At 70.9% G+C, this 55,464-nt stretch carries 56 protein-coding genes (2 of these 56 running past the window's edge); 33 read left to right on the top strand and 23 right to left on the bottom strand.

All coding sequences use genetic code 11. From position 1 onward, the window contains the following. Positions 1-15, bottom strand: partial view of a MarR family winged helix-turn-helix transcriptional regulator gene (locus tag B0E54_RS03670; protein ID WP_234581818.1) — the beginning only. 468 nt of this gene lie to the left of the window's left edge; only the first 15 of its 483 coding nucleotides appear in the window; it begins with the start codon at positions 13-15; its stop codon lies off the left edge, out of view. Between the two features lie 31 nt (positions 16-46). Between B0E54_RS03670 and B0E54_RS03665 the strand changes: the two genes are divergently transcribed. Next, positions 47-1,123, top strand: coding sequence for a bifunctional NAD(P)H-dependent oxidoreductase/GNAT family N-acetyltransferase (locus B0E54_RS03665; RefSeq protein ID WP_255786403.1), 1,077 nt, complete (start codon positions 47-49; stop codon positions 1,121-1,123). Positions 1,124-1,182: 59 nt separating this feature from the next. On the opposite strand, the gene B0E54_RS03660 is transcribed toward B0E54_RS03665, so the two are convergent. Continuing rightward, positions 1,183-1,755, bottom strand: a complete 573-nt coding sequence (locus tag B0E54_RS03660; RefSeq protein ID WP_234581817.1) for a hypothetical protein — start codon at positions 1,753-1,755, stop codon at positions 1,183-1,185. 284 nt (positions 1,756-2,039) lie between these two features. Here B0E54_RS03660 and B0E54_RS03655 point away from each other — a divergent pair, with 284 nt between their 5' ends. Continuing rightward, complete coding sequence (locus B0E54_RS03655; protein ID WP_234581816.1) at positions 2,040-2,867, top strand: ABC transporter ATP-binding protein; 828 nt, start codon at positions 2,040-2,042, stop codon at positions 2,865-2,867. Beyond that, positions 2,867-5,470, top strand: coding sequence for an FtsX-like permease family protein (locus B0E54_RS03650; RefSeq protein ID WP_234581815.1), 2,604 nt, complete (start codon positions 2,867-2,869; stop codon positions 5,468-5,470). Before B0E54_RS03655 ends, B0E54_RS03650 begins: the two co-directional genes overlap by 1 nt. Positions 5,471-5,492: 22 nt before the next feature. On the opposite strand, the gene B0E54_RS03645 is transcribed toward B0E54_RS03650, so the two are convergent. Together B0E54_RS03645 and B0E54_RS03640 are read right to left on the bottom strand one after the other, a co-directional pair. Continuing rightward, positions 5,493-6,152 (bottom strand): response regulator transcription factor, encoded by a 660-nt coding sequence (locus B0E54_RS03645; protein WP_234581814.1) that lies wholly within the window; start codon positions 6,150-6,152, stop codon positions 5,493-5,495. Further along, on the bottom strand, positions 6,140-7,321 hold the full coding sequence (locus B0E54_RS03640) for a histidine kinase (RefSeq protein WP_234581813.1): 1,182 nt from the start codon (positions 7,319-7,321) through the stop codon (positions 6,140-6,142). Before B0E54_RS03640 ends, B0E54_RS03645 begins: the two co-directional genes overlap by 13 nt. A 338-nt stretch (positions 7,322-7,659) precedes the next feature. On the opposite strand from B0E54_RS03640, the gene B0E54_RS03635 reads away from it, so the two are divergent. Continuing rightward, the gene (locus tag B0E54_RS03635; protein ID WP_234581812.1) at positions 7,660-9,615 is read left to right on the top strand and encodes a translation factor GTPase family protein; all 1,956 of its coding nucleotides are present in this window, start codon (positions 7,660-7,662) and stop codon (positions 9,613-9,615) included. 52 nt (positions 9,616-9,667) lie between these two features. On the opposite strand, the gene B0E54_RS03630 is transcribed toward B0E54_RS03635, so the two are convergent. From B0E54_RS03630 to B0E54_RS03620, 3 genes are read right to left on the bottom strand one after another with little or no spacing between them, the layout of a single operon-like run. Next, entirely contained in the window at positions 9,668-10,231 is a 564-nt protein-coding gene (locus tag B0E54_RS03630; protein WP_234581811.1) for a dihydrofolate reductase family protein, read from the bottom strand. After that, entirely contained in the window at positions 10,219-10,725 is a 507-nt protein-coding gene (locus tag B0E54_RS03625) for an SRPBCC domain-containing protein (protein ID WP_234581810.1), read from the bottom strand. The genes B0E54_RS03630 and B0E54_RS03625 overlap by 13 nt, the downstream gene beginning before the upstream one ends. Beyond that, a complete protein-coding gene (locus B0E54_RS03620; protein WP_234581809.1) occupies positions 10,722-11,096 on the bottom strand; it encodes a helix-turn-helix transcriptional regulator in 375 nt (124 codons plus the stop codon). Before B0E54_RS03620 ends, B0E54_RS03625 begins: the two co-directional genes overlap by 4 nt. 180 nt (positions 11,097-11,276) lie before the next feature. On the opposite strand from B0E54_RS03620, the gene B0E54_RS03615 reads away from it, so the two are divergent. Then, complete coding sequence (locus tag B0E54_RS03615; protein WP_255786428.1) at positions 11,277-11,462, top strand: hypothetical protein; 186 nt, start codon at positions 11,277-11,279, stop codon at positions 11,460-11,462. A 52-nt stretch (positions 11,463-11,514) separates the two neighbouring features. Here B0E54_RS03615 and B0E54_RS03610 read toward each other — a convergent pair whose 3' ends face one another. After that, on the bottom strand, positions 11,515-13,686 hold the full coding sequence (locus tag B0E54_RS03610) for a UvrD-helicase domain-containing protein (protein ID WP_234581807.1): 2,172 nt from the start codon (positions 13,684-13,686) through the stop codon (positions 11,515-11,517). A 229-nt stretch (positions 13,687-13,915) separates the two neighbouring features. Here B0E54_RS03610 and B0E54_RS03605 point away from each other — a divergent pair, with 229 nt between their 5' ends. From B0E54_RS03605 to B0E54_RS03590, 4 genes are all read left to right on the top strand, one after another. Beyond that, positions 13,916-15,151 carry a low temperature requirement protein A gene (locus B0E54_RS03605; RefSeq protein WP_234581806.1) on the top strand — a complete coding sequence of 412 codons (1,236 nt, stop codon included), beginning with the start codon at positions 13,916-13,918 and terminating at the stop codon, positions 15,149-15,151. A gap of 248 nt (positions 15,152-15,399) precedes the next feature. Beyond that, the gene (locus tag B0E54_RS03600; protein WP_234581805.1) at positions 15,400-15,699 is read left to right on the top strand and encodes a hypothetical protein; all 300 of its coding nucleotides are present in this window, start codon (positions 15,400-15,402) and stop codon (positions 15,697-15,699) included. A gap of 75 nt (positions 15,700-15,774) precedes the next feature. Then, positions 15,775-16,332: a hypothetical protein gene (locus tag B0E54_RS03595; RefSeq protein ID WP_234581804.1), complete on the top strand. Its 558-nt coding sequence runs from the start codon at positions 15,775-15,777 to the stop codon at positions 16,330-16,332. 1 nt (position 16,333) lies between these two features. Next, positions 16,334-17,773 carry an NAD(P)/FAD-dependent oxidoreductase gene (locus tag B0E54_RS03590; protein WP_234581803.1) on the top strand — a complete coding sequence of 480 codons (1,440 nt, stop codon included), beginning with the start codon at positions 16,334-16,336 and terminating at the stop codon, positions 17,771-17,773. Positions 17,774-17,907: 134 nt separating this feature from the next. Here the strand turns inward: B0E54_RS03590 and B0E54_RS03585 are convergent, their stop codons facing one another. Beyond that, positions 17,908-18,516 (bottom strand): TetR/AcrR family transcriptional regulator, encoded by a 609-nt coding sequence (locus B0E54_RS03585; protein WP_234581802.1) that lies wholly within the window; start codon positions 18,514-18,516, stop codon positions 17,908-17,910. 270 nt (positions 18,517-18,786) lie between these two features. Between B0E54_RS03585 and B0E54_RS03580 the strand changes: the two genes are divergently transcribed. The 3 genes from B0E54_RS03580 to B0E54_RS03570 all read left to right on the top strand — a co-directional run bounded on the left by B0E54_RS03580 (position 18,787) and on the right by B0E54_RS03570 (position 20,918). After that, positions 18,787-19,566 carry an alpha/beta hydrolase gene (locus tag B0E54_RS03580; RefSeq protein WP_234581801.1) on the top strand — a complete coding sequence of 260 codons (780 nt, stop codon included), beginning with the start codon at positions 18,787-18,789 and terminating at the stop codon, positions 19,564-19,566. 98 nt (positions 19,567-19,664) lie between these two features. Further along, positions 19,665-20,009 carry a hypothetical protein gene (locus B0E54_RS03575; RefSeq protein WP_234581800.1) on the top strand — a complete coding sequence of 115 codons (345 nt, stop codon included), beginning with the start codon at positions 19,665-19,667 and terminating at the stop codon, positions 20,007-20,009. Positions 20,010-20,168: 159 nt separating this feature from the next. Beyond that, positions 20,169-20,918, top strand: coding sequence for a DinB family protein (locus tag B0E54_RS03570; RefSeq protein WP_234581799.1), 750 nt, complete (start codon positions 20,169-20,171; stop codon positions 20,916-20,918). Positions 20,919-21,104: 186 nt separating this feature from the next. Here the strand turns inward: B0E54_RS03570 and B0E54_RS03565 are convergent, their stop codons facing one another. Next, positions 21,105-22,151: an aldo/keto reductase gene (locus B0E54_RS03565; RefSeq protein WP_234581798.1), complete on the bottom strand. Its 1,047-nt coding sequence runs from the start codon at positions 22,149-22,151 to the stop codon at positions 21,105-21,107. A 74-nt stretch (positions 22,152-22,225) separates the two neighbouring features. On the opposite strand from B0E54_RS03565, the gene B0E54_RS03560 reads away from it, so the two are divergent. Both B0E54_RS03560 and B0E54_RS03555 read left to right on the top strand, forming a co-directional pair. Further along, complete coding sequence (locus B0E54_RS03560; protein WP_234581797.1) at positions 22,226-22,762, top strand: TetR/AcrR family transcriptional regulator; 537 nt, start codon at positions 22,226-22,228, stop codon at positions 22,760-22,762. A gap of 149 nt (positions 22,763-22,911) precedes the next feature. After that, positions 22,912-23,277 (top strand): VOC family protein, encoded by a 366-nt coding sequence (locus B0E54_RS03555; RefSeq protein WP_234581796.1) that lies wholly within the window; start codon positions 22,912-22,914, stop codon positions 23,275-23,277. A gap of 34 nt (positions 23,278-23,311) precedes the next feature. Here B0E54_RS03555 and B0E54_RS03550 read toward each other — a convergent pair whose 3' ends face one another. Then, positions 23,312-23,854: a MarR family winged helix-turn-helix transcriptional regulator gene (locus B0E54_RS03550; protein ID WP_234581795.1), complete on the bottom strand. Its 543-nt coding sequence runs from the start codon at positions 23,852-23,854 to the stop codon at positions 23,312-23,314. A gap of 89 nt (positions 23,855-23,943) precedes the next feature. On the opposite strand from B0E54_RS03550, the gene B0E54_RS32695 reads away from it, so the two are divergent. Both B0E54_RS32695 and B0E54_RS03540 read left to right on the top strand, forming a co-directional pair. Then, positions 23,944-24,882 carry an EamA family transporter gene (locus B0E54_RS32695; RefSeq protein WP_234581794.1) on the top strand — a complete coding sequence of 313 codons (939 nt, stop codon included), beginning with the start codon at positions 23,944-23,946 and terminating at the stop codon, positions 24,880-24,882. A 5-nt stretch (positions 24,883-24,887) separates the two neighbouring features. Continuing rightward, positions 24,888-25,571 (top strand): NAD(P)-dependent oxidoreductase, encoded by a 684-nt coding sequence (locus B0E54_RS03540; RefSeq protein ID WP_234581793.1) that lies wholly within the window; start codon positions 24,888-24,890, stop codon positions 25,569-25,571. On the opposite strand, the gene B0E54_RS03535 is transcribed toward B0E54_RS03540, so the two are convergent. The 3 genes from B0E54_RS03535 to B0E54_RS03525 all read right to left on the bottom strand — a co-directional run bounded on the left by B0E54_RS03535 (position 25,549) and on the right by B0E54_RS03525 (position 28,860). Further along, positions 25,549-26,790, bottom strand: coding sequence for an MFS transporter (locus B0E54_RS03535; protein WP_234581792.1), 1,242 nt, complete (start codon positions 26,788-26,790; stop codon positions 25,549-25,551). The two genes, B0E54_RS03540 and B0E54_RS03535, sit on opposite strands and share 23 nt — an antisense overlap. Then, positions 26,787-27,392, bottom strand: a complete 606-nt coding sequence (locus tag B0E54_RS03530; RefSeq protein ID WP_234581791.1) for a DsbA family protein — start codon at positions 27,390-27,392, stop codon at positions 26,787-26,789. The genes B0E54_RS03535 and B0E54_RS03530 overlap by 4 nt, the downstream gene beginning before the upstream one ends. Positions 27,393-27,459: 67 nt before the next feature. Then, complete coding sequence (locus tag B0E54_RS03525) at positions 27,460-28,860, bottom strand: PLP-dependent aminotransferase family protein (protein ID WP_234581790.1); 1,401 nt, start codon at positions 28,858-28,860, stop codon at positions 27,460-27,462. A 110-nt stretch (positions 28,861-28,970) separates the two neighbouring features. On the opposite strand from B0E54_RS03525, the gene B0E54_RS03520 reads away from it, so the two are divergent. Genes B0E54_RS03520 through B0E54_RS03510 form a run of 3 tightly spaced genes read left to right on the top strand, consistent with a single transcriptional unit; the run spans position 28,971 to position 31,876 of the window. Then, positions 28,971-29,753 carry an MBL fold metallo-hydrolase gene (locus tag B0E54_RS03520; RefSeq protein WP_234581789.1) on the top strand — a complete coding sequence of 261 codons (783 nt, stop codon included), beginning with the start codon at positions 28,971-28,973 and terminating at the stop codon, positions 29,751-29,753. Next, the gene (locus tag B0E54_RS03515; protein WP_234581788.1) at positions 29,750-30,646 is read left to right on the top strand and encodes an NAD(P)-dependent oxidoreductase; all 897 of its coding nucleotides are present in this window, start codon (positions 29,750-29,752) and stop codon (positions 30,644-30,646) included. Before B0E54_RS03520 ends, B0E54_RS03515 begins: the two co-directional genes overlap by 4 nt. A 51-nt stretch (positions 30,647-30,697) precedes the next feature. Further along, entirely contained in the window at positions 30,698-31,876 is a 1,179-nt protein-coding gene (locus tag B0E54_RS03510; RefSeq protein WP_234581787.1) for a MalY/PatB family protein, read from the top strand. 39 nt (positions 31,877-31,915) lie between these two features. Here the strand turns inward: B0E54_RS03510 and B0E54_RS03505 are convergent, their stop codons facing one another. From B0E54_RS03505 to B0E54_RS03495, 3 genes are all read right to left on the bottom strand, one after another. Next, positions 31,916-33,763, bottom strand: coding sequence for a glycoside hydrolase family 15 protein (locus B0E54_RS03505; RefSeq protein WP_234581786.1), 1,848 nt, complete (start codon positions 33,761-33,763; stop codon positions 31,916-31,918). A gap of 110 nt (positions 33,764-33,873) precedes the next feature. Beyond that, positions 33,874-34,551, bottom strand: coding sequence for a haloacid dehalogenase-like hydrolase (locus B0E54_RS03500; protein ID WP_234581785.1), 678 nt, complete (start codon positions 34,549-34,551; stop codon positions 33,874-33,876). Positions 34,552-34,569: 18 nt separating this feature from the next. Further along, positions 34,570-35,430: an oxygenase MpaB family protein gene (locus B0E54_RS03495; RefSeq protein WP_234581784.1), complete on the bottom strand. Its 861-nt coding sequence runs from the start codon at positions 35,428-35,430 to the stop codon at positions 34,570-34,572. Between the two features lie 106 nt (positions 35,431-35,536). On the opposite strand from B0E54_RS03495, the gene B0E54_RS03490 reads away from it, so the two are divergent. Next, positions 35,537-36,268: a cytidylate kinase family protein gene (locus B0E54_RS03490; RefSeq protein WP_234581783.1), complete on the top strand. Its 732-nt coding sequence runs from the start codon at positions 35,537-35,539 to the stop codon at positions 36,266-36,268. Between the two features lie 52 nt (positions 36,269-36,320). Here B0E54_RS03490 and B0E54_RS03485 read toward each other — a convergent pair whose 3' ends face one another. Beyond that, positions 36,321-37,367, bottom strand: a complete 1,047-nt coding sequence (locus B0E54_RS03485; RefSeq protein WP_234581782.1) for an SMP-30/gluconolactonase/LRE family protein — start codon at positions 37,365-37,367, stop codon at positions 36,321-36,323. 99 nt (positions 37,368-37,466) lie between these two features. Further along, positions 37,467-38,981, bottom strand: coding sequence for a family 43 glycosylhydrolase (locus B0E54_RS03480; protein WP_234581781.1), 1,515 nt, complete (start codon positions 38,979-38,981; stop codon positions 37,467-37,469). 363 nt (positions 38,982-39,344) lie between these two features. On the opposite strand from B0E54_RS03480, the gene B0E54_RS03475 reads away from it, so the two are divergent. Next, entirely contained in the window at positions 39,345-40,733 is a 1,389-nt protein-coding gene (locus tag B0E54_RS03475; protein ID WP_234581780.1) for a hypothetical protein, read from the top strand. 32 nt (positions 40,734-40,765) lie between these two features. Here B0E54_RS03475 and B0E54_RS03470 read toward each other — a convergent pair whose 3' ends face one another. Together B0E54_RS03470 and B0E54_RS03465 are read right to left on the bottom strand one after the other, a co-directional pair. Further along, positions 40,766-41,380 (bottom strand): HD domain-containing protein, encoded by a 615-nt coding sequence (locus tag B0E54_RS03470; protein ID WP_234581779.1) that lies wholly within the window; start codon positions 41,378-41,380, stop codon positions 40,766-40,768. After that, entirely contained in the window at positions 41,377-41,949 is a 573-nt protein-coding gene (locus B0E54_RS03465; RefSeq protein WP_234581778.1) for a hypothetical protein, read from the bottom strand. The genes B0E54_RS03470 and B0E54_RS03465 overlap by 4 nt, the downstream gene beginning before the upstream one ends. 332 nt (positions 41,950-42,281) lie before the next feature. Between B0E54_RS03465 and B0E54_RS03460 the strand changes: the two genes are divergently transcribed. The 3 genes from B0E54_RS03460 to B0E54_RS03450 all read left to right on the top strand — a co-directional run bounded on the left by B0E54_RS03460 (position 42,282) and on the right by B0E54_RS03450 (position 44,163). After that, on the top strand, positions 42,282-42,992 hold the full coding sequence (locus B0E54_RS03460) for an alpha/beta fold hydrolase (protein ID WP_234581777.1): 711 nt from the start codon (positions 42,282-42,284) through the stop codon (positions 42,990-42,992). Positions 42,993-43,035: 43 nt separating this feature from the next. After that, a complete protein-coding gene (locus tag B0E54_RS03455; protein WP_234581776.1) occupies positions 43,036-43,494 on the top strand; it encodes a GNAT family N-acetyltransferase in 459 nt (152 codons plus the stop codon). Between the two features lie 72 nt (positions 43,495-43,566). Next, positions 43,567-44,163 (top strand): VanZ family protein, encoded by a 597-nt coding sequence (locus B0E54_RS03450; protein ID WP_234581775.1) that lies wholly within the window; start codon positions 43,567-43,569, stop codon positions 44,161-44,163. 23 nt (positions 44,164-44,186) lie between these two features. On the opposite strand, the gene B0E54_RS03445 is transcribed toward B0E54_RS03450, so the two are convergent. After that, entirely contained in the window at positions 44,187-45,038 is an 852-nt protein-coding gene (locus B0E54_RS03445) for a nucleotidyltransferase domain-containing protein (protein WP_234581774.1), read from the bottom strand. Between the two features lie 48 nt (positions 45,039-45,086). Continuing rightward, a complete protein-coding gene (locus tag B0E54_RS03440) occupies positions 45,087-46,436 on the bottom strand; it encodes a PLP-dependent aminotransferase family protein (protein ID WP_234581773.1) in 1,350 nt (449 codons plus the stop codon). A 414-nt stretch (positions 46,437-46,850) separates the two neighbouring features. Here B0E54_RS03440 and B0E54_RS03435 point away from each other — a divergent pair, with 414 nt between their 5' ends. The 9 genes from B0E54_RS03435 to B0E54_RS03395 form a co-directional block, all read left to right on the top strand. Next, positions 46,851-48,314 (top strand): anthranilate synthase component I family protein, encoded by a 1,464-nt coding sequence (locus tag B0E54_RS03435; protein ID WP_234581772.1) that lies wholly within the window; start codon positions 46,851-46,853, stop codon positions 48,312-48,314. Continuing rightward, a complete protein-coding gene (locus B0E54_RS03430; protein WP_234581771.1) occupies positions 48,311-48,904 on the top strand; it encodes an aminodeoxychorismate/anthranilate synthase component II in 594 nt (197 codons plus the stop codon). Before B0E54_RS03435 ends, B0E54_RS03430 begins: the two co-directional genes overlap by 4 nt. Beyond that, on the top strand, positions 48,901-49,611 hold the full coding sequence (locus tag B0E54_RS03425; protein ID WP_234581770.1) for an SDR family NAD(P)-dependent oxidoreductase: 711 nt from the start codon (positions 48,901-48,903) through the stop codon (positions 49,609-49,611). The genes B0E54_RS03430 and B0E54_RS03425 overlap by 4 nt, the downstream gene beginning before the upstream one ends. 64 nt (positions 49,612-49,675) lie before the next feature. Beyond that, positions 49,676-51,100 carry a phenylacetate--CoA ligase family protein gene (locus tag B0E54_RS03420; protein WP_234581769.1) on the top strand — a complete coding sequence of 475 codons (1,425 nt, stop codon included), beginning with the start codon at positions 49,676-49,678 and terminating at the stop codon, positions 51,098-51,100. Then, positions 51,084-51,734: a prephenate dehydratase gene (locus B0E54_RS03415; protein ID WP_234581768.1), complete on the top strand. Its 651-nt coding sequence runs from the start codon at positions 51,084-51,086 to the stop codon at positions 51,732-51,734. Before B0E54_RS03420 ends, B0E54_RS03415 begins: the two co-directional genes overlap by 17 nt. 33 nt (positions 51,735-51,767) lie before the next feature. Beyond that, entirely contained in the window at positions 51,768-53,057 is a 1,290-nt protein-coding gene (locus B0E54_RS03410) for an amidohydrolase family protein (protein ID WP_234581767.1), read from the top strand. Beyond that, positions 53,057-54,346, top strand: a complete 1,290-nt coding sequence (locus tag B0E54_RS03405; protein WP_234581766.1) for an MFS transporter — start codon at positions 53,057-53,059, stop codon at positions 54,344-54,346. Before B0E54_RS03410 ends, B0E54_RS03405 begins: the two co-directional genes overlap by 1 nt. Then, positions 54,343-55,131, top strand: a complete 789-nt coding sequence (locus B0E54_RS03400; protein ID WP_234581765.1) for a B3/4 domain-containing protein — start codon at positions 54,343-54,345, stop codon at positions 55,129-55,131. The genes B0E54_RS03405 and B0E54_RS03400 overlap by 4 nt, the downstream gene beginning before the upstream one ends. After that, positions 55,128-55,464 carry the 5' end (the start) of an ATP-grasp domain-containing protein gene (locus B0E54_RS03395; protein WP_234581764.1) on the top strand. The gene runs 899 nt beyond the window's last position, so only the first 337 of its 1,236 coding nucleotides appear in the window; its start codon is at positions 55,128-55,130; the stop codon falls past the right edge of the window. The genes B0E54_RS03400 and B0E54_RS03395 overlap by 4 nt, the downstream gene beginning before the upstream one ends.

Genomic DNA, 55,464 nt, shown 5'->3' with positions numbered 1-55,464 from the left:
CCCACTCGTTGACATGTAATCAACCTAGCATCTACCCTTCGTTTCCATGTCAACGAAACCGGCGCGTGTCCTCGTACTGATCTGCAGCACCCGCCCGGGTGCCCTCGGCCCCCTGGTGGCGCAGTGGTTGATCGAAGCGGCCACCCCCCGTGCCGCCGCACTCGGCGTCGAGCTTGTACCGGTGGCCCTCGGCGAACTGAACCTGCCGTTCCTCGATGAGGAGGAGCATCCGTCGTCGGGTGTCTACCAGCATGAGCACACACGTCGGTGGAGCGCGATCGTCGACGCGGCGGACGGGTTCATCGCAGTCACGCCGGAGTACAACTACGGGATGCCGGCGACGCTGAAGAACGCGCTGGACTACCTCGGCCGCGAATGGGCATGGAAGCCGATCGGCTTCGTCAGTTACGGCAACACGTCGGCGGGCACCCGGTCGGTTCAGCATGCCAAGCAGGTGGTGACCACGCTCCGCCTGGTTCCCCTGGGCGCCACCGTCGCGATTCGCATCGGTGACGCGGTGGAAAGTGGACGGCTGCTTTCCGACCCGGTCCGCGACACGGCGGGTGTCGGGCTGGTGGACGAACTGGTCCGGGTCGCCCACGCCCTGCGGCCACTGCGTGAACGCGGACGGGCCGGGACACTGTCCGGACCATTGCCGGGGTCGTACGCGAGGCGGTTGACCCCCGACGACGCGCCCGAGGTCACTGTGCTGCAGCGGTGCTGCTGGGTCGACGAAGCCGTCGCCAATGACACGATGGCCGTACCGGCCCTGCACGAGTCGCTGGAGGAGGTGCGCGGCTGGCTGGATACCTGGCACACCACGGGCATCTGGTTGGACGGCCGACTGCTGGGCATGGTGCGGGCCCGTCGCGATGGCACAGACTGGCAGGTGGGTCGGCTCGCCGTCGTGCCCGATCTGCGGGGGCGTGGGCTGGGTCGGTGGCTGCTCCGCATCGCCGAGGCCGGCGCCCGACCGGACTGCCGTCGCATCGTGCTGTTCACCGGCGCGAAGAGCCTGCGGAACATCGCGCTCTACCAGAGCGAGGGATACCAGTCGGCACCACTCACCCGCCCGGACGGAACCACCTGCCTCATCAAGGGGATATCCGCCAGTCAGCGGTGACGCTGACGGTTGCCAGGGGACGTTCCGTGGTTGCGGCCAGAGGCCCTCGCCTCCCCGCCTCACCCCGCTGCTCGGTTTATCGCGGCACTGGCCAGCCCGTTCAGCGTGGTCAGGTCGGCCGCGCCCAGGTACGAATCCGACATCATGACCACCACGACGTAGTGGCCGACCGCGGCGGCGACATAGCCGACGTAGCGGTCGCCCTCGTCGTAGGTGCCGAGGAACAGCACCGTGTCCGGCCCGAGGTGGTCCTCGGCGACCGGGTCGAAGCCCTCCTCGTCGCCGCCCGCCCCGCACCGGGCGAGCTGCTCCTTCAGTTCGGTGACGTACCTGTGTGCCCCATCGCCGCGGTACCGGGCGACGTTCTCGTAGATTCGGAAACGGGTACCGAGATCGGCCGCCTGAGAGCGACTCGTGAACGGCTGCGGCACCGGCGTGTCCGAGCATGGTTGGGGTAGTAGCGACCACACCAGACCGTCCTCCACCGGCCCGGGCACGGCCCCGCCGAGATCGTCAGGCTGCAACATGACCCTGTCCGGAATCCCTCGTGGCCGCTGCTGCGCCGCCGCCGGCACGCCTGCCGACACCAGCCCCAGAATCACGGTAGTCACCACAATCAGTGTCCTTCGCATGCGAACCATCCTTTGCGTCGCCCGCGACCGATGGATGGGCGGGAATACCCAGCTTTCCCTAGGTACTCGTACTCCGCCGGCCCCTGCCTGATCAGCAGTCGTCTGCCCCTGCTCACCTCCACCGCGGCCCCTGGACGCCGGGGCGCAGCGGTGACATCGTGCAGATGCGAACGTGTCGGGTGGTTCGGAGCCTTACCGCTGCACGGCACTACAGCCAGCTGTACTCGACGTCCGGGAGTACGGGGTATCGATCCAGGCCGCCGGGAAACCTAACGTCGGACGGCATGAGATCAACGAGGGGCCTGTCGAGACGGCACGTCGCGCCGGCCGAGACCGGTGGGAGCGGCTCGCCGGCCACTGCGGCGACACCGACCTCCAGGACATCGCCGTACGCGGTGCGCCTGGATGCGGTGACGAAGGAGTACGGGTCGGGAAAGACCGCGGTACGCGCACTCGACGCGGTGACCGCCGCCTTCGCGCGCGGCACGTTCACCGCGGTCATGGGCCCCTCCGGGTCCGGCAAGAGCACGTTTCTGAACTGTGCGGCCGGTCTGGACCGGCCGACGTCGGGCCGGGTCCTGCTGGGTGACACGGACGTGTCCCGGCAGTCGGAGACCGAGCTGACCGAGCTGCGGCGCGATCGGATCGGCTTCGTGTTCCAGGCGTACAACCTGCTGGGCGCGCTGACCGTGGAGGAGAACGTCACGCTGCCGTTGCGGCTGGCGGACCGGAAGACCGACAAGACGTGGCTGGGCCAGGTGCTGGCCGCGGTGGGCCTCAGCGGGTACGACAGGCGGCGCCCCAGCGAACTGTCCGGCGGTCAGCAGCAGCGGGTCGCTGTCGCCCGCGCGCTGGTCACCCGTCCGGACGTGGTGGTCGCGGACGAGCCGACCGGCGCGCTGGACACCCGTTCCAGCAAACGGGTTCTGGAGTTGCTGCGGGACGTCGTGGACGCGATGGGGCAGACGGTGCTGATGGTCACCCATGACCCGGTCGCCGCCTCCTACGCCGACTCGGTGCTGTTTCTGGCCGACGGCAGGCTCGCGGGCGAGCTGAACCGACCGACTCCGGAGCAGATCGCCTCGCGCATGACGCACCTGGGCGAGTGGTGATGCGCCGCTTGCGGCGGCTGGTCCGTGCCGTGGTGCCGTTTCCCAGGGACCTGTCGCTGGCGTGGAGCACGATCAAGGGGCGCAGGGGCGGTTTCGTCGGCTCCTTCATCGCGATCGTCGCGGGCTCGGCGGTGATCACCGCCTGCGGGATACTGCTGGTGTCCGGGCTCGGCACCGGCGTGACCCCCGAGCGGTACGGGGGCGCGGCGGTGCTCCTCGGCGGTGCGCAGTCGTTCTGGCTGGACGAGTCCGCCGAGGTCCGCTACAGCGAGCGGGTCACGCTGCCCGCCGACAAGGTGGCCGCCGTCGCCGCGGTGCCCGGTGTGCGGGCGGCCATCGGCGACGTCAACGTCGAGGTGAGTCTGCTGGCCCCGGACGGCCACACGGTGGCCGGCCCGAACGGTTTCCCGGTGCTCGGGCACGGCTGGTCCGCTGCGGCGCTGGGGCCGTTCCGGCTGCGCGACGGCCACGCGCCCTCCGCGCCCGACGAGGTGGTGCTCGACGTCGACCTCGCCGCGCGCGGCGACGTGTCGCTCGGCGCGACGGTGCAGCTCGTGGTCGGCTCGCTCCCGTCCTCGTACCGGGTGGTGGGCCTCGCCGTCGCACCGGGGGACGGGTTGGACCGGCAGTCCGCCGTGTTCGTCACCGACGACGAGGCGACCACGCTGTCCGGGCGTCCGGACCGGGTGGACGCCATCGGCGTGCTCGCCGCGCCCGGCGTCGTCCCGGAGCAGTTGGCCGAGCGCATCACGGCGGCCGTGCCGGGCGTGGTGGCGCACACCGGCGCGGGACGCGGCGATGTGGAGTTCCTGGACGTCGGTGACGCCCGCAGCCTGGTGGTCGAGACGGCGGCGTCGTTCGGCGGCACCATGGTCCTGATCGTGGTGTTCGTGGTGGCGAGCACCCTCGCGCTGTCGGTGCGGCAGCGCAGGCGGGAACTGGCTCTGCTGCGGGCCATCGGCGCGACGCCGCAGCAGATCCACCGGATGATCGGCGCCGAGATGACAGTGGTGTCGTCGGTGGGCGCCGTGGTCGGCGCGATTCCCGGCGTGCTGCTCGCGTTCGTGATGCGCGGTGTGTTCGTCCTCGCGGGAGTGATGCCCCCGGACTTCCAGATGCGGGTGGGGTTGTTGCCCGTCCTGGCGTCGCTGGTCCTCTGCGTGCTCAGTGCCCGGCTCGCTGGCTGGCTGGTGGCCCGCCGGTTGGCCAGGGTCAGCCCTGTCGAGGCGCTCGGGGACGCCGCGATCGAGCCGAAGAAGTTCGGCCGGGTGCGGGTGGCCGTCGGCGTCCTGCTCATCCCGCTCGGGCTGCTGCTGACCTGGGGCAATGTCGCGGCGCCGGGCGACTCGGCCGCCGACACCGCCGGGAGCGCGGTCCTGTTGTTCGTCGTGGCGCTCGGCTGTCTGGGACCCCTGCTGCTCCGGGGCGCCCTCGCGTTGTTCGGCTCGGGCCTGAACCGGCAGTCCACGGCCAGCGGCTTCCTCGCGCAGACGAACGCGCGGGCCAACTGGCGGCGGCTCAGTACGGCCACCACACCGCTGGCCATGGGCGTGACCCTGGCGGCCGTGCAGGTGTTCGGCGCCTCCACGACGATGGCGGGGGCGCAGCACCAGATCGAGGAGGGCCTGCGGGCCGACCACGTGGTGACCGCGTCGTCCGGTGCCGGGGTGTCCCCGGAGGTCGTGGACGCGGTGCGGGGCGTGGCCGGTGTCGCCGTGGCCACGCCGGTGGCCCGGATGCGGGTGCTGTTGACCTTCCCATCCGAGGACAGCACCTCGACCAAGGTCTTCGCCGCCCAGGGTGTGACGCCCGAACGGCTTCCCGAAACCATGGATCTCGGGGTGAACGAGGGGGACATCGCGGAACTGCGGGGCGATGCGGTGGCGCTGAGCCGAATCGTCGCGGAGACCGTCCGGGCGAAGGTCGGCGAAACGGTCGAGCTGCGGCTCGGCGACGGCACGGTGGTCACGCCGCGGGTGGTCGCGATCTACGAGAACGGCCTGGGCTTCGGGGACGTCACCCTGCCCCACGACCTGGTCGTCGCCCACACCACCGCGCGGGTGTCCTCGGCCGTGCTGATCAGGTCGGTGGACGGGACCGACCCGACAGCGCTCACCGGTGCGCTGCGGGGCGCCGTCGAGCGCTACCCGACGGTCCAGGTCGGCGACCGAGAGGCGTTCCTGACCACGTCGGGGTCCGGTGGCTCCGGTGACTGGGCGCTGAACCTGCTGTTCCAGACGGTGCTGCTGGGCTACATCGCGATCGCCGTGGTGAACACCCTGGTGATGGCGACAGCGGCGCGGGTTCGCGAGTTCGCGAGCCTGCGACTCATCGGCGCCAGCCGGGACCAGCTCCGCGCGATGATGAACGGCGAGGCCAGGATCGTGATTTTCTCGACGCTGCTGTTCGGTCTGCTGGCGACGGTCCCACCGCTGATCGGCATCAGCCTGGGCCTGACGAGGTCGCCCGTTCCCCGCATCTCGCTCACCGGGCTCATCGCGATCGTGGCGCTCACCATCGCGCTCTCCTGGGGAGCGATCAGGATGGCCACCCGGTACGCGATGCGACAGGCGTTGATCGACGCGATCGGCGGGCGGGAGTGACGAGGGGTTCAGCCGGGCCGGATCAGCGATCGCCCACCTGGCCCCCGGCGTTGAGGTAGGCGAGAACGGCGAGGACGCGGCGGTGCCCGCTGTCGGCCACGGCGAGACCGAGCTTGGCGAAGATGTTGCCGATGTGCTTGTGCACGGCGTTGTCGGTGACGACGAGCCGCTCAGCGATGGCGTTGTTGTCGTGCCCCTGCGCCATCAACGCGAGTACCTCGCGCTCGCGGGGGGTGAGGGCGGCGACCGGGTCACCGGCGCGTTGGACGAGTTGCGCGATCACCTCGGGGTCCATTGCCGTGCCACCGGCGGCGACGCGGCGCAGCGCGTCGACGAACTCGTCGACGCGACTGACGCGGTCCTTGAGAAGGTAGCCGACGCCGCCGCCGGCGGTGGCCAGCAGTTCGGCGGCGTACTGCTGCTCGACGTACTGCGACAGCACCAGGACCGGAAGGCCGGGATACTCCCGCCGGGCCTGCAGGGCGGCACGGATTCCCTCGTCGCGGAAGGACGGCGGCAGCCGGACGTCGACGACCGTGACGTCGGGCCGGTGCTCCCGCACGGCCGTCAGGAAGCCCGCCGCATCCTCGGCGACGGCGGCGATCTGGAAGCCCGCGCGACCCAGCAGCAGCTCCAGTCCGGTGGACAGCAGCACGTTGTCTTCGGCGATCACCACCCGCACGGCAGCTCCACGGTCATGGTCGTCGGCCCGCCGGCCGGGCTGTCGATGTCGACAGTGCCGTCGAGCGCGAGCACCCGGCGCCGGATCCCGGCAATGCCGGTGCCCCGCCGATCGTCGGCGCCGCCGGTGCCGTTGTCGGTGATCACCACCGACAGATTGTCCGCCGCGCGGCTGACCCGTACGCCGGCCGTGGTCGCGTGGCTGTGTCTGGTGACGTTGGTCAGCGCCTCGGCGACGGCGAAGTAGACGACGGCCTCCACCGCTGGCGGCACCCGTTCGAGGTCGCCGATGTCCAGCCGGGTCGGCACGGCGCAGCGGGTGGTCAGGGCCGTCAGGGCACCGTCGAGCCCGCGGTCCGCGAGGATCGGCGGATAGACGCTTCGGATCACGTCGCGCAGTTCGGTCATCGCCTCCTCGGTTCCTTCGTGTGCTTCCCGAAGAAGGTCCTCCAGGAACCGCTCGTCGCGCGGATTGTCGGAGAGAGCCTGTCGGGCCACGGCCAGCCGCATCGCGATGGCCACCAGCCGGGCCTGGGTGCCGTCGTGCAGGTCGCGTTCGATGCGGCGCAGCTCCGCGCCGTGTGCGTCGAGCACGTCCGCGCGGGTGCGGGTCAACACGGCAACCCGCTCGGCGAGCTGTTCGTTCGTCGAGTGCGACAGCACCGCCAGGCAGATCCGGGCGTGCGCGCGCGCGAACGGCGGGAAGCCCAGGTAGGCCAGCGCGGTGAGCAGGAGGATCTGGAGTGGGCCAAGCGTGAGGGCGGTGGTCCAGCCGGTCACCGGGACGTCGACGAACAACCGTGGCCTGGCCTCCGGCGCGAACGCCCACCACAGGGGTGTGGCGATGGCGGCGACCACGATGTTGCCCACGCACAGCAGGGCGGGCAGCCCGAGAGCCCCTCCGGTGACGGCGTTCACCGGCAGCCAGAGCAGGGCGTGGGAGGTGCCGCTCGTGGCCGCGCGGCGTCTCGACGCGCCCTGGGCCGGACGCGATGCCAACGGCCTACCGAGCAGCCGGGCGGCGCGGTCACGGTGCCAGTCCGCCCAGAGCCGCGCGAGCCGTGGAACGCACAGCAGTGGCAGTGCGAGCACTGTGGCGACCCCCAGCAGCAACGAACCGAGGAGGTAGACACCGCCCCGCCGCACCTGCACCCACCGTTCCCCCGGCATGACACGACGTCCTTCCTCGGTGCCCCGGGAAGCTCGCACCGCCGGCACGGCGTCGTACCCTGCCCTGATTGTCGCCGCCCGCGTCATTCCTGACAGCCGATGGTACGGGGTGGCCGTCCACCCGAGTGCCGGACGCGCAGGCCGCAGCACGGCGCCGCGAGGCCGTGCCCCTCTGCGAGCGAATTCGGTGGCGGCGGTCGCAGCGGGCGTGCGAACCTCAGGACGCCCCACCGCCGCACCTGGTGGAGGGCATCGCCCACAGCGACCACGACCAGGAGTGACAATGCGAGCAGCTTCCACGCTCCGGACCCTTGACCGTCCTACCGTGGAGTTCTGCTGTGGCCTTGTTGAACCTTGGAATCGTCGCCCATGTTGACGCCGGGAAGACCAGCCTGACCGAGCGCCTGCTCTACGAGGCAGGCGCCGTGTCCCAGTTGGGCAGCGTCGACGCCGGCACGACACGGACCGACTCGATGGAGCTGGAGCGCCGGCGCGGCATCACCATCCGAGCGGCCGTCACGTCGATCGCCATCGGTGATCTGACCATCAACCTGCTGGACACCCCCGGCCATCCGGATTTCATCGCTGAGGTCGAGCGGTCGCTGGCCGTGCTCGACGCCGCCGTACTCGTGGTGTCGAGCGTCGAGGGGGTCCAGCCGCAGACCGTCGCCATCTGGCGGGCGCTGCGGCGCATCGGCGTACCGACGGTCTTCTTCCTGAACAAGGTGGACCGCCGCGGCGCCGACGTCGACCGGGTGCTGACCCAGGTACGCCAGCGGCTCGGGGCGCGTCCGGTCCCGCTCACCACGGTCACCGGCCAGGGCGGGCGCGACGTCCGGGTGCGGGCCGTCGGCCTCGACGCCGAACCGGTGCTGGAGTCGGTCGCGGAGGTCGACGACGCGGTGGCGGCGCGGTGGCTGACAGACGAGCCGGTACGCGTCCGCGACGTCCGGCGTGCGATCCGGAACGCGGTGCGCCGCGCCGAGCTCACCCCGGTGGCGTGCGGCTCGGCGATCACCGGAGCAGGCGTACGGCAGCTCTGCCACCTCCTCGCCGACCTGCTGCCGCGTGGCGAGCAGCGGGAAGGTCCGCTGGCGGGCACGGTGTTCGCCGTCGATCGGGACGGCCACGGCCGGCGGGCCTGGGTGCGATTGTGGTCCGGGCGTCTGCGGGTGCGCGATCGCGTGCAGTTGGCCGGAACCCGCCCGCAGACGGTGACCCAGATCGCCGTCATCGAGCCCGACGGCGTGCTGGTGCGCCAGTCGGTGTCCGCCGGTCAGATCGCCGCGGTGCGTGGCGTCTCGGCCCGGATCGGCCAGCACATCGGGGACCCGCCGCGGCGGCACGGCTACCGCTTTCCGCCGCCCACCCGGCAGGCGGTCGTCGAACCGGTGCAGCCGGAGCAGCGGCTGGCGATGTTCGCCGGTCTGGCCGAGCTGGCCGACGAGGACCCGCTGGTGGACCTGCGGCTCGACGAGCAGCAGGCGGAGGCGGTGATCCGTCTGCACGGGGAGGTCCAGAAGGAGGTGCTCGCCGCTCTCCTCGAGGACCGGTACGGCGTCCGGGTGCGCTTCTCCGGCACGCTGACGGCCTGCATCGAGCGGGTCGTCGGCACCGGAGCCGCCGAGGAGCGGGTGAACGAGCGCGGCAACCCGTACCTGGCCGGGCTCGGGTTACGGATCGAGGCCGCCCCGGTCGGGCACGGCATCGAGTTCCGTCCCGGCGTCGAACCCGGCCGGCTGCCACCGGCATTCGTCGCCGCCACCGAGGAGGGCGTACGGGTCGCGCTGCGGCATGGCCGGCACGGTTGGCCGGTCACCGACTGTGTGGTGACCATGACGGCTTCCCGGTACCTCCCGCGACAGAGCAGGCCGCATCAGAAGTTCGACAAGTCCATCTCGACAGTGGCGGCGGACTTCCGCCACCTCGCCCCGGTCGTGGTCGCCGCGGCGCTGCGTCGAGCCGGCACCCGGGTGTGCCAGCCGATCGAACGGTTCGACGTCAACCTTCCCCAGCGCACGGTGGAGACGGTGCTGGCGCTGCTCGGTAGGCGTGCAGGGGTGGTCCACGAGACCGCCGTCGCCGGCGGTTACCTCGAGGTGAGCGGCACCCTGCCGTCCTCCCGGGTGCCGCAGGTCGTCGCCGCCCTTCCCGACCTGACCGGCGGGGAGGCTGTCCTGACCACCACCTTCGACCACTACGCGCCGGTCACCGGGGAGGACCCGCCGACCCTGCCCCGGCGCGGACCGGACCCGGGCGACCGGGAGGCGTGGTTCCGGGCCGTGCCGCGCTAGTCCGCCGGCCCGATTCGGCGGTTGACCCCGCCCGCGCACACCGGGTCGTCGCTCACTGCCCGAGAGAGCGGTAGTGGAGGTGCAGGACGCCGTTTCGGAATCGGCGCTCGTCGAGGAGTTCGAGGTCGGTGCGCGTACCGGTCGGCATCCCGGGTTTGCCCCCGCCGACGACAACGGGCCAGATGAACAGATGGCATTCGTCGACCAGTCCGGCCTCGAAGGCCTGTGCCGCGAGGTTGGCACCTCCCACGGTGATATCGCTGCTGGCCGTGGCCTTCAGTTCGCGTACCGCGGCGGGGTCGAAACGGCGTTCGAGCCGGGTGTCGGCGGTTGACACCGAGGTGAGGGTCGTGGAGTAGACGACCTTTTTCGCCGCCTTCCAGGTGCGCGCGAATTCGGCCGTGAGGTCAGACTGCGCGGCCAGAGCCGGATTGGTCTCCCACTGGGCCATCGATTCGTACAGGCGCCGGCCGTAGAGGAACGTGCCCGCGGACCGGAGGAGGTCGGTGCAGAGCACGAACACCTCATCGTCCATCGGCAACCAGGCGAAGACGCCGCGGTCGTCCTCGATGTATCCGTCGAGCGACATGTTGGTCACGTAGATCAGCTTTGCCATGCGTCTGCCTTTCGGTGATCAGCTGCGAGGATCCGGGGGTTCGCCAACGCGGCGTCCAGCTTGGTGAACGCCTGGCGCCAACCCTCGTTGCTGGGATGTGTGAGGTGCTCCGGCAGCCACTGGCGGATCTCCAGGCGCGTCCGCCCCTCGGACGCGTCGTGGAACTCGACCCGCAACCTCGTCCGGAACGGCTCGATGCCCTCCTGCAGCCGGCCGCCGACGTGCATGAGGCCTTCGAGCAGTTCGCCGTCGGTGACGTCGGTGAGGGCGACGTGGACGTGCACGCGAAGGTCGGGGCTGGCTTCGTTGACCTCCGTCCACCGCTGGAAGCCGCCGGGGCGTACGTCGAACTCGATCTCGTCGCGCGGCAGTGAGTTGCCGGTCGGGCCCCACCACGCCGCCAGGTGGTCGGGGTCGGTGAAGGCTCGGTAGACGAGCTCCCGTGGCGCGTCGAACAGCCGGGAGATGACGAGCTGCGGAGTGTCGGCGTTCATTCGGGCTCCCGGGTGTCGTCGGCCATCTGATCGGTTGCCTGTCCGGCGGCCTGCACCGCGGCAAGGTGGGCGTCGAGGCGAGTGAGGGACGAGTCCCAGAACCGCCGGTAGTGCTCGATCCAGTCGGCTGCTTCGCGGAGCGGGGCGGCCTCGAGGCGGCTCTCGCGCCACTTGCCCGACCGCGACCGCGAGATGAGCGCGGCGCGTTCGAGCACCTTCAGGTGCCGGGACACCGCTGGCATCGAGATGGAGAAGGAAGCGGTGAGGTCGGTGACCGTGGCGTCGCGTTCGGCCAGCTCGGCGAGGATCGCCCGTCGAGTCGGGTCGGCGAGCGCCGAGAACACCGCGCTGAGCTGATCGGTGCCAGCCATCCGAACCCCTCCCTTCACTTAACGAACATGTTAAGCGTATTGAGACGTCGGTGATGGTGTCAACGGGATTCGTTCGCTGACACGGGCGGCGACTGCGGATCGGCGCCCTCGGGCGGGACGCGAGGCACCGGCACGGCTGGTTAGTCTGGGGACGCCCGGCCGGCCAAGCCGACCGGAGCACTGGTGCGGACCCGTTCAGATCACCGCATCGCGATGAGCATGAGCGTGACCGGCCTGCGTACGCCGGGGATCGAGTTCGACGAACCGTCCTGCGTCGACAAGACCTTCCCGCAGTTCCACGAGGAGTTCGCAGCCCTGGCACGTGGCTGGGGCCTGTCACTGGACGAACGGGAAAGCAACGTCTGAGTCCGAAGCGGCAACCCCGACCGCGCCCTGGCCGGATGTCCGGGTACCTGTGTCACGGGTGCGGCGACTGCTGCGTGAGGATCAGTTGTCCGAGTTCCTGGGTGCATCGGGTGAGCGCGACGTAGAGGCCGTTCCAGCCGCGCGGCTCGGCGGCGACGCCCTGGGGGTCAATGAGGAGCGTCGCGTCCCATTCCAGCCCCTTGGACTGGGTGGCGGTGAGCACCGGCACATCACTCAGCACGGCCACGAGTTCGGCGACGCGGTCGGCGGGGGCGATGACGCCGACCGTGCCCCCGTGCCACCGGTGCCGCAGCTCCCGCACCGCTTCGGCGGCAGCACCAGCAAGCTCGGTGGGTGCGACAGTGCGCTGCCAGGGGGCGATGCCGGAGGAGCGCACCGCCCGGGGTGGCACGTTGTGGCTGCCCGCCTTCTTCAAGACCGGTTCGGTGAGGTCCATGACCTCGCGCGGGGTCCGGTAGCAGATGGTGAGTTCCGCAGCGGTCCACCGGTCTCCGAAAGCGGCCCGCACCGCTTGCGCCCAACTGGTGTGCCGGTGGGCCGCCTCGGCCTGGTCGATGTCGCCGACGGCGGTGATGGAGCGACTGGGGCAGCGGCGGAGAACCATCTGCCACTGCATCTCGGACAGCTCCTGCGCCTCGTCGATGACGACGTGGCCGTACACCCAGCCGCGCTGCCGGCGAGCGCGGTCGGCGACGAACTCGCCAGGTGGTTGCGGGGCGTCGACCTCGCCGAGCAGGTCGGCAAGGGCGTCGAGGAGGGGAATGTCGCTTGGTGCCCACCCGGCGGGCTCGGCCGCGACGGCGGTGATCTCCTCGGGGGACAGCTGCGGGGCGAACCGGGCCAGCAGGGCGCGGTCGGTCAGGAGAGCACGCAGCAGGGTTTCGGGGTCGAGGGTGGGCCACCACGCCTCGACGAACCGGGCGATGGTGGCGTTCTCGGCGATACGGCACCGCAACTGTTCGATCTCCTCCTCGGAGAGCAACCCGTCGATGTCGCTGCCGGTGGGCGTCCGGGGGGAGCGGGGGTCGTGGCCCATGCCCTTGTCGACGCGGGCGAGGATGTCCTCGAAGCCCTCCTCCATCTCGTCCATCAGCGCCTCGCGTTGCTCGGCGACGACATCGGCGAGAAGGTGGTGCAGCTGCTCGGCGAACGCCGCGCGGGCGCGATGGTAGGGGCGGCCCTGCACCGCCGAGGCGAGCGCGTGCGCCACCGTCGGGGCGGGGATGACGAAGAACTCGCCCTCCCAGCGCAGCTTCAGCTCACGGGGCCGGGGGAGCAGCGACGTGACGTGGTTTTCGAGCGCGGACTGCCAGAGGGCGCGGCCCTTGACCTCGGCGAGAAGCCGGCTCTCGTCGCGGCCCACCTGAACGTCGGCCAGCAGGGTGTCGCAGGTCGCCGAGACGACGGCGGTCTCACCGAGGGCGGGCAGCACCTGGGCGATGTACTGGAGGAACCGCGGCGAAGGGCCCAGAACCAGGACCGCCTGGTCGGCCATCTTCCGGTGGGTGAACAGCAGGTACGCGACGCGGTGCAGCGCAACAACCGTCTTGCCGGTGCCGGGACCGCCCTGAACGATCAGCGGGCCGGTCGCCTCCGCCCGGATGATGTCGTCCTGTTCGCGTTGCAGGGTGGCGATCGCCGTCGACATGCGACCGGTGCGCCGCTGGTCGAGGGCGGCCAGCAGCGCGCCTTCGCCGACGAGTTCGGCAGTCGCGGTGCCGTCCAGAGGCTCGTCGTCCACGCCGGCGACAGTCGACCCCGTGGTGCGTATGTGCCGGCGCCGCGCCTGACCCTGGGGGTCGACAGCCGTCGCGGTGTAGAACGGCCGGGCCGCGGGAGCGCGCCAGTCCACCAGCAGTGGCTCACTGTCCGCACCCTCGTCGCGCAGACCGACACGGCCGACGTGGCGAACGGTGCCATCGAGACCGTCGAGGCGGCCGAAGACCAGCCCTTCCCCTGCTCGTTGGAGCTCGTCGTACTGCTGGCGGAGCATGCGCTGGCGGGCCTGCGCCAACGCGTCGGCGGCCGCTGCCGACAGCTCGACCCGTAGCTGGTCGGCCAGCGTGTCGCGCCGGGCCGTGGCCACGTCGAGAAACGTCTGTTCCTCGGCGATCGCGGCTCGGCGCGCGAGGTCCTCTGCGGTAGTTGCCGGTGATTCCTCGAGACCAGCAGTGCCGTTGTTCAGAGCAGACTTCCGGCGCATTCGCAAGTCCTTGTCTGGGTATCCGTCGGCCCGGATGAGCCGCAGCGCGGTCGGCGGCAAGCATAGGGTTGCGTTTCCCTCGTCGCCCAGGAAGTTCGCCGGCAGAGATGGGACTCTCAATACCTTGCAGTTTCGGATAGCTTGTGGCCCCGCTCAATCTCCATTTCCATTACGCAACTCCTTCGGCGGCCGGCTCGTTGGTGACCAGGGCGGCGGACGGAGGCGGACGATGGCGACGGGCCGGGGTGCCGGACTGCTGCGCCCTCCACGGAGTTCGGGTCGAGCGACGTTCCTGGAGCTGTTCTTCGACCTGGCCTTCGTTGTGGCCCTCACCCGGGTCTCGCAACGATTCGCCGAGTTGCGCGACGACACGGGTTGGGCGCTCGGCACGGGGTTCGGGCGCACCCTGCTGCTCTTTCTGGCGCTCTGGTTGATCTGGTCGCACACCGTCTGGATCACCAGTCGGTACGAACCGGAGCGGTCGATCATTCAAGCCGTCGTCGTCGGCACCATGTTCGCCGGACTGGTCATGGCGGTGACGCTGCCCCGCGCCATGGAGGAGCGAGCGCTGCCGTTCACGGTCGCGTACCTGATGGTGATGGTGGTGCGACCGCTGGTGGTCGCCGTCGCGCTGCGTGGCCATCCGCGACGGCTGGTGCCGTTCCGGCTTGTCGTCTGGGCTCTGGTGAGCACGCCGTTGTGGTTGGCCGGCGCGTTGGGACCGGATCACCTCCGCCTGCCGCTGTGGGTTGCCGCCCTCGCTGTCGACTACCTTGCCTGGGCATTGGGCTGGCCGCTGCCGTGGCTCGGGGTTTCGAGAGTGGGCCGGTGGCAGATCGACGGGACCCATCTCGCGGACCGTTATCAGCAGATGGTGCTCATCGCTCTCGGTGAGTCGATTCTGGTTGTCGGCACGGTCTTCGGCGGCGCGGACTATTCCGCCGAACGGGCAGCCGCTTTCTCGATAGCGTTCGTCACCAGCGCGCTGCTCTGGCGGATCTACTTCTATCGCGCCGGTCTGCTGTTGACGGAGACGTTCGGCCGGGCGGGTATGCCGGGTCAGCTGGGCGCGGTGTCGGGATGGACGCACCTGGTGATCGTGCTCAGCGTCCTCGTCACGGCTGTCGGCTACGAGTTGGTGATCGATCATCCGTACGGGCAGCCGCGGCCCGGTTGGCTGCTGTTCGTGGTGGGCGGTCCGACACTCTTCCTCGTTGCCCGGATGCGGCTGGAGTACGAGATTTTCGGCCAGGCCTCCCGACCCCAGATCATCGGCGTGGCCGCCCTGTTGCTGGTCACGCCGGTGCTGACCCGCTGGGCGCCGATGGCCGGTCTGAGCGTGGTGGCCGGCGTGCTGGCCCTGGTCGTGCTCCTCGGCGCGCTGCGAGGGCGGGGCCGGTCGCTGGAGGTCTCCGCCTCGCCGATCGGACGGGAGGCGTCCGGAGATCGCGACTCCGAGGCGTGACACGGCCGTCGTCGATCGTCGCAGTGACCCGTGTCGCCGCGTACGCGCCCGGCGCCTCCCGCGTCGCGCGTTGACGTCGCACCGGCACTGCCGTCGCAGCTGGTGACGAGCGACACCCGCACGACCAGGGCCAGATAGAACGATCGGTCTTGACGGCGGGGTCGATGGGCGGGTACGTTCCTCAAAGACAGAACGTTCGTTCTACCTGGTGTCCGCCGGGTGCGCGGCTGTCTCTGGAGGAGAGCGCCATGCCTACCAAGATCACCGTCATCATCGGCAATCCCGCCGACCCCGCCGAGTTCGAGAAGGTCTACGCCGACGTGCGCCGGGCCGCGGAGACGTTCCCCAAGCTCCAGCGGGTCGAGTCGGCCAAGGTGTGGCCGAAGGAAGACGGCACGCCCACTCCCGCCTACCGGACGCTCGACCTGTACTTCGCCAGCTACGAGGACGCCTCCGCGGCAGTCGCGACGCCCGCTGCCGGCGCCGTCTTCGGTGGGCTCCAGGGCGCTCAGGTGGAGATCACGGGGCTGTTCTCGGACATCGAGTAGCACCGCCGTCCCGTCCCGGCGGTGGCCGCACCCCGCCGGGCACCCCTTCGCTCCGGAACCACCGAGAGGATGACCATGACCACCCTTGCCGTTCCCGGCATCTCGACGACGGCCGCTGCCTTGCGGCGGCTCTACTTCGGTCGCTTCGCCTTCGCAATCGTCTGGGCCGCCGTGACGTTCCCACTCGCCAAGCACCTGAACCCCCTCACCGCCGCGCTGCTCGTGCTCTACCCGCTGTTCGACGTGGCCGCCGCCATCGTCGATGTCCGTGCGTCGCGGGCCACCGGATCGCCCACCCTGCTGTACGTGAACGTCGCGATCAGCCTGCTCGCCGCGGTGGGCCTGGGCATCGCCGGCGCGTCCGGCATCCCCGCGGTCCTGCGCGTCTGGGGCGCCTGGGCGGTCGTTGCCGGGCTGGTGCAGCTGATCGTGGGCGTCACCCGCCGCCGGATGGGCGGCCAGTGGCCGATGATCATCAGCGGTGGCATCTCCGTACTCGCCGGTGGATCGTTCATCGCGGCTGCCTCCGCGGACAACCCGGCGCTGACCAACGCGATCGGCTACGCCATCCCCGGCGCTATCTTCTTCCTCATCGCGGCCATCCGCCTCGGCCGCGCCGCGAAGGGGAACTGACGTGCAGAACGCCACGTACGACGTCGTAGTCATCGGAGCGGGGCCGGTGGGGGAGAACGTCGCCGACCGCGTCGTGCGGGGCGGCCTGACCGCCGCGATCGTCGAGCGGGAACTGGTTGGCGGTGAGTGCTCGTACTGGGCCTGCATGCCGACCAAGGCGTTGCTGCGCAGCCAGTCAGCGCTCCGGGCGGCTCGTCAACTGCCCGGAGCGCGCGAGGCGGTGACCGGCGAGTTGGACGCGGCGGCAGTGCTGCGCCGCCGGGACTCCTTCGTGTCGAACTGGACGGACGACGGGCAGGTGTCCTGGCTGAACTCGGCGGGGATCGCGCTGCATCGCGGCCAGGGGCGGATCAGCTCCGACCGCGTCGTCGAGGTGACCGGCGCGGACGGCACCACCACCTCGCTTACCGCCCGACACGCGGTCGTCATCGCGACCGGAAGCAGCGCACTGGTGCCGGACATCGCCGGTCTGCGCGAGGCGGCGCCGTGGACCAGCCGTGCGGCCGCCGCCGCGAGCGAGGTTCCCGGCCGGCTCGCCATCATCGGCGGTGGCGTGGTGGCCGCGGAGATGGCGACGGCGTACGCCGGTCTCGGATCATCGGTGACGGTGCTCGCTCGGGACGGGGTGCTCACGAAGGCGGAGCCGTTCGTCGGCGAGCGGGTCACGCAGTCCCTGCGGGACGCTGGCGTGTCCGTCCACCTCGGTGTCGAGGCCACGTCGGTGCGCCGCGACGGCGACGGCACGCTGCACATCACGCTCACCGACGGCGGACAGGTCGACGCCGACGAAATCCTCGTCGCGATCGGCCGTACGCCGAACACACAGGACGTCGGCCTCGACCGGGTCGGCCTGAAGCCCGGTGCCTGGCTCACTGTCGACGACACCCTGCGGGTGGTCGACGGCTCCGGCGCGTTGATCGGCGATGGATGGCTGTACGCGGCCGGGGACGTCAACCGGCGGGTGCTCCTGACCCACCAGGGCAAGTACCAGGCTCGCGCGGCGGGCGACGTGATCGCCGCACGGGCCAGGGGGGAAGCGGCAGACGACCGCCCATGGGGTCGGCACGTCGCCACCGCCGACGCGCACGCCGTGCCGCAGGTCGTCTTCACCGACCCGGAGGTCGCCTCGGTCGGGCTGACCGCAGCGGCCGCCGAGGGAGCCGGGCTGCGCATCCGGGTCGTCGACTACGACCTGGGGGCCGTCGCTGGGGCAGCGCTGCACGCCGACGGCTACCAGGGGCATGCCCGGATGGTCGTGGACGAGGACCGGCGGGTCATCGTCGGCTTCACCCTCGTCGGCCCGGACGTGGCGGAACTTCTCCAGGCCGCGACGATCGCCATCGTCGGCGAGGTCCCCCTGGAGCGGCTGTGGCACGCCGTGCCCGCATACCCGACCGTCAGCGAGGTCTGGCTGCGCCTGCTCGAGGCGTACGGCCGCTGACCTGAGCCGCTCGGCCGTGCGCGCTGTCGCCGCCGCGGCGCGGCCCGGCCGTAGTGGACACACGAAGGAGCTGGGTCATCCCCGCCTGGGGGTGGCCCAGCTCGAGGTCGTGCGGGCGGCGGTCGGGCGAGAAACTAGCGGGCCGACTCTGCCGACTGACGTTCCGAGTTGATCCGCAGGAGTCCTTCGACCCCGCGCAGGAAGGTCTCGGACACCAACGTGGGGTCGGTGAGACATCCGGCGGCCATGGCGCCGTCCCGGAGCATGACGAAGTGACGCGCGGCAGGATCGGCCGTTTCCTCGTGGACCTGTGCCATGAGCATGGTGATGGTGTCCAGGAACCACTGCCGGTGGGCCAGGAGTTCCTGGTGCACGGGATGGTTCGTGTCGGGGTATTCCGCTGCGGCGTTCAGGAACGCGCACCCGCGGAACCCGGGGGACTGGATGTTCTGGGCGATGGAACCGGCGATGGCCAGGAGTGGGTCGACCGGCGATCGGTTGGTGGCCAGAGCCTCGTCGACCATGCCGCGCTCCAGCTGATGCACCTCACGCAGGTAGGCCAGGATCAGGTCGTCCTTGCTGGGGAAGTGCCGGTAGAAGGTGGCCCTGGTCACCTTGGCCTCGGCGATGATCCGGTCGACGCCGACGGAGTGGATGCCCTCCGTGTAGAAGATCCTGGTCGCCGTGCGGAGAAGCCTGAGTCGTGCCTCGGAAGGCCGGGCGTCGGGTTCGTCGCGCGTCATCCTCCCATCCTAGCGACAGAACGTTCGGTCTGATCTGTTCCCACGGTATGGGGTGTGGCAGGTGCCGTACAAAATTTGATGATCCACTCAGATTTTTCCATCTGGCTGACGGTGGCCTCGAAAATGCTGAACTCTGGATGCTGCAACCCACCTGAGCCGGGGACAGCGGACCGATGCGTGCCGCTGGGAGAGATGTTCGGTGGGCCGTCCTCGTCGTCCGTTCTGCACACCGCGAGAAGTGGGCGGCGCGGCATCTCGAAAGGACTCCGAATGAGCGCTACTCCTGACATGTCGGGCCAGGAAGCAGGAATGCCGACAGTTGTACTGGTCCACGGGGCATTCGCCGGCTCGTCCAGTTGGAATGGTGTGATCGCCAACCTCAAGCGTCGGGGTTATCCGGTCATCGCTGTCGCCAACCCGCTGCGGGGTGTGCAGAAGGACGCCGCTTACGTTCGGGCTCTTCTGGACAGCTTGTCCGGACCTGTCGTGATGGCCGCCCACTCCTACGGCGGCCTGGTCATGACCGAGGCCGCAGCCGGCGCCTCCAACGTCAAGGCACTGGTGTACGTCGCCAGCGTGAGCCCGGACGTGGGCGAGAGCGTGATCGGTCTGCTCGGCATGTACCCCGGAAGTCAGCTCGCCACCAGCATCAACATGGTGCCGATCCCGTCCGACGACGGCGGCATGGCCATGGATCAGTACATCCTGCAGGACAAGTATCCCGAGGTGTTCTGCGCCGACGTCGCCCCCGGCACCGCCGAGATCATGGCGGCGACGCAGCGGCCCGCTTCGGCGAGCGCCCAGGAGGAGGGCGTGACCAAGGCCGCCTGGAAGACGATCCCCTCCTGGACCCTGATCACCACTCAGGACCAGGGCATCCCGCCGGACCTGCAGCGCTTCCTGGCCGACAGGGCGGGGTCCACGGCAGTGGAGGTCGCCGCGTCCCACGCGGTGGCGGTTTCGCAGCCCGGCACCGTCGCAGACCTCATCGACACCGCCGCCCGCGCCACCGCGCGCTCGATGCAGATGTCCAAGAGTCGTCAGGGTTGACCAGGCTTGCCGACGCGGCGGTCCGGTTCATTCCACCACCGAGAGCGCCGAGCAGAGCGGAGCCCAAGTCGAGCGTCCGAAGCTGCCATGATGCTTTGGTGAGTCAGACAGCGGAATGGGACCGCGTGGTCGAGGGCGTTCGTGTGTGTTTCATGGCCGGCCAGGACGACGAACCGGAGACTGCCGACAACATCGATGCGCACCTGTGCCTCGCTGATGGCACCCGTCGTTACGCCACGTTCATGACGACGGATGAGATCGGCCGTCTCCTGCAACGGTGGGCTGGGACCGGGGAGGTTGGTGGCGGCCGATACTTCTGGTGCTCCGATCTGGTCATCATTCCAAGGCCCGGTGTCGAGGCGATGGTGGCGGCCTTGGCAGAGATGATCCGATCCGGGGACATCGACGTGATGCTCGGCGAGGTGAAGGACAGCGCGGTCTAGATCGTTGACTAGTATTTCTCCTCTTCACTCGTGCCACTACTATCTCCTCCGCTCCCGGTCAATGGTCCCGAATGGAAACCCTGTCCGGAAACCTCCAGGCAGCCAATGCTGGGATCTTGATTTGCTGGTCTTGTCGTACCGGGCCCCTACGATGCGCCGATGACGCGATTCGTGGAGCAGCCCGACTACGAGGGTGCGGAGTTCATCGACCTGTCAATGGCCAGCGCAATCTTCCGCGAGGTGGATCTCAGCGGCGCCCGGATGCGTGGCGTGCTGCTGTTGGACGCCGACATCGACGGGGCGATCGACGGCCTGCGCGTCAACGGCGTGGAGGTCATGCCATTGATCGAGGCCGAGCTGGATCGCCTGCACCCCGAACGGCTTCGACTGCAGCCAACCACACCCGAGACCATGCGCGATGCGGTGGATGTCATCGAGGAGCTGTGGCAAGCGACGCTGCGACGCGCAAGCGTGCTGCCAGAGGAAGCCGTCCACAGATCAGTGAACGACGAATGGTCGCTCGCCCAAACCCTGCGCCACACGATCTTCGTCGTGGACGCCTGGTATGGCCACGCGGCGGCCCTTCGCCCGAACCCGTTCCATCCGATCGGCGTACCCGCATCGTTCACCACCAACGGCACCGAGTTCGGCATCGACGAGTCGGCCGCGCCCACCCTCGGCGAAATCCTCGCCGTGCGCGCCGAGCGGATCGCCGATCTGCGCGCATATCTGGCGCAGGTCACGCAGGAGGAGCTGGACCGCGTGCGGGGGCCGAACACCGCGATCGGCTGCCCGCCGCCCGCCGAACGTACGGCGGTCAAGTGCCTGCAAGTCATCTTCAGCGACCAGTGGGCGCACGTGCAGTTCGCCGACCGCGACCTGGCCATCCTGGAACAGGAGTATGCGTGATACTCCGGGAGGTCCACTGCTACACCGTCCGCGTATTCGTTTGATAGGCCAAACGCAGAATTCGCCGGTGGTGTTTCCGGTCAACGATCTAGGTGGGACTGTAGGAGACCATGCCCGTCAGCGTCTGCCGCCAACTGGGCGATCAGTGCGGAATGATCATCGACGCGACGGACACCGGGCCCTGTGCTAGATGGCCGGAACGAGGGGGGAGTCGAGCAGGGTGCGGTCCCCGTCGACGCCGCTGTTCAGTGCGGCGGCGACGTCCTCGTGCGGGGTTCCCGGCCGGATCGCACTGACCTCGTCCAGGTGTCGGTAGTGCCGGTCGCCGAGGTCGAGATCGAGGGACGTCAGGTATTCCTCCAGCTGGGTCAGGGTGCGCGGGCCGACGATCGGGATCAGGGCGGTGGTGGCCAGTGCGGCCCGGTGACGCAACCAGGCCAGGGAGACCTGGACCGCGCTGGCGTCGAGTTCCTCGGCGATGGCCAGTACGGCGTCGACGATTGCGGTGCGCTGCGCGGTGCCCTCGATCGCGCCACCTCGGGCGGTCAGTCGGCCTCGTTGGCCCTGCCGGTACTTGCCGGTGAGCAGGCCTCCGGCCAGCGGGGAGTAGAGGACAACGCCCAGACCGTGAGCCTGCGCCATCGGCAACAGCTCCCGCTCGGCGGATCGTTCGGCCAGGCTGTATTCCGTCTGGATGCCGACCAGGGGGGACAGGCCGCGCAGGTCGGCGCGGACCGCGGCGCCGGCGACCCGCCAGGCGGGGAAGTTGGACAGGGCGCCGTGCAGGATCTTGCCAGCGCGGATCAGGTCGTCGAACCCGGCCAGGATCTCCTCGATCGGCGTGACGCCGTCGGGAAAGTGCGGCATGAAGACATCGACGTAGTCGGTGTCGAGGCGGCGCAGACTGGCCTCAAGGGAGCGGATCATGGTCTTTCGACTGTTGCCGGTGGTGCCGGGGCGCGGCTGGGCCTGCCTCGTTCCGCTGTACTTGGTGATGATCACGAAGTCGTCCCGCTGACGCCCGAGCAGTCCGCCGAGCACGGTTTCGGCCTGTCCGTCCTGGTAGAGGTTGGAGGTGTCGAACGTGGTGCCGCCGGCGGCGACGAAGGCCTCGAAGATCTGTCGGGAGGCCTCGGGGCCGGCGCCGGTGTCCGAGGTGCTGAAGTTCGCCGTGCCGAGCGCGTACTGCGACACCCGCAGTCCGGTCGTACGGCCGAAGGTCTGGTAGCGCATGGCGTGGCTCCTGACATTGGTGCGGCGAGGTAGGCTCTGAACAGTAGCAAAAAAAGCGAGGGGTCACTCTTTTTATGCCCAGGGTCAGTCAAGCTCATCTCGACGCTCGCCGCCAGCAGATCGTGGATGCCGCCCGCGCCCGGTTCGCCAGCCACGGCTTCGCCCGCACGTCGATGGCCGACATCGTCGCGGAGTCCGGGCTCTCCAACGGCGCCATCTACCGGTACTTCACGAGCAAGGACGAGATCGTCATCGCGGTCTGCGAACAGGGAACCGAAGCGTTGCCGAGGGCGCTCACCGCAGAGGCGGTGGGGGGTTTCCTCGAACATGTCCGGGCCCGGGCCCGGGACACCCACCATGCCCGGCTGGTCGCGCAGATCTACGCCGAGGCGGCGGTGTCGCCGCCGCTGGCAGCCGTTGTGCAACGACAGCTCTCCGCCCTGCGGGCCGCGATCGCCGAGTTGGTGCCCGACTCGCGTCGCCCGCAGGCCGAGCAGATCGCCGAAGCCTTCGTGGCCCTCAGCACCAGTTACAGCCTGCAACTGGCGATCCGGGGTGACCTGGATTCCGCGCCCTTCACCACCGCTCTGATGGCGATCATCAACGGTTAGGCGAGCGGGACGCGACCGGCCTCAGTCGGTCGGCCGGCGTCCGGGTGTCGGCTTGCGCCCGTCTGTCCGCGTCACACGCAAAGAGAGCAGTCTTTCATTTTGGACGCCGGTCATGCCGCCGGTGATCCCGCCTGCAGGAGGACGAAATCATGCCGGTAGCTCACGTCGTTGCGATCAACCTGGAGTGCCCGGATCCGGCCGCGCTGGCCCACTTCTGGGCCGCCATGCTCGATGGTGAGGTGGCGGTCGAGACCCCGGATTTCTGTGCGGTCAAGGCGGGCGAGCTGCTTCTCGGCGCCGTTCGGGTCGACGACTACCGGCCGCCGACCTGGCCCTCGGGCGAACGGTCCCAGCAGATGCACCTCGACCTGGCCGTCGACGACCCCGGCGGCCTCGACGACGCCGAGGCGCGCGCGATCGGGCTCGGCGCCGTCAGCGAAGAGCAGCAACCCGTGCCGGACCGCTTTCGGGTCCTGCGCGACCCGGCCGGCCACCCCTTCTGTCTGCGCCGCTAGGGCCTCTCGCGAGGGGTGGTGGAGTCGAGGTGGGTCAGCCCCCCTCGGGCGCGCTCTGGGCTGGTCGTCCGGGACGGGCGTCCGTTGGGGTGTCCCCGAGCGCGGTAAGCATCGTGCGTAGCAGTCCTGCCAGTTGTTCCTGCTCGTCGGGGCGCAGTGCGCCGATCAGTCGGGCCTCGTTGGCGACGTGATCGGCCATGGCCTGGTCGACGACCTCGCGGCCGCGATCGGTCAGGGTGACCAGGACGCTGCGGCGGTTCGTGGGATCGGTTTCGCGGCTGACCAGGGAGCGCGCCTCCAGGCGGTCGATCCGGTTGGTGATGGCCCCCGAGGTGATCATCGAGGTGGCCGCAAGGTCACCCGCCGTCAGCCGGTACGGAGGGCCCGAGCGCAGCAGGGTGGCGAGAAGGTCGAACTCCCAGGTCTGCAGCCCTCGGGTGGCGAAGTGCTCGCTGAGCCCGCGTTCCAGCAGCCGCGACGCGCGCTGGATGCGTCCGACCACGCCCATGGGACTGGCGTCCAGGTCCGGCCGTTCGGCCCGCCACTGGTCCAGGATCCGGTCCAGGCTGTCGGCCATCCGCTCTCCTCAACGTTGAACTGTTTGACGTCAAGATACCAGTCGTGATTTTATCTCAACGTCGAACAGTTCAACGTTGAGAGGTTCTTGTGCTCGAAACCCATCCCCGCCGGGAGGCCGCCCTCCCACCCGGTCGCCCGACGACGGGCGGCTGGGCGATCACCGGACTCGCCTCGATCGCACCCGTGACCTGGGGCACCACCTATCTCGTCACCACCCAGTGGCTGCCACCTGACCGCCCGCTCCTGTCCGGAGTCCTGCGCGCGCTGCCGGCCGGCCTCATCGCTCTCCTGATCGCCAGGCGGCTGCCGAGCGGCGTCTGGTGGTGGCGCACGGCCGCGCTGGGCACGCTCAACATCGGGGCGTTCTTCGTGCTCCTGTTCGTGGCGGCGTACCGACTGCCGGGCGGCGTCGCGGCCACGCTCTCGGCGGCGCAACCGCTCATCGTCGCCGGACTGGCCGTGGTCCTGCTCGGAGAGCGCCCGAGCCGGTGGCGACTCGGCTGGGCAGTCGTCGGTGTGGCAGGCATCGGGCTGATGGTCCTGCGCGGGCGGCTGGGCTTCGACCCGTTGGGACTCGCGGCCGGCTTCGCCGGCACCGCGGTGATGGCCGCCGGGACCGTGCTGACCAAGCGGTGGGGGCGATCGCCCGGCGTCGGCGTACTGGCCTTCACCGGCTGGCAACTCACCGCCGGTGGGCTGCTGATCGCCCCGCTCGCCCTGGCCGTCGAGGGCCTGCCGCCCAGGCTGGACGCGCCCGCCCTGGGCGGGTACGCCTGGCTGTCCCTGGTGGGGACCGGTCTGGCCTACACGCTCTGGTTCACCGGCGTTGCACGCCTGCCCGTCACGGCGATGTCGTTCCTACCGCTGCTGTCGCCAGTCGTTGCCGCGGCCCTGGGCTGGTTGATCCTCGGGCAGTCCCTCACCGCCACCCAGCTCCTCGGCTTCGGCCTCGCCATGGTCTCCATCTCCGCCGCACAACTGGACTCGAAGCAGCACCTACGCGCCCGATTCACAGGAAAGAGCTGACGATCATGCGTATCACCGTTTTCGGAGCCGCCGGCACCACCGGGAGTCGGATCGTCGCGGAGGCCCTGAGTCGCGGCCACGACGTCACGGCCGTCGTACGGGACCCGGCCCGGCTCGCCCAACTGCCCCCGGCCGCGATCCACCGGGTCGGCGATGCCGCCGACGTCGACGCCGTCGTCGAGCTGAGTGCCGGCCAGGACGTCGTGGTCACGGCGACCCGCCCGCCGATCGGCCACGAACACGAACTCGTGGCCGTCGCGACGGCGCTGCTCGCCGGGCTGTCCCGCACCGGCGCGCGGCTGCTGGCTGTCGGCGGCGCGGGCAGCCTGACCGTGCCGGGCTCGGGCGGCACGCTCGTGGTCGACGACCCGGCGTACGTACCACCAGCCTGGCGAGCGATCGCCCTGGCCTGCAACGACCAGCTCGCCGTCTTTCGCGCGAGCACCGACGTGGACTGGACCTACCTCAGCCCCGCCGCGATCCTCGAACCGGGTGAGCGCACCGGCTCCTACCGGCTCGGTGCCGACGAGCTGCTGGTCGACCCGGCCGGCGCCTCCGCCATCTCCACCGAGGATTTCGCCGTGGCGCTGCTGGACGAGGTCGAACGGCCCCGCCACCGTCGCACCAGGTTCACCGTCGCGCGGACCCGGACACCTCCCGTGTCAGCTACCGGAGCTGCGGACCGATAGACGGCGCGAGATCCGCCCGACCGGCTGGGGAACGACGGGACGTTCCCTCGGCCCAGCGGACCGCCGGGCGCATGGCGAACGCCGCCGCGACGAACATCCCGCCCAGCAAAAGCCAGCCCGGTGCGCCCCAGGTGACGATCAACGTGGTGAGCAGAAGGGGGCCCAACACGCGTGCGACAGCGGTGCCGGCGCCGAAGAAGCCCTGGTACTGGCCCTGACGCCCGGCGGGAGCCAGCCCAAAGCTGATCTCCCAGGAGCCGGATGCCTGCATCATCTCCCCGACGACCTGCAGACCCGCGGCCAGGAGCAGGACGGCGGCGGCCTGCCAGGGCGCCGCGCCGAGGCCGGAGAGGGCGAACACGCCGCACGAGGCGAACATCGTGAGCCCGGAGTACCGAACGAGGCGGGTGGCGCTACGAAGATCGGTGACCCGGCGGGCGATCCGGACCTGGAACAGCACGACGCTGAGGGTGTTGAGGACCAGGATCGCCGCGACGATCCACCGGGGCGCCTCGGTGCGCTGCGTGACCCACAAGGGAATGACGAGGCTGAGCAGCGGCATGTAAAGCAGCAGGACGGCGTTGAGCAGCGTGATCACGGCGTACGGGCGGTCGCTGAGCACGGCGAGCGCCCGTGCGTCGCCGCCGGTGCCCGACGTGGCCGGCACGGCCGGTAGCCCGCGCAGCACCAGGGCGGCGACGAGGAAGCTCGCCGCGTCGACGCCGAACACCGTCAGGTAGGCCTGCGGAGTGTCGAGAAAGAGGGCCAGGCCGCCCAGCGCGGCGCCGATCGCCAGACCGGCGTTGGCCCTGGACTGGAGGGTGGCCCGCACCCGGGTGCGGTCGGCCGACTCGACGAGCCCCGCGAGGAGGGCCTGCCGGGCAGCGCTCAAACCGCCCTGACAGCAGGCGTACGCGCAGGTGGCCAGCACGAACAGCGGGAACGACCGGACGAACAGGAACGAGCCGATGGTCGCACCGGTCAGGGCGGCCAGCAGGATCGCGGCGCCCCGGGGGCCGCGCCGGTCGGCGAGGTGCCCGAGGAGGACTCCGGCGGCGGCGCCGACCGCCCAACCGGTGGTCAGGCCCAGGCCGATCTGGGTGGGAGACAGGCCGATGATCCGGGCGAAGAAGAGGGCCGAGCAGACGTAGAAGGCGCCGTCCCCGACGGAGTTGATGAACTGGGCGAGGGCGAGAACCCGGGCGGGGCTTCTGGTCACGAACGCACGTCCGGTCGGCCGTCCCGGGACCGCTTCAACTCGTAGAAGCCGGCGGTACCGGCGACGAGCAGCACCCCGTCCCACAGCCGCCCAGCCGCCTCGCCACGCGGCACGGGGCTGACGACAGGCCCGAAGAAGACGTGCCCGTCGACGTGGATCGACGGAGTGCCGGGGGCGTCGCCCATCGGGGCCATGCCCTCGTCGTGGCTCGCGCGCAGCGCCTTGTCGTACTCGGTGCTCTCGGCGGCCTCGGCGAGTTGCCCGTCGAGACCGAGTTCGGTGAGCGCGTCGACGTACAGCTGACGTCCGACGGGTGCGGAGTCCAGGTGGATACGGTTCCCCAGCGCGGTGTACAGGTCCCGCAGGACCTCGCGGCCGTACGTCTGCTCGGCGGCGGTCAGCACCCGCACGGGGCCCATGCCCGGTCGGAGCCACTCCGCGTACCAGTCGTCCAGGTCGTCCCGGCCCTCGTTGAGCACCGTCAGGCTCATCACGCGGAACCGGACCCGAACATCACGGACGCGCTCGGTCTCCAGCAGCCAGCGCGAGGCGATCCACGCCCATGGGCATCGCGGGTCGAACCACAGGTCAACGATTGTCATACCGCGACGCTACGAAGCGGTCGGGCCAGAAAGGAGAGCCGATCGGGTACGGGAAAATTGGGCCAATTCAGCCCCGTGGACCGCTGCCGAGCACTCGGGTCAGGGTGTCGAGCGCGGCTGGGTAACCGCCCTCGTTGGGTGTTCCGTAGCCGATGATGAGACCGGGTGGGTGATCGCCGGGAGTGTGCCAGTGGTCGCCCAGACCGCCCAGCGCCAGACCGTGCGCCGCCGCTCGGTCGAGGACCTCCCGCTCACTGGGGCCGGTGGTGGGCAGGCTGACCATCGCGTGCAGACCGGCGGCTATCCCGTGCAGGGCGACGTGGCGTCCGAGCCGGCTGACGAGGAGGTCGCGTCGACGCCGGTAGCGAAGCCGGCACGCGCGGATGTGCCTGTCGTACGCGTGGCTGGTGATCAGATCGGCGAGGGCGAGCTGGCCGATCGCCTCGGTGTGCAGATCGGTGTGCCGCTTGTCGCGTACCACCGGTTCGACAAGGCGTCCGGGCAGCACCATCCAGGCCAGCCGCAGGGCGGGCCCGAGGGTCTTCGCGGCCGTACCCACGTAGACGACGTGCGCCGGCGCCATCCCCTGGAGCGCGCCGACGGGCTGGCGGTCGTACCGGAACTCGCCGTCGTAGTCGTCCTCGATGATCAGGCCCGCGCGCTCCCTCGCCCAGGTGGTGGCGGCGTGCCGCCGGTGCGGGTGCAGTGTCACTCCGGTCGGGTACTGGTGCGCCGGGGTCACCACTACCGCCCGCACCGCCGCGAACGCGGGCGTGCCGAGCAGGTCCGTGCGGGCGCCGCGTTCGTCGACCGGCAGTGCGACGACCTCGGCGCGGGCGTGCCTGACCACGTCGCGGTGGAAGCTGAGACCGGGGTCCTCCATCGCGAGCGCCGCACCGTCGAGTACGCCGGCGAGCAGGGCGAGGGCCTGCACGTAGCCGGACGTGATCACGATCTGGTCCGGGTGGGCCAGAACGCCCCGAGCGCGCCCCAGATAGTCCGCCAGCGCGGTACGCAGTTCGATCCGGCCGCGCGGGTCGCCGTAGTCGTAGGCGGTCACCGGGGCGGCGGCCAGAGCCCGTCGGGTGGCCCGCAGCCAGGCGGCCGTCGGGAAGGTGGAAACGTCGGGGCTGCCCGGCCGGAGGTCGTAGCGCAGCGCGGGCACGTCGGCCGCCGGCCGCGCGGCCGGCGCCCGGCTGCCGGCCAGATCGGCGACGACGGTGCCCGAGCCCGTCCGGGCGTTGAGGTAGCCCTCGGCGACCAGTTGGTCGTACGCGGCGCTCACCGTCCCGCGTGCCAGGCCGAGTTCCAGCGCGAGCGTGCGGGTGGACGGCAGTCGGGTCTCCGGCGTCAGCCGCCCCGCCCGGATGGCTTCGCGCAACGCCCGCTCGAGGCCCGCTCGTCGACCGGACGCCGGATCGAACTCCAGGTGCAGGTCAACCCCGAAAGCGGCCCAGTCAATCGACACGGTTTCGAACCCTAACACCGGGCCAGTGACTGCTCAGGGACGTGAGCTACGCCCTCGACGCGCGAACGCGCGGGCCGGACAGTCGGCTGGCGGCCTGGCATTCTGTGCGGATGCGACGGGTCACCGTGCTGGGCAGTTCTGGCGCCTTCCCCGAGCCGGGCCGTGCCTGTAGCGGTTTCGCCGTGGACTGGGACGGCTACCGCCTGGTGCTCGACCTGGGCTACGCCACGCTGCCGCGGCTGCTCAGGCACTGGCCGGATGGCGCGGTTGACGCTGTCGTCGTCACCCATGAGCACCCCGATCACTGCGTCGACCTGCACGGGCTGTTCCGGAGGCGGCTCTACGGCACCCCCGGTGCGCCACGGCTGGCGTTGTACTGCCCGCCGGGTGTGCTCGACCGGCTCGGCGGCCTGGAGCCGGACGTCGACCTGCACGCGGTCTTCGACCTGCACCCGCTGCCCGGCGCCTACCGGGTGGGCCCCTTCGACCTGACCGGGTTGGCCCTTGTGCATCACGTGCCCAACGCGGGCATCCGCATCGAGGCCGACGGGATGGTCGTGGCCTACTCCGGGGACACCGGCCCGACGCCTCTGCTGGCCGAACTCGGCCGCGACGCCGATCTGTTCATCGTCGAGGCCACCGACCGCGGCGGGGAGACCGACGGACCCACCCGCAATCTGATGACCTCGATCGAGGCCGGCCAGTGGGCTCGACGGGCGGGTGCCCGCCAGCTGATGCTCACCCACTTCTGGCCCGGCAACGACCGGGCCGCCGCCGTGGCGGCCGCGCAGCGGGAGTTCGACGGGCCGGTGCTGGCGGCCGACGAAGACCTCGCCGTCATGCTCGACACACCAGATCGGACGACGGAAAGCGGGAGGCGGGAGGCAGGATGAGTGCTCGCACGGTGGGATTCATCGGGCTCGGCATCATGGGCGTGCCCATGGCGACGAACCTCGTCAACGCGGGCGTCGACGTGGTCGTCTGGGCACGTACGCCCGGGCCCGTCGCGGACCTCGTCGCCGCCGGAGCGCGCGCGGCCGACGACCTTTCGGGGGTGTTCGACGCCGCCGAGACGATCATCCTGATGCTGCGGGACGAGGCGGCCGTCGACGCCGTGCTCGGGCGGGGGACCGACGAGTTCGTCCGCCGTGTACGCGGACACACGGTCGTCCAGATGGGCACCTTCACGACCGCGTACTCGCGGACGCTCGCCGTCCAGGTCAGCGAATCCGGCGGACGGTACGTCGAGGCCCCGGTGTCGGGGTCTCGCGGACCCGCCACGGAGGGCACGCTCGTGGCCATGCTCGCCGGCGACGACGAGGCGATCGGGCATGTCGAGCCGCTCATCGACGCGATGTGCGCCCAGCGGTTCCGGTGTGGCGCGGTGCCGGCGGCACTGTCGATGAAGCTCGCCGTCAACACGTTCCTGATCACCATGGTGACGGGCCTGGCCGAGACGTTCCACTTCGCGGCGCAGACCGGCGCGGACACGGAGGTGCTGCGGGCCGTACTCGAATCCGGGCCGATGGCATCGGTCGTCTCCCGGGGTAAGGCGCGCAAGCTCACCGAGGGCGACCTCGCCCCGCAGGCGGCGATCGCCGACGTCCTCAAGAACGCCCGCCTCATCGAGGACGCCGCGGTCGCCGCGGGGACGGCGCACCCCCTCATCCGGGCCAGCCGGGAGCTGTACCAGGAGGCGGTCGACAACGGCCAGGGCGCGATCGACATGATCGGCGTGATCACCGCTCTGGAGGCGCGAACGAGGTCGACCCGCGACAGCGCGTAGTTCGTCGCACCGTCCGGGGCGCGCTGCGGGCTCGCCGCATAGGCTTCGGCAATGGGTGGCGTGCTGAACGGTCCGCGCGACGCGGTGAATCCCCTTCGCCAGCTCACGATCGGCCAACTGCGCCAACGGACGAGCCTGAAGTGGCGGGGGTACCCCGACGACGTGCTGCCGCTCTGGGTGGCCGAGATGGACGTGCCGCTGGCCGAGCCGGTCGCCAACGCGATCACCGACGCCGTCGCGCGCGGCGACACCGGTTACACCGCCGGCACGGCGTACCCGCAGGCGCTTGCGGCGTTCGCCCGGCGGCGGTGGGGTTGGGACGGGCTGGCCGTGGAGCGCACCGCGCTGGTGCCCGACGTGATGCACGGCGTCGTCGAGGCCCTGCGGCTGGTCACCGGGCCGGGAGACGCGGTGGTCGTCAACTGCCCGGTCTATCCGCCGTTCTACGAGTTCGTGGCGCACGCCGGCCGCCGGATCGTGGAGGCGCCGCTCGGCGGGGACCTGCGGATCGATCTCGACACGCTGCAGGACGCGTTCCGGCAGGCGCGGTCCGGTGGGCGGCCGGCGGCGTACCTGCTGTGCAGTCCGCACAACCCGACGGGTGTCCTGCACACCGCTGACGAGTTGGCCGCCGTCGCCCACCTGGCCGAGCGGCACGGGGTGCGGGTGATCGCCGACGAGATCCACGCTCCGGTGGTGCTCGGGGGAGCGCGCTTCGTGCCGTACCTCTCGGTGCCGGGCGCCGAGAACGGCCTGTCGCTGATGTCCGCCTCCAAGGGGTGGAACCTGGCCGGCCTGCGCGGCGGGCTGCTGATCGCCGGCCCGGCCGCGGCGGGCGACCTCGCCCGCGTTCCGTTCGAGACCAGCGTCAGCACCAGCCACCTCGGCGTGATCGCCCACACCGCCGCCTTGCGTGACGGCGGCGAGTGGCTCGACGCCCTGCTGAGGGGCCTGGACGACAACCGTCGGCTCCTCGCCGCGCTCCTCGCCGAGCATCTGCCGGCCATCCGGTACGAGCCCGGTCAGGCCACCTATCTCGCCTGGCTCGACTGCCGAGCCCTGGGCCTGGGTGACGACCCCTCGGCCGTGTTCCTCGACCGGGGCCGGGTCGCGCTCAACTCCGGTACGACCTTCGGCACCGGGGGCGGCGGTCACGTCCGGCTGAATCTGGCCACCGCGCCGGAGCTGATCACCGAGGCGGTACGCCGCATGGCCCGCGCCGTCGCGTGACAGGCCCCGCGCGACGCGGTCGACCAGACGGTGCCGGTGCTACCGGCGGTTGCGGGACTCGGCCTCGGCGTCGAGCAGGTCGTTGAGTGTCAGCGCGGAGTTGATCAGCGACAGGTGGCTGAACGCCTGGGGATAGTTGCCGATCTGCTCCCCGGTCGCGGCGATCTCCTCGGCGTAGAGGCCGAGGTGGTTGCTGAAGGTGAACATCTTCTCGAACGTGAGTCGGGCGTCGTCGAGGCGGCCGGAGCGGGCCAGCGCCTCGACGTACCAGAAGGTGCACATGTTGAACGTGCCCTCATGGCCGGGGAGACCGTCGGGGGAGTGGACCGGGTCGTACCTGTGGACCAGGCTGTCGGAGACCAGTTCGCGTTCGATCGCGTGCAGGGTGGACTGCCACAGCGGGTCGCTCGGCGTGACGAAACCGACCGAGGGCATGGCGAGCAGCGCCGCGTCCAGCACGCTCTCGTCGTACGCCTGCACGAAGGTGCCGCGTTCCCGGTTGTATCCGCGGGCCATGACCTGGTCGTAGATCCGGTTGCGCTGCTCGGTCCAGCAGGTCAGGTCCCCGGGCCGGCCGGTCCGGGTGGCCAGCCGGATGGCCCGGTCCAGCGCCACCCACGACATCACCCGCCCGAAGGTGTAGTTGCGGGGGTGGTGGCGGCTCTCCCAGATGCCGGCGTCGCGCTTGTCCCAGTTGTGGCAGAGCCAGTCGACGAGCCGGACGGTGCTCTTCCACACCTGGTGCGAGACGCGGATGCCCTGTTCGTCGGCGAGGTGCATGGCGTAGAGCGCCTCGCCGTGGATGTCGAGCTGAAGCTGGTCGGCGGCGCCGTTGCCGATCCGCACCGGCCGCGAGCCGCAGTAGCCCTCCAGGTGCTCGAGAACCTCCTCGTGCAGGTCGGAGGAGCCGTCCACCCGGTACATGATCTTCAGGGGGTCCTGGTGGTCGCCGGCTTCGCGGATCCGTTCGTCCAGCCAGTTCATGTACCGGCTGACCTCCTCGGTGAAGCCGAGCCCGAGCAGCGCGTGCACCGAGAACGACGTGTCGCGTACCCAGGTGTAGCGGTAGTCCCAGTTGCGGGTTCCGCCGACCAGTTCGGGCAGCGCGGCAGTGGGCGCGGCGATCATCGCGCCGGTCGGGGCGTACGTCATCAGCTTCAGGGTGATCGCGGAGCGCTCGACCATCTCCCGCCACCGGCCGGTGTAGCGGGAACGTTCGAGCCAGCGCCGCCAGTAGTCCCGGGTCCACTCGAACATGCCCTGGATCTCGTCCGCCGGGATGACGCGTGGCTCGGTGCCGGCGGTCTCCAGGACCACGCCGCCGGTGTCGCCCTCGTTCAGGGTGCCGTACCCGACGAAGTCGTCGCCCTCGAGGTGGATCTCGCCGCGTTCCGAGATCAACCGGCCGGTGGGGTCCACCGGGTTGAACGTCAGCGTCGCCGACCGGCTGCGAAAGACGTAGCCGTTGCGGTGGCGCTCCAGCTGGTGCTCTTCCCGGGCGTAGTCGAACCGCGGCCGGCACTCCACCCGGAAGCGCATGCTGCCGCGGACCATGGTGACGATGCGGACCAGGCGGTGCGCGTCGGTGGCCCGCTCGCCGGTCACCGGCATGAAGTCCATCACCTCGGCCACGCCGTCCGCGCTGATGAACCGGGTGATCAGGATGGGCGTGCCGGGGAGGTAGAGCTGTTTGGTGACGTACCGGACGTCGTGCGGCGCGATGCGGAAGTAGCCGCCCTTGTCCTTGTCCAGCAGGGCGGCGAAGATGCTCGGCGAGTCGAAGCGCGGCGCGCAGAACCAGTCGACAGTGCCGTCACACGTCACCAACGCGGCGGTCTGCAGGTCGCCGATGAGTCCGTGATCCTCGATCGCCGGATAGCTGTCCACGTCTCTCCCCGGTTCGGCTGCGTCCTGCGCATCGAACCTAGGGGCAGAACTGTCGGCTCAGGCGAGATTCACGTTCAGCCACCCTGTCGGAACCCTGCGGGCGGGGGATCTCAGGCCCGGGGAGGCGGGACGCCGGCCCCGAAGGTGACGGTGCGCAACCGGGCACCGAGCAGCTGCCGCGCCCGGGCGGCCTGCCGCGCGGTCGCGTTGACCAGCACGGCCTGCTCCGCGCCGCCGAGGAGGGGCAGATCCGACAGGGAGTCGCTGTAGGCGACCCGCCAGGGCGGCGCGACCCCGTGGGCGGCGAGCTGCGCCAGCTTGGTCGCCCCGTGGTTGTGCACGATCAGCTTCGGCCCGCGGATGTGCGAGGCCACCAGCTCGACCTCGGCGAGGCCGATCGCGTCGAGCAGGGCACGCGCCAGGGTGTGCTCGCAGGCGGTGGCCACGATGACCCGGTCGCCCGCGCCGAGGTGGGCACGGATCGTCCGGACGCCGGGCGCGATGACGCGCCCTGGCTCGGCGGCGAGGGACGCGCCGAAGCGTCCGAGCTCCGCCTGTAGGCGGTCGGCGTCTCGGCCCGCCAGGCCGATCCGGCTCAGCCATCGTGCCGCGCGTGGGCGCAAGGAGGGGACGGCGATGACGGGCGCGAGGAGGAGCAGCAGGACGACCGCGAGCGGCAGTCGAGCGCCCGCGAAGCCGACCCGCCGCATGAAGAGCCCGAAGGCGTCCCCGCGCAGCAGCACGCCGTCGAGATCGAAGATGACGGTGTCGGCGGACTGTGCCCCCATCAGCTCTGCCTGCCCCTGCTACTCGGGGGCGGGGTCGTGGTGCGGGCCGAGTTGGCTGATCTCGTACCCGTCGGGGTAGCTCCTGGCGCTGATGCCCTCGGCGAACAACGGGGTCGTCCGTGGCGATCCGAACCACCGCTGCAGCCGCGTGCGCGTCTTCAGCGCCGCGTGCAGGCCGGCCCGGACCGGCCACGGCGGCGTGGCGACCCGCGTCGCGCGTCGTAGCGGCGCGTCGTACATGGCGCTGACCAGCGAGTTTCCCAGCGGCGCGAGGACTCGGGGGAGCCGGGTGAGCATCAACATGCGGGTGGCCCGCTCGATGGCCGCAGCCTCGTCGTTGGGTTGCAGGTGCGCCGCGTCGTGCGCGTCGAACCAGGTCTCGAACTCGGCGTACGACCCGGGGATGTCCGTGATGCCCATCCGCCGGCCCAGCTCCCGGTAGAACAGGTACGTCGCCTGCCGCTCGTGGCAGCAGGGCTGGCGCCAGCCGTACTCCTGCAACCACCGGGTGGGGATCACGACCAGGCAGCCGAGGACGTAGCGGAAGTCGTCGTTGCCGATGTCGTACGGGCGGTGGATCTGGTTGACGCGCCGCAGCGCGTCGCGGCCGCGGGGTTCGTCGAAGCCGTTGAGGATCATCTCGTACATCAGCAGGCCGGTGTCGTCGATGCGCTTCTGCGTGCGGTTGGTCAGCTCGCCGGTGGCGGTGTGCACGGCGGCGATGGCGGGGATGGAGAAGGACCTGTTGAAGGCGAGGTTGAGCCCGAGCTTCATGTCCCAGGGGAACTCGCGGCGCAGCATGCTCTGGTAGATGTCCAGGTAGTCGCGCTGCGGGTCCAGCATGCGGATCCGTGTGAGGTTGTCGTAGCGGCCCCTCATCGGCGGGCGTCTCCAGACATCGGCACGGAACGTGAGTGTACGCTCGCTCCAGTTCGGAGCAGTCGTTGAGCGCGGATCCGATCCGCTCACCAAGGACGGGGCAGGCATGGCGCACGGCACCCGCGACGAGGTGCTCGGCCGCCTGGCCGAGGCAGTCGGGTCGGTCACCGTCGCACACCCGACGCGCGTGGCCATCGACGGGCCGCCCGCGGCCGGCAAGACCACCCTCGCCGACGAGCTGGCCGTCGTCCTGCGCGCACAGGGCCGTGCCGTCATCCGCGCGACGATCGACGATTTCCTCTTCCCCGGGGCACAGCGCTATCCGCGCGGCGAGTACTCGGCCGAGGGCTGCTACTTCGACACCCACGACCACGGGTCGCTGACCCGGGTTCTGCTGGATCCGCTCGGCCCGGACGGGGACCGACGCTTCCGACACGCGGTCTACGACCCCACCACGGACACCGTGCTGTCCCCGCCGGTCACTACCGCCCCGACCGACGCGGTGCTGCTCTTCGACGGCGTCTTTCTCATGCGCCCGGAGTTGATCGATCGGTGGGACCTGCGCGTCTTCGTGTCGATCGCGCTGGAGGCGACTGTGGAGCGTGCCGTGCTCCGCGAGCGTCGACGGTCGTCCCGGGCCGACGTCGAACGGCGCTGGCGTGAGCGCTACATCCCCTCCCAGCAGTTCTACAACGCCACGGTCCGCCCGACCGAACACGTCGACATCATCGTGCGCAACGACGACCCCCGGCGGCCGGTCTGGGAGACGGGTCCGGACCGGCGCGCGGGGAACTCGGCTGCTCGGGGTGCGCGGGGCGCGGCTGGCCCGGCGACCTGAGCCGTTTCAGAAGCACGCCCGTCCGGCGTCGCCGGACGGGCGCGGTCGTCCCTCAGTACGGGTAGCCCGGGACGTTGAGCCGCACGCTGTAGAGGCCGGAGTCGCCCCACGGACCCGAGGTGATGTAGAGGGTCTGCCGGTCGGGCCCGCCGAAGGCCACGTTTGTCGTACCGGAGAAGCCGGGGCGGATCGTGCCGAGCTGGGCACCCGTGGGGGAGTAGACGTGGACCAGGGAGTCTGAGCCCGAGGCCCAGTACACGTTGCCGGCGCAGTCGATCGTGACGCCGTCCGGACCGCCGATGTAGTTCACGAACACGCTGCGCGCGCCGGTGGTGCCGTCGGGCTGAACGGTGTACTTGTAGATCTTGTTCTCGGAGTAGGCGCCCACGTACAGCGTGGATCCGTCCGGTGCGAGCGCGATGCCGTTGGGCTGGCGCAACTGGTCGTCGACCAGCGACACCTGGCCGCCCGAGACGCGAAAGACGCTGGTGCGACCGTACATCTGGTCCGGGCGGTTGCCGCGCTGGAAGTTGGGGTCGGTGAAGTAGGTGACGCCGTCGGACCGGACCGCGACGTCGTTGGGCGAGTTGAACGCCCGGCCCTGGTAGTTCGCCGCGACGGTGCTGCGGCTCCGGTCGCTCAACCGGTACGCGGACACGCTGCGCTGGTCGTGGGTGGCCGCGATGATCTGCTGGCCGTCGGCGCTGAGCGCCAGTCCGTTGCTGCCGGAGTTGGCGATGAACGTGTCGAAGGTCGACGGCGGCGTGAACCGGCGGATCGTGGACGGCTGGACGTTGTACGGCCCGGTGCCGGGGGCCATGTCGGAGAAGAGGAGGTAGCCGCCGTCGGCGACCCAGACGGGCCCTTCGAGGAAGTTGAAGCCACTCCTGATCTTCGTCGCCGTCAGGGAGTTGGACGGCAGCGGCGAGCCGTAGCTGGCCCCCGTCGGGCACGCGCCGGGCGGTGTGCCGGGCGGGCCGGCGAGCGCGGCGGCGGCCGTGGTGTGAGCGCTCACAGGAACGGCGGCGGCGGGCAGCGGCGCGGCGCTTGCCGCGAGGCAGAGACCGGCCAGTACGGCGATGGTGGGACGCCGGATCATCGGATGCTCCAATCGGCGTCGGCGGGGTCGCGGTGACCGGCCGCCGACGGTGTCGAGGTCGCGGGCGGACCGGCAGCCCGCCGGTCCGCCGATGGGCAGCTATTCGAGGTGGAAGGTGGCCGAGGCGCGCTCAGCGCTCGTACCGACCGCTTCCAGGTAGAGCAGGCCGTCGCGGTGGCGGACGTAGCGGCCCGGGTAGTTCTGTGACTCCAACGAGAGCCCGGCACTGTCGGCGAGGCCCGCTCGGCGCTGGAAGCTCGCGTCGTTGGAGAAGACCGACGAGCCGTCGTTGCGCACGATGGACAGGGCGAAGCCGTAGTGACGCAGGTAGTAGCCCGGGAAGTTGGTCGACTCCAGCGACACCGATCCGCCACCGGCGAGGCCGTTGACGATGCGGAACTGGCTGTCGGCGAGGTTCGTGACGTTCGGCTCGACCCGGGCCCGGTAGTCGTAGTGCCGGATGTAGCTGGTGGTCAGATCGTGCGACCGCAGCCGGACCGGGGTGGCTCCGTCGGGCACCGGGATGCCGAAGTTGGGGGTGCCGTCGGCGTTCCAGTACACCTTCTGCACCCTGGTCCGTCGGTTCGGGTCGTTGAGCGGATCGCCGCTGATGTCCCGGTAGTTGCGGTCGTGATAGACCAGGATGTCGCTCTGCCCGTCCTCGGAGACGGTGAACGAGTTGTGGCCGGGGCCGTACTGGCCGGTGGCGGCGCTGCTGGTGAACACCGGGTTCGGGCTCTTGCTCCAGGCGGCGGCGTCGAGCAGGTTCGCGCTGGCGGAGGCGCTCAGCATCCCGAGGCAGTAGTTGGCGTCCGTGGCGCTGGCGGAGTAGGTCAGGAAGAGGCGGCCGTTGCGCTGGATCACGGCGGGCCCCTCGGCGACCCGGTAGCCGCGGGTCTCCCAGTCGTACGTCGGCACGACGAGCCGGGTCACGGTGCCGGTGATCTGCCACGGGTTGGCGCCCATCCGGGCGAGGTAGACGTTCGAGTTGGTGGAGATGCCCGGCTCCTGCTGCGCCCAGGTCAGGTAGCGCACACCGTTGGCAACGAAGGTCGAGGCGTCCAGGCTGAAGGTGTCCCAGGGTGTCGTGATCCGGCCGCGCTCGGTCCACGAACCGGTCAGCGGGTTGGCGTTGGCGTTCTCCAGCACGTACATCCGGATGCGCCACACGTCGTCGGTCCGGCCGGCGGCGAAGTAGACGTACCACCTGTTGTTGATGAAGTGGATCTCCGGCGCCCAGATGTGGGCGCCCATCTCTCCGCTGGTGTGCCGGTTCCAGATCGTCGTCTCCGCGGCCGTCGCCAAACCCTGCAGGGTGGTCGCGCGCCGCAGCACGATCCGGTCGTACTGCGGCACGGTGGCGGTCATGTAGTAGTAGCCGTCGGTGTGCCGGAAGATGTGCGGGTCGGCCCGCTGGTTGACCAGTGGGTTGGTGTAGTTCACGGCGGGTGCGGCGTGCGCCGGCCCGGCCATCGGCAGGCCGGCCGACAGGGCGAGCACCACCAGCAGGGCGGCCAGGACCGCTCGGGGGCGTCGGGCGCCACCGCGACCGGTACGCCCCGGGCCGGTGACTCGGCGGGCGGCGGCCTCGGCTCGGTGCAGTGGCAGCGGCATCTGACCTCCGTGACGTCTGTGCGCGAGAGCCGGACGGCCGCGAGAGCGGCGATCGACCCACGCCCCCCGCTGGGAAGCAGCGCCCGCGGGTCGGGAACATGACGAGGGCGTTGCGCCCACGTAACGGCCCTAAGTGTTGGCGCTAACATCGACGAGTGTCAAGTTGTTCCGGACGCCGAGGGTTGCCGGTCCCGCGGAGGCGTCGACAACAGGACGACCTCCAGGAGGCGGACCACGCTGACGAGTTGGTCCTGCCACTATGGACTCTCACGCCGCCGCACCAGAGAGTGGTGTGACCCCGGGGGAGGGAGCGCGCCGCGATGCGGTCCGAGGCTGGCGAGCAAACCTGGTTGGCTGCGTCCGATGGCTGATGAGCGTCGGTTCCGGTCGCTGCAGGACGCGGCCCGATTCATGGAATCCGAGATCGACCGACCAGTGGCGGTGCGGGAAACCGACCTCGGCAGCGGCCTCATGTTGCGCACCAGCCCGTTGAGCTTCGCTGACGGTGGCTTTGCCAACGTCTACGACCTGAGTTGGACACCGAGTGCTACGACGGCAGCGGTGCGTTTCACGCCTCGCCCCACCACCGCCGTCGACGCGGCGCGGCACGCCCCGGCAACCTCCACCGCAGCCTTCTTCACCCTGCTCGACGAGGCGTCCGGCCTGCCCGTACAAACAAGCCTGAACCTCGCCGTCGAGCAGGGTCGAATCCTCAGCATGCCGGTGGTCGATCGCGAGGCCCTCATTTCTCGGGCTGGGGTGCTGTCAACGTGCAATCTCGCCGCCGCCGGCACGGTCATGATCAATGGGGCCGAGCTGACGTGGACCGGCAGCCTCACCGGGCGACAGGCCGAGTGCTATGCCTTCGGCAACGGCAACATGGTGATCACGCGCCGAAACGACCCGACGAAGGGCAGCGTGCGAGTCTTGGATGAGGCGTCACGCGTAACGCCCGCCCTGGGCCGTGCCGCCGACTGGGTCGATGTCGGATTCATCTCGACCGGTGGACGCGGATTTCGGTCCACGGGCGTGGCCGCGTCCGGCGCCTTGGACATCTTCGCCTACGACCTCGTGATGAGGTGTCCGACTCGGCACATCGACCTCCGCGGTGACAACCTGCTGGAAGTTCGCAGCATCGGCGAGCTGCGCGCCGAGACGTTCCCCGACTCCGCCGCAACCGTGGGGCCATCATTGGACGTCGCCGACTTCGCAGCGCATCCCATCAACACGGACCGATCGCTCGATGTCGTACCGCCGTTCGCGCCCAGCCGGAGGGCCCGGATGGCGGTCTTCGAGGACCGCGTGGGCCGAACCCACCTACGGCTGTTCGACGGCCGTCCGGGCTCCCCTGTCTTCCAGGGCGCTACCCCGCAGGAAGCACGAGACTCCATCGCGGCTGACCCGGGCTTCCGCTGGGGCTGCTTCATCGACGGGGGCCAAACGGCCAAGATGTGGGCAGCCGTGGACGGGGAGCTCACCAGTTTTGGCAACCGGCACTACCTTCGCTGGCCGAAGGCCGCCGAGAGCTACTTCGTCTGGGTGCCCGACAGCGGCCGGCCCATCTCCAGCATCATCACCTTTCAGCCCCGCAGCGAGACGCAGCGGACCAACACGCCGGCAAGATTGGCTGCCCTCGCATTTCCGCCCCAGCGATCCACGCCACAGGCCACATCAGGGCGGGGCGGTGACATCCGATCGTCCAGGCCGGGGCACACCCAAGGTCCGGACCCTAACCTCGGCAGGCGCCGGTAGAGACCCGACATCAGCAGCCCTTGGCCGATGACTCAGATCAGCGGCTGCTGATAGCTACGGGACAGTGACAGCAGGTCCGGCTCACCGAACTTCTTCACCAATGCCGCGAACCGGGCCACCTTGTCCTCACCGAACCGCCGCAGACCAGCAACGTAGGAGGAGCTGGTCACGAACGTGGGCGGCGTCGTCTTGCTGTGAAACTTGTCGGCGTACGTCACCAGCTGCTCTTCCGCCGTATCGGCCATGTAGTCACCCACCGGTAGCGGCAGGCGCTGCTGCAGCACGTCGTCACGGGTGAGCCCGACGCCGGTGTGGTGAGAGCAGAACCTGCCGATCAGTTCGGGAAGTCCGGCATCGCGCAGGAGCGCATGCCCCAGCACCCCATGACGGATGTAGTTCTCGTGATCGAGCTGCCCCGTCGCATCGTAGAGGCGGTAGACACCGATGTCGTGCAGCAGACTTCCCGCCCGCACCAGATCGACATTCAGGGGCGAGGGGTGCCTTTCGAGGAGTTGCTCAGCCACGGCGCAAATGATCTGGCAGTGCGTGTAGACCAGATCGAAGGCTTCCTCGTTCGGCGCGTACCGCTCGTGCAGTGCCCGGATCTGCTGGTCTGTCGGCACCACCAGTGCGTGATCGACCGTCACGCGCCCACACCTGCAGCACAGGGGCGCCACCAGTAGCCAGCAGCGCCGTTCGAGCCAAGATTGCGGTAGGGGCCGCCCTGATCATCCGAGCTCGCCTCCATCCGCGTGAGGTCAAGCCATCGCGCCTGGTGAAGCGTCCGCAGAAGAGAGCCGGAGGTGTGCGGATCGATCCACCAGACTTGACCAGGCCCGGCCACGCGTGGCTGGTCTCGGTCCCCGAGCGGCCGGTAGAACGAGGTCACCAACACCAGGGGTACGACGCCGTCCCACACCTCGACGCGCGGCGCCGGCGCGTCCTGCCGCGCCAGCAGAACTTGCCGCTGCTCGTCCGTGCTCTGGTCGAAGAGCTCACCGGCATTGAGCAGCGTCTGCACCATAGTCCGGGCCCGGAGCGCCAGCGCGAGTCGCGCCTGCATCCGCGCGGGTCCAGGCGTGATGTCCCGGTATCCCTCAACGATCAGGCCAAGGGCTTCCTCCGCGTTGGAGGCGCATATCCTCCACCCGTCGTACAGCACCTCGACCGGATACGAGGGATCGCCCGGCATCGAACTAACAACCCGTACGGCCACACGCTCTCCTGACAGCCATTGTTGACAGCACTGGCCGGCGTCCCACTCTAGCGATAGTCCGCAGCGCTGGCGGCCCCCGCGGGCCCGAGCCAGGACGGACCACCGTTCGCCTACGTTGCGCGCCACAGTCGCGGCGTTCGCAGGTCGGTCACGGGCAACAGGTAAGGAGCCCTCCCCACCGGGCACAAGCCGATTACGGCGCCGGAGCAGCCGGTCGGCACAGCATGGGAGCCTGCGCTCAGATGGCACGTTTCGCGGTCGCCGAACGGGTAATCAGGCGTGCCGGCGCGGCCGGCGGATGACCACTGTCACGGAGCAAGGGAGCGCGTGTCATGCCCGATCCGGAGCCCACCATCGTCCTCGTGCACGGCGCGTTCGCCGAGTCGGCGAGCTGGAACGGTGTGATCGAGCGGCTGGGCGCCGCGTACAACGTGGTGGCCGCCGCGAACCCGCTGCGCAGCGTCGCGGGCGACGCCGCGTACGTGCGGGACGTGGCACACGGGATCGGCGGCCCGGTAGTCCTCGTCGGCCACTCGTACGGCGGCATGGTGATCACGCAGGCCGCGGCGGGCGACACCTCGGTCCGGGCCCTCGTGTACGTCAACGCCTTCGCCCCGGACACCGGCGAATCGGCGCTGGCGCTGTCCGGGAAGTTCCCCGGCAGCACGCTCGCCGACACCCTGGTGCAGTACCCGCTGTCGACCGGCGGCAACGAGGTGGCGATCGGCCAGGACGCCTATCACGCGCAGTTCGCCGCGGACTCGTCGGACGACGTCGCCGCGCTGATGGCCCGTACCCAGCGGCCGATCACCGAGCAGGCTCTGAGCGACGGACTTACCGGCGAGCCCGCCTGGCGGTCCCTGCCCAGCTGGTTCGTGTTCGGCGACGCCGACATGAACATCCCGGCCGCAGTGCACCGGTTCATGGCCGAGCGGGCCGCCCCGCGCGGCCAGCGCGAGATCGTCGGTGGCTCGCACGCGATGGCGGTGGCCCGGCCGAGTGAGGTCGCCGAGTCGATCATCGAGGCGGTCCGGGCCACCTGAGGGGCCGGTACGACGCGACGGGTCACGTCGTAGCCTGGCGATCATGGGGGACTGGGCGATGCGGCAGGCGTCGGCGGCGGACGTCGAGGCCGTGGCCGAGCTGCGGTCCGTGGTGCTGCGGGCGGATCTGGAACGGCTCGGGCGCTACGACGAGCAACGGGTGCGGCAACGCCTGCGGGACGGCTTCGCGCCCGCGCACACCTGGGTGATCGAGGTGGGCGGCGCCTTCGCCGGTTGCGTGTCGCTGCGCCCGGCCGACGACGTGCGCTGGCTGGAGCACTTCTACCTGGCTCCCCACGTGCAGGGCGGCGGCATCGGCGCGGCAGTGCTGCGCGGACTGCTCGAACGGTGTGACCGTGACGGCGTCCGGGTCCGGTTGAACGTGCTGCGGGGCAGCCCGGCCCGGCGGCTGTACGAGCGGCACGGATTCACCGTCGAGACCGAGGACCCGGTGGACGTGTTCATGGTGCGCGAGCCGACCCCGGCCGGGCGTGCCGACTGAACAACCGGTCGTCTCCCGGTAGGCCGCGGACGTCTGGCGGCGTCACGGTGGCCAGGCGGCTATGGTGCCCGGATGGTGATCGAGGGGTGGCACGGCTGGGTCGGCTCGTTCACCGGCGTGGTGCTCCTCACGGTGGCCGCACTGCCGTTGGCCGCGCTGGCGGTGTGGGCACTGGCCCGCCGTCGCCGTGCGAACGGCGCCCCGCGGGCGTGGCGAACGTCGTTGGCCGAGGTCGGCATCGTGTACGGGACGCTGCCGTGGGTCTGGATGATCATGTTGCCGGGCTCCCGGGCGGGTGCTGTTCCCGGGCGGCTGAGCCTGGTGCCGCTCCGTGACCTGTTCACCATCTTCTCCGACGGAGGGCTGCTGACGCTGACGGGTCAGGTCGTCGGCAACCTGCTGGTGTTCGCGGCGTTGGGATTCTTCGCGCCGCTGCGGTTCGCGGCACTGGCGTCCGTACCACGGATCCTGGTGCTCGCTGCGTGCTGCTCGGTCCTGGTCGAGGCCGCGCAGTACGTCCTGCGGTTGGACCGGGTGACGTCAGTGGACGACGTCCTGCTCAACGCCGCCGGCGCTGGGCTGGCCGCGCTGGCGTCGCGCCGTTGGTGGCGCGGCAGGGCCGACACGGTGTCGGATCGGCCGCGATCGGTCACGGCATCGCCACGCTGACCCCGCGGTACCGGGCACCGGCCTCAGGAATCGGCGGCGGTTGAACCAGGCGCCGGCGCCGCATGGTGGCCGGGGCGGTCTGTCTTCTCGCCGTGCACGGCCGCGTACTCGGTCGCGAGCCACGGCCCGAGGTCGTCGATGAGCTCGTGCAGGACGGCAGGGTCCGGCGACGGTGCGCGACCCACGACGGCAGCCCTGCGCATCTGGCCGGCACGTTGGGGATAGTAGGACCCGAACGCGGCGGCGGACTCCGTGAGGTCACTGGTCCAGCCGCCCCAGCGAGGCATGACCAGCGTGAATCCGGTCCGGACGACGCGACGGGCGACGAGCCGGCTCAGGACCTTGCGTTGGTTGTCGGTCTCCGCCTCGGCGGCCTGGCGGCGCCAGGGCGCCAGCGCGAGTGACAGGTCGCCGTTGGTCTCGCGGGCGAGCAACGGGGTGGGCCGGTAACGGGGGAGTTGGTCGGCGAGGTCGTCGCCCAGCAGGGGAGTGCACAGACAGGCGACGAAGAAGCCGAGGTCGTGGCGTTCCAGCTCGCTGAGCAGGGTGCGTGTGCTGAACAGCAGGATGCCCGCGCCGTCGATCTGGGCGAAGGACCCGTCGAGGGCCTGCTCGATCCGCTCCGCATGCCGCCGGTCCGCGTCGGTCGGCTCCGCGTGCAGCGCGAGCAGCAGGTCGAGATCGGAGATCCCGGGTCTGGCGGTGCCGCGCGGGATGCTGCCGTAGAGGTAGGCGCTGTGCAGTCGACCGTCGCCGAAGGAGTCGACGATCCGCGCGCGTGCCGCAGCGACGACGTCGACGAACGCCGCCGGGACCTGCCCCAGCGAGCCCTCGCGCGCGATGGTTCCGTCGATGTCCAGGCCCCGTGCGGTCACTGGAGCACTCTGCCGGAGCCGGCCGCCTGAACCAAGCGCATTACCGCTTCACGAACCGCTGCCGCCGGTCGTCTCCCGGTACGCCGCGGCGATCCCGGCCAGGCCGCGGCCCAGCTCGGGGCCGCGTACCCCGGCGTAGCCGAGGACCAGCGCCGGCGGCCGGTCGTCCGTGCGCAGGGCGTAGAAGCGGCCGCCGCGCACCAGCACCGACCGACGGCGGGCCGCTTGCACCAACGCCTCCTCGGCGCACCGCGCCGGCAGCACCAGGTACGCCTGGAGCCCGCCGTTCGGACCGAGGACGGCGACGTCGGGCAGGTGGCGGGAGACGAACTGCTGGACCGTCTGACGGCGTTTCCGCACGTCGGCGCCGAGTCGGCGCAGATGCCTGTCGAACGCGCCGGTGTCGATCAGCCGGGCGAGGGCGAGTTGCTCCAGGCCGGAGCAGCCGATGTCCCAGCCGGCGCGGATCCGCTCGACGCGTGTGGTCAGGTCGGGCGGGGTGGCCAGCCAGCCGAGGCGCAGTGCCGGGGCGAGGACCTTGCTGGCGCTGCCGGCGTAGATCACCCGGTCCGGCGCCAGGCTCTGCAGCGCCGGCATCCGCTGCGCCGGGGCGACCAGGGCGGCGTCGAAGTCGTCCTCGATGAGGTAGCCGTCCACCTCCTGCGCCCAGGCGACCAGGTGCGCCCGGCGTTGCGCGCTGAGCGTGGCCCCGGTCGGGAACTGGCTGGCCGGGGTGACGAGCGCGGCGCGGACCCCGCTCGCGGCCAGCGCGTCGACCCGGATGCCGTCGCCGTCCACCGGGATGCCCACCGGACGCAGTCCGGCCTCGGCGATGAACTCCCACTCGCCCGGGTGCCCGGGATCCTCCACCCCGATGGTGTCGTGGCCCCGGTCGCGCAGCTCGCGGCAGAGCAGCGCGAGGCCCTGCGCGAAGCCTGAGGTGATCATGAGGTGTTCGGGTCGGGTGCGGACGCCGCGTACCCGGCCCAGGTAGCCGGCGAGGGTGTGCCGGACGACGGGCAGGCCGGACGGTGGGGCGTACCCCAGCTCGCGGCGGCCGGCCGAGGTGACCACCGCGCTGACCGCCCGGATCCAGTCCTGGCGGGGGAAGGTGGAGTCGTGCAGCCCGCCGGTGCGCAGGTCGTGGACCGCAGCCGCGGGCGCGCGGTCGTCCGGGGTGAGCGCCGAGCCGACGTCGGCACGTGCGGCCGCCACGGACGTGCCCGAGCCGTGCTGGGAGACGAGGTACCCCTCGGCGCAGAGCTGTTCGTACGCCTCGACGACCACACTGCGGGACACCCCGAGATCGGCGGCGAGTTGCCGGCTCGACGGCACGCGCGTGCCGGGGCGCAGTGTGCCCTCCTCGATCTGCGTACGAAATGCGTTACGGAGCTGCACCGCCAGCGTTTCACGTGATTGGGCGTCTATTGACAGGCTTAGATTCAGTGACAAGTGGTCCGCTCCGAGATCGCCGAAGTGGTATGGACAGCGTGATCCGTGCCTGTGGAAAGTGTTGGCCGGGCGCGCAACCGCTCACTGACCGGCGAATCAGGGCGTACGTTCCGAGAATGTCCAATGCGGACGCTTTCGTCGCCGGTGTCGGAGTGGTCGTGCGAGTCCTTTCGTCTGGGGGGAAGGGTCCGACCTGCCGTGTCATCGGCGGGGTCAGCGCCAACGGTGGCGCGGAAATCGGGCTGTTCAGAGGGGGTTCCGCAAGTGTCCCTATTGTCAACCGAACTCGCCACGGGGCCGATCCCGTCGCATTCGATGGCGACGGCGCATACACCATTGACCAACTCAATTTCCGTAGAGGTGACATCTGTCACACTGCCGTCGATCGATCCATTGTCGCTCTATACGGCACTCGCGGAAAGTTGCGCTGACAACGATCTGTATCTCTTCGAAAGCCTGGACGGTCCGGCGCAGGACCGGTGTGCGGCGGCCGTCGGCTGGGGCCTTCTCGCCGAGGTGCGGTTCATCGCCGACCGGCTGGAGGTGACCGCCGAGGGTGCGCTCGGCGACGCCCTGGCCGCCGTGCTGACCGCCGTGCTGGGCGAGCCGGTCCGGCGCCGCGACGCCCAGCGGGTCTGGCCGGTCGCCGGGCCGAGCGAGGTGTGGGCCGCCGTCCGGGCCGTGCAGCGGGCGTTCGCGGTCCGCACCACAGTCCCCGCCGACAGCTTCGCCTTCGGTTTCCTCACCACCCTGGCGTACGAGGCCGCGCGGGACATGGACGAGCTCTCCGTCGACCGGGTCGTCGACGACATCCCACGCTGCACACTCGCGCTGTTCCGGCACACCGTCTGGTGGGACCTGCGCGCCGGCACGGTGCGCCAGCTCTCCGCCTCCGGCCCGCACCTGCCGCGGGACGACGCCGCCGCCCAGCTGCCGGACCTTCCCGGGCCGGCCGGCGACCACCTGGACGTGCCGGCCGCCCCGCCGCCGAGCCTGGTGCGGGACACCGTCGACGAGGAGACGTTCGCCGCCCGGGTGAAGCAGTGCCTGCGCCACATCGAGGTGGGGGACAGCTACCAGATCCAGATCGGCCACCGCATCGACGTGGAGACCACGCTCACACCGCTGGAGGTCTACCGACGGCTGCGCCACCGCAACCCGTCGCCATACATGTACCTGACCCCGTGGGCCGGCCAGACCGTCATCGGGGCGAGCCCGGAGCTGTTCCTGCGCATCGAACAGGGCCGGCTGTCGATGCGGCCGATCGCCGGCACCGCGGCCCGGGCCGCCGACCCGGACACCGACCGCCGACGGGTGGCCGAGCTGGCGGCCAGCGAGAAGGAACGGGCCGAGCACGTCATGCTTGTCGACCTGTGCCGCAACGACATCGGCCGGGTCTGCGTGCCCGGCACGCTCAGCGTCGACGCCATGTTCGACGTCGAGCCGTTCGCGTACGTGCACCACCTGGTCTCCACCGTCTCCGGCCAGCTCGCCGACGACGCCGACGTGTGGGCGGCGATCTGCGCCACCTTCCCGGCCGGCACCATGACCGGTGCGCCGAAGCTGAGGGCGATGGAGATCATCGACGGCCTGGAGGACGAGCCCCGGGGCGTCTACGCGGGCGCCGTCGGCCTGGTGGACGTCCGCGGGTACGCCGTGCTCGCGCTCTGCATCCGCACCGCCGTGCACGACGGCCGGCGCTACCGCACCCAGGCGTCCGCAGGAGTGGTGGCCGACTCCACACCCGGCGACGAGTGGCGGGAGACGCTGGCCAAGATGAACGCCACCTTCTGGGCCCTGACCGGTGCGGAGCTGCTGTCGTGAAGGTCCTGCTCGTCGACGCGTACGACAGTTTCACCCACATCATCGACCAGTACCTGCGGACGCTCGGCGCGCGGACCGTCGTGGTCCGCTCCCGGACGCGGACCAGCGACCAGCTCGCGGCCCTGCGACCGGACGCGGTGGTGCTCGGCCCCGGGCCGGGTCATCCCGCCGAGTCCGGGCACGTGGAGCTGGTGCACGCCTTCGCCGGCCAGGTCCCGTTGCTCGGCGTCTGCCTCGGACATCAGGCGATCGGCCTCGCGTACGGGGGGACCGTCGCGGTCGCCCGGCACCTGATGCACGGCAAGACCAGCGTCGTCACGCACGACGGTCGAGGGGTCTTCGAGGGCGCACCCGCCCCGCTCACCGTGACCCGCTACCACTCGCTCATCGTCGCGGACCCGGCGCCACTGGCCCTGCACGTCACCGCGCGGTCGTCCGACGACGGCTACGTGATGGGGGTACGACACCGGGCCCTGGCGGTCGAGGGGGTGCAGTTCCACCCGGAGAGCGTGCTCACCGAGGACGGGCTGCGCCTGTTCGACAACTTCCTGCGCAGCGCGTCGCCGGCGCTGACGGCGGGATCGTCATGACCGACCGGTCGGCGCCCCTCGCCGTGGTCACCGGGGCGGCCGGCGGCATCGGCCGGGCCGTGACGGCGGCCCTGACCGGATCCGGGCACCGCGTGCTCGGCGTCGACGTCGACCCGGGCGGCGACCCGGCGGCGTACGCCTCGCTGGTCGCCGACGTGGCAGTGCCCGAACAGGTCGAGCGGCTCTTCGCGGACATCCGCGAGCGGTACGGCCTGCCCGAGGTGCTGGTGAACAACGCCGGGGTCTACCACGCCCGCGACTTTCTCGACTACGACCCGAAGACGTACGCGCAGGTGTTCGACGTCAACGTGGGCGCCGCGTTCTTCTGCACGCAGGCGTTCGCCCGCGCCCTGATCAGCGCCGGCCGGCCGGGCACGGTGGTCAACGTCGCCTCGATCAGCGGGCAGTCCGGCAGCCCGGACGCCGCGTACGGGGCGTCGAAGGGCGCCTGCATCACGCTCACCCACAGCCTCGGCCGGTCGCTCGCCGAGCACCGCATCCGGGTCAACGCGGTGGCTCCCGGCCTGGTCGAGACCCCGATGGCCGCCCGGATTCCGGCGCAGCGCCGGGACGACTACCGGGCCCGGATCCCCGTCGGTCGGTTCGGCACACCGGCCGAGATCGCCGCGGCCGTCGCCTGGCTCGCCGACCCGGCCAGCAGCTACGTCACCGCCACTGTGGTGGACGTCAACGGCGGCCTGCACTGAGTCGCGTCACCGCCCGAGCGCCGATCGCACCGCAGCCGGCGCACCCCTGGAGAGGATCCCGACCATGTGGCTTCCGACCACTGGACCGGCGGCCGACTTCGCCGTCGACTACCTGGCCCTGCACAAGGCCTTCTACGACCGCACCCTCGACCCGGCCGACCTGGACGCGTGGCGGGAACGCCAACTGCGCACGGTCCTGGACCAGGTGACGACCGGGTCGCCGTTCTACGCCCGGCACCTGGCCGACGTGGACCTCGCCACGATCACCCCGGCGACCCTCGACCGGCTGCCCTTCACGACGAAGACGCACCTGCGCGAGGAGATGCTCGACGTGCTCAGCCGACCGCTGGCCGACGGGGTCTTCTTCTACGAGACGACAGGCACGACGGGCCGCGCGACACCGTGCCCCCGCGACGGTCGGGAGGTGGTGGCCAGCAACGCCCACGTCACCGAGTCCTGGGCGTCGATCTTCCGCCACCACTTCGGCGACCACCCGCCGCGGATCGGGCTGATGGGCCCGACCGAGGTGCACTCCTTCGGCGACACCCTCGGTGACATCGCCCGCAACGTCGGCTCGCTCAACGCGAAGATCTGGCCGTACTCGCCGGTTATCGGGTTCGCCAAGGCGTTGCAGCTCATGAAGGACCTGGAGCTGGAGGTCGTCTGCTGCACGCCGGGTGTGGCAATGATGCTCGCCAAGGCGGCCGAGCACTACGGCTACCGGCTGCGCGAGGACTTCGCCGTCAAGCTGCTCTTCGTCACCGGCGAGATGTGCACCCCGGCGCTGGCCCGAAACCTGGAATCCGTCTGGGGCGCGGACGTCTACAACATCCTGTACGGCTCGCAGGAGGCGTTCGTCATCGCCACCGCCTGCCGCAACAAGCGGATGCACCTCTCCCAGACCAACTACCTCATCGAGGTGGTGGACCCGGAGACGGGCGCGTCGCACGGCCCGCGCGGCAGCGGTGAACTCACCGTCACCATGCTGATCGACGGGGTGAAGCCGCTGGTCCGCTACCGCACCGGCGACGCGGTGATCGTCGAGGCGTCCGACTGTGACTGCGAGATGGCCGGCGACCTCGTGCAGATCGTCGGGCGGACCCTGGACCGCATCGAGCTGGGCGGTCGACGCTTCACCGCCGGCCAGGTCGAGACGGCCGTGTTGAGCGGGGTCACCGGCTCCGGCGGCTACCAGGTGGTGATCGACCACGACCCGGCGGCCGGGGGCGACCGGCTGACCGTCCGCCTGGAACTGCTCAAGGAGCTCGTCGACGACCCCGCCGGGGTGGCCGACGGCGTTCGGGAGCGGGCCGCCGCCGCGCTCGGCGTACCCGTCGAGGTGGAGCTGACCGACGGGCTCGACCCGATCGTCAGCACCGGCGCCTTCGTGAGCTGGAAGGCCGCCCGGATCGTCGACCGGCGGGTCGAGACCGACCACGAGACCCAGGTGGCGCAGCGGATGGCGGGCAACCGTGGCTACACCACCTGAGACAGTCGCCGACGAGCGGGTGCCGGCGCTGCCCGGGCCGCTCGCCGAGGCGTACGGGCGGCGCTGGCGCAGCGTGGTGGACGGCTGGGCGAGCCGGCCCGGCACCACGCTGGCCACGCTCGGCCCGCCCGGGACGTCGAGCCACCTGACCGCGGTGTTCCTCGCCGAGCGGCACGGCCTGCGCGTCGAGCTGTCCGACACCTTCGACGCGGTGCTCGCGGCGCTGGTGGACCGGCGGGTCGACCAGGCCCTCGTGCCGAGCGCCTATCAGGGGCTCACCCGCTTTCACTGGCACCGGGACCTGCGGCTGGAGGCCTATTTCGCCCAGGCCACCCCGGAGTACGGCATCGCGGCCCAGCCGGACCGCGACCCGGACGCCTCCGGGGGTCAGCTCGCCGTGGCCGCCCTCTGGGAGGTCCGGCGGATCTTCACCGACCTCGCGCCACCGGCCCTGCGGGACCGGTCGGTGCGGTGGGTCGACGCCGACTCCACCCAGCACGCCGCCGAGATCCTCGCCGCCGGCGGCGCCGACCTCGCGGTGACCAACGCGCCCGGGGTCGAGCGCCACGGCCTGCGGTGGGTGGCCCGCCGCCCGGGCGCCGAGATCGTGTGGACCCTGTTCGGCCGCCGCTGAGACCAGACACCGAGAGAACCGGAGAGACGCCTCGTGTCCCGACGAATGCTGCTGCACCGCGCCACAGTCCAGGAGGGACTGGGGGTGCCCTCCCGGCCGCGCCACAGCGTGCTGCTCGACGGCGAGCGCATCGTGGCCGTGCTACCCGAGGCGCAGGCGCCCCTGCACGACCCGGGCGTCGACGTCCTGGACCTCGACGGCCGGACGGTCATGCCGGGCATGACGCTCGGCCACACCCACATCGCGTACCTGAACGTGCTCGACGGTCGGGAGATGCTGTTCAAGTACAGCATCCCGGAGGTGACCCTCGGGGCTGCCGCCAACGCGGCGGCGATGCTGCGCCTCGGCTACACCGCCTTCGTCGGCGCCGGCTCGGTGGCCGGCATCGACATGGCGCTGCGCCGGGCGATCGACGCCGGCCGGCTGCCCGGTCCGCGCATCACCCCGTGCAGCCGGGACCTGATGGTGTCCGGTCCGCCGGAGCGCCGCAACCCGGCGGTCAAGCAACGCATCCCGAGCGACCTCATGCGGCTGGCCGACACCCCGCAAGAGCTGATCGAGTACGTCGACACCGAGGTCAAACAGGGCGCGGAGATCATCAAGGTCTTCTCCACCGGCGACGACACGTTCCCCAACGGCCGCTCCCACGAGCTGCTGTTCACCGCCGAGGAGCTGGTGATCGCGGCGCGGGCGGCGCACGAGCGGGGGGTCCGCATCCGGGCCCACTCGCGCGGGCTGGGCGGCATCCGCAACGCCATCGCCGCCGGGGTCGACGTGATCGACCACGCCACCTACGCCGACGACGCGGCCCTGGAGGCGATCGCCGAGCGGGGCATCTTCGTGGTGCCGAGCCTGCACCAGCCGTACCGGCTGCTCACCGACGGCACCCGGCACGGCAAGACCCCGGAGTACCTGGAGACCCTCGAATTCCAGGCCGAGGTGGAGAACACCCTGCGCATCCTGCCGCTGATGGTGCAGATGGGGATCCCGATCGTGGCCGGCGACGACTTCGGCTTCGCCTGGACCCCGCACGGCCGGTACGCCGAGGAGCTGGAGACCTACGTGAGCATGGCCGGCATTCCCGCGCCGGTGGTGCTGACCTGGGCCACCGCCAACGGCGCGCGGCTGGCCGGTCGGGGCGACGAGGCGGGCACGGTGCAGCCGGGCCGACTGGCCGACCTGGTGATCACCGACGGCGACCCGGCCGAGGACATCACGGTGCTGGGCCGGCCGGAGGCGATCGAGCTGGTGCTGCTGGGCGGCCGGGTGGTCGCCGGGGACGCCACCCGCTACCGCGCCGGGCAGCCGGCGGGAGTCGCGTGATGCGGCGGTCCGTGCCTGTCGTCCCGCTGCTCGCCGTCGGGGCGTTCGCCATCGGCACCGACACCTTCGTCGTCGCCGGGGTGCTCCCCGAGGTGGCCCGCACGCTGCGGGTGAGCGTCGCCTCGGCCGGGTGGGTGAGCACGGTCTTCGCCCTCGCGTACGCCGTCGCCGCCCCGGTGCTCGGCGCGCTGGCCGGCCGGCTGGAACGGCGTACCGTGCTGGTGATCTCGCTCGTCGGGTTCACAGTGGGCAACGTCGCCTCGGCGCTCGTCCCCGACCTGCCGTTGCTGCTGCTGGCCCGGGTCCTCACGGCGGTCAGCGCCGCGCTCTACGTCCCCGCCGCCACCGCGTCGGCGGCCGCGCTGGCCCCGCCCGAGCGGCGCGGCCGGGCCATGGCCGTGGTCCTCGGCGGCCTCTCCGCGGCCACCGTGGTCGGGGTGCCGTTCGGCACCTGGCTCGCCGCCGACCTGCAGTGGCGGGCCACCTTCTGGCTGCTCGCCGCCCTCGGCGCCGCCTGCGCGGTGGCGGTGCTGGTCGGCCTGCCGAGGCTGGCGCTGCCGCCCGGCCCGTCGCTGGCGGCCCGGCTCGCCCCGGCCCGCGAGAGCCGCGTCGGGTTGGCGGTGCTCACCACCGCGCTCTTCATGACCGGCGGCTACCTGGCCCTGACGTACGTCGGGGCGCTGCTCGCGCCGGCCACCGACGGCGACGGGACGCTGCTCGCGGTGCTGCTGCTCGTCTTCGGTGTGCCGGCGGTCGCCGGGACGGTGCTCGGCGGGCGGGCCACCGACCGCTTCGGTGGCCTGCCGGTGCTGGTGGTCTCGATCACCGGGCTCGCCCTGGTGCTGGTCACGCTGCCGCTGACCCGGCAGGCGCTGCTTCCGGCCGCGCTGGCCATGGCGGCCTGGGGCGTCACCGCGATGGCCACGCAGCCGGCCCAGCAGCACCGGCTCTTCACGATCGCGCCGACCTCCGGGCCGCTGCTGCTGTCCCTCAACTCCTCGGCGACGTTCGTGGGCATCGCCCTCGGCGGCTTCCTCGGCAACCGGCTGTTGCACCACGGGGGCGGCGACGCCCTCGACCTGCTCGGGCCGGTCGGCGCCGCGCTCTGCGTCCTGGCGGTGGGCACCACGCTGCTCGGCGCGCGGGCCCGTGCCGGCCGTCGCGACGACCAGCCACCGACCGCCGGATTGGCCACACCGGATCACCCCGGATTGGCCACACCGAGTGGTCACAGCGCTGCGTACGGTCGGACCGACAATCGGACCCGAACCACACGAGGATCACGATGACCCAGCTCAGCGACGGTGCGGACACCCTCACCGTCCGCATCGACGACCGGGTGCTGACCGCAGTGCCGGACTACGTCCTCGGCGTGCTCGCCCTGCCGGCGGTCGAGGTCGCCCCGGCGCCTCCCCGCGTGTCGGCGCTGCTGACCGCCGCCGAGGACGCGCTGCACGCGGCCGACCTGGACAAGGCGGGGGTGGCCGAGTTGCCGGGCATCGCCGCGTGGCGGGAGGCGTACCGGACGGTGGGGGTGAACCCGAACCGGTTCCCCTGCGCCGCCGAGTCGATCGCCCGACGGGTCGCCAAGGGCGACCGACTGCCGCGGATCAACGCCCTGGTCGACCTCTGCAACGCCGTCTCGCTCGGCGCGGCGCTGCCGGTGGCCTCGTGCGCGGTCGACGGCATCACCGACCTCGTCGTCCGACCGGCCGACGGCACCGAGACCTTCCTGCCGCTCGGTGTGCCCGACGCACCGGAGCGACCCGAGCCGGGCGAGGTCGTCTACGCCGACACCGACGGGCGGGCCCACTCCCGGCGGTGGAACTGGCGGCAGGGACACCTGGTCCGCACCGACCTCGGCCGGCACCGGCTGCTGCTCACCGTCGAGTCGGCCCACCCCGGCGGCCGGGCGGAGGTGGTGGACGCGCTGGCCCGGCTGGCCGCCGCCCTCGACGAGGAGTCCGACGCCCCGCGACAGGAGGCGGTGCTCGACGCGGGGACGACAAGCGCCGTCCTGCGTACCGCCGGGCCGCTCAGCCCCGCCGGCAACCACCAGGGGGGCCGTCCGTGAACCGCGCGATCCTGGTGATCTACCGGCCGGCGGCCGGACGGTACGCGGCCCAGTTCCGCAGCGTTGTCGCCGCCGCCGCCGAGCTGGGCGTGACCACGGTGGCGCTGCTGCCGACCGGGCAGCCCGCCCCCGAAGCCGCCGGCCTGCCCTGCTACCACGCCGACCTCGACGACACCGCTGCCGTCCGCTCGGTGGTCGCGACGATCGTCGCCACGCATCAGGTGCGACGCATCTTCCCGCTCTTCGAGGGTGACGTGCTGACCGCCGCGTACTGCAGGCGCGACCACGGCATCGACGGTCTCGACCCGGAGGAGGCCCTGACCTTCCGGGACA

This window comes from Micromonospora sp. MH99 (assembly GCF_021442385.1).
Taxonomy (GTDB): domain Bacteria; phylum Actinomycetota; class Actinomycetes; order Mycobacteriales; family Micromonosporaceae; genus Micromonospora.
This window is presented reverse-complemented; position numbering and strand designations above follow the sequence as displayed.

What these genes read in the sequence shown, in the direction of transcription:
- B0E54_RS03665 (WP_255786403.1), top strand. Translation starts at nt 47, where the DNA reads ATGTCAACGAAACCGGCGCGTGTCCTCGTACTGATCTGCAGCACCCGC.
- B0E54_RS03660 (WP_234581817.1), bottom strand. Translation starts at nt 1,755, where the DNA reads ATGCGAAGGACACTGATTGTGGTGACTACCGTGATTCTGGGGCTGGTG.
- B0E54_RS03655 (WP_234581816.1), top strand. Translation starts at nt 2,040, where the DNA reads ATGAGATCAACGAGGGGCCTGTCGAGACGGCACGTCGCGCCGGCCGAG.
- B0E54_RS03650 (WP_234581815.1), top strand. Translation starts at nt 2,867, where the DNA reads ATGCGCCGCTTGCGGCGGCTGGTCCGTGCCGTGGTGCCGTTTCCCAGG.
- B0E54_RS03640 (WP_234581813.1), bottom strand. Translation starts at nt 7,321, where the DNA reads ATGCCGGGGGAACGGTGGGTGCAGGTGCGGCGGGGCGGTGTCTACCTC.
- B0E54_RS03630 (WP_234581811.1), bottom strand. Translation starts at nt 10,231, where the DNA reads ATGGCAAAGCTGATCTACGTGACCAACATGTCGCTCGACGGATACATC.
- B0E54_RS03625 (WP_234581810.1), bottom strand. Translation starts at nt 10,725, where the DNA reads ATGAACGCCGACACTCCGCAGCTCGTCATCTCCCGGCTGTTCGACGCG.
- B0E54_RS03620 (WP_234581809.1), bottom strand. Translation starts at nt 11,096, where the DNA reads ATGGCTGGCACCGATCAGCTCAGCGCGGTGTTCTCGGCGCTCGCCGAC.
- B0E54_RS03610 (WP_234581807.1), bottom strand. Translation starts at nt 13,686, where the DNA reads ATGCGCCGGAAGTCTGCTCTGAACAACGGCACTGCTGGTCTCGAGGAA.
- B0E54_RS03605 (WP_234581806.1), top strand. Translation starts at nt 13,916, where the DNA reads ATGGCGACGGGCCGGGGTGCCGGACTGCTGCGCCCTCCACGGAGTTCG.
- B0E54_RS03600 (WP_234581805.1), top strand. Translation starts at nt 15,400, where the DNA reads ATGCCTACCAAGATCACCGTCATCATCGGCAATCCCGCCGACCCCGCC.
- B0E54_RS03595 (WP_234581804.1), top strand. Translation starts at nt 15,775, where the DNA reads ATGACCACCCTTGCCGTTCCCGGCATCTCGACGACGGCCGCTGCCTTG.
- B0E54_RS03585 (WP_234581802.1), bottom strand. Translation starts at nt 18,516, where the DNA reads ATGACGCGCGACGAACCCGACGCCCGGCCTTCCGAGGCACGACTCAGG.
- B0E54_RS03580 (WP_234581801.1), top strand. Translation starts at nt 18,787, where the DNA reads ATGAGCGCTACTCCTGACATGTCGGGCCAGGAAGCAGGAATGCCGACA.
- B0E54_RS03570 (WP_234581799.1), top strand. Translation starts at nt 20,169, where the DNA reads ATGACGCGATTCGTGGAGCAGCCCGACTACGAGGGTGCGGAGTTCATC.
- B0E54_RS03565 (WP_234581798.1), bottom strand. Translation starts at nt 22,151, where the DNA reads ATGCGCTACCAGACCTTCGGCCGTACGACCGGACTGCGGGTGTCGCAG.
- B0E54_RS03560 (WP_234581797.1), top strand. Translation starts at nt 22,226, where the DNA reads ATGCCCAGGGTCAGTCAAGCTCATCTCGACGCTCGCCGCCAGCAGATC.
- B0E54_RS03555 (WP_234581796.1), top strand. Translation starts at nt 22,912, where the DNA reads ATGCCGGTAGCTCACGTCGTTGCGATCAACCTGGAGTGCCCGGATCCG.
- B0E54_RS03550 (WP_234581795.1), bottom strand. Translation starts at nt 23,854, where the DNA reads ATGGCCGACAGCCTGGACCGGATCCTGGACCAGTGGCGGGCCGAACGG.
- B0E54_RS03540 (WP_234581793.1), top strand. Translation starts at nt 24,888, where the DNA reads ATGCGTATCACCGTTTTCGGAGCCGCCGGCACCACCGGGAGTCGGATC.
- B0E54_RS03530 (WP_234581791.1), bottom strand. Translation starts at nt 27,392, where the DNA reads ATGACAATCGTTGACCTGTGGTTCGACCCGCGATGCCCATGGGCGTGG.
- B0E54_RS03520 (WP_234581789.1), top strand. Translation starts at nt 28,971, where the DNA reads ATGCGACGGGTCACCGTGCTGGGCAGTTCTGGCGCCTTCCCCGAGCCG.
- B0E54_RS03515 (WP_234581788.1), top strand. Translation starts at nt 29,750, where the DNA reads ATGAGTGCTCGCACGGTGGGATTCATCGGGCTCGGCATCATGGGCGTG.
- B0E54_RS03510 (WP_234581787.1), top strand. Translation starts at nt 30,698, where the DNA reads ATGGGTGGCGTGCTGAACGGTCCGCGCGACGCGGTGAATCCCCTTCGC.
- B0E54_RS03500 (WP_234581785.1), bottom strand. Translation starts at nt 34,551, where the DNA reads ATGGGGGCACAGTCCGCCGACACCGTCATCTTCGATCTCGACGGCGTG.
- B0E54_RS03495 (WP_234581784.1), bottom strand. Translation starts at nt 35,430, where the DNA reads ATGAGGGGCCGCTACGACAACCTCACACGGATCCGCATGCTGGACCCG.
- B0E54_RS03490 (WP_234581783.1), top strand. Translation starts at nt 35,537, where the DNA reads ATGGCGCACGGCACCCGCGACGAGGTGCTCGGCCGCCTGGCCGAGGCA.
- B0E54_RS03485 (WP_234581782.1), bottom strand. Translation starts at nt 37,367, where the DNA reads ATGATCCGGCGTCCCACCATCGCCGTACTGGCCGGTCTCTGCCTCGCG.
- B0E54_RS03480 (WP_234581781.1), bottom strand. Translation starts at nt 38,981, where the DNA reads ATGCCGCTGCCACTGCACCGAGCCGAGGCCGCCGCCCGCCGAGTCACC.
- B0E54_RS03475 (WP_234581780.1), top strand. Translation starts at nt 39,345, where the DNA reads ATGGCTGATGAGCGTCGGTTCCGGTCGCTGCAGGACGCGGCCCGATTC.
- B0E54_RS03460 (WP_234581777.1), top strand. Translation starts at nt 42,282, where the DNA reads ATGCCCGATCCGGAGCCCACCATCGTCCTCGTGCACGGCGCGTTCGCC.
- B0E54_RS03455 (WP_234581776.1), top strand. Translation starts at nt 43,036, where the DNA reads ATGGGGGACTGGGCGATGCGGCAGGCGTCGGCGGCGGACGTCGAGGCC.
- B0E54_RS03450 (WP_234581775.1), top strand. Translation starts at nt 43,567, where the DNA reads ATGGTGATCGAGGGGTGGCACGGCTGGGTCGGCTCGTTCACCGGCGTG.
- B0E54_RS03425 (WP_234581770.1), top strand. Translation starts at nt 48,901, where the DNA reads ATGACCGACCGGTCGGCGCCCCTCGCCGTGGTCACCGGGGCGGCCGGC.
- B0E54_RS03420 (WP_234581769.1), top strand. Translation starts at nt 49,676, where the DNA reads ATGTGGCTTCCGACCACTGGACCGGCGGCCGACTTCGCCGTCGACTAC.
- B0E54_RS03405 (WP_234581766.1), top strand. Translation starts at nt 53,057, where the DNA reads ATGCGGCGGTCCGTGCCTGTCGTCCCGCTGCTCGCCGTCGGGGCGTTC.
- B0E54_RS03400 (WP_234581765.1), top strand. Translation starts at nt 54,343, where the DNA reads ATGACCCAGCTCAGCGACGGTGCGGACACCCTCACCGTCCGCATCGAC.